A 55,295-nucleotide genomic window follows, 5' to 3' on the forward strand; every position below is an offset into this window, starting at 1 on the left:
CGCTTATGCAAAGCTTTTGCATGTTGACCTTCCAGCGCAGGAACCGGGCATACGAGTAAATTGAGTCGAGTAACAACAATAATCGTTTTGGACGACAGGCATGAAGCAGAGCAAAAATAGACACGGCATTTCACGCCGCCGGGTGATTGCCGGATTTGCTGCGACGACACTTATTCCCACACCGGCCGTTTGGGCTCAATCCGGATCAACTGCCGGTACGCATCGCAATGTATCGTCGTTTCGCGTAGCGCAATGGCAGGACCATTTTGAGACCCTCAAAAACGGCGCTATCCTATCAGACACCCAGTCTAAAGTGCTGCAATATTGGTCCGAGGATCAAAGCGTCTATCGTCTGTACCCAAGCAGCGTCCCACTCACGGAAGACCTCACGCGGCTTGGGTACACGACGATCATAAGAAAGGTCGAAGGGCCGTCGTGGCGACCGACACCGGCTATGAAAGAGCGCAATCCAGCGTGGCCTGATTATGTAGGGCCCGGTCCGGAGAACCCGCTCGGCACGCATGCACTTTACCTGAGCTGGCAGTACTATCGAATTCATGGCACCAACGATACGCGAAAAATCGGCCGGAAATCTTCGAACGGCTGTATCGGTCTTTACAATGAGCAGATCGCTGAACTGTTTGAACTCGCCACCATTGGTACGCAGGTAAAACTGATTTGACCTTGGTCAGTTAGTCTTTCGGACGCCTGCTAATACAGAACAACTGAAAATCATGTGAAACACTGAGATGGATAAGCTTACACTCTTGATAGCCGGGGTAGCGATCGCAGGTGCCGCTGCAATCGTCTACAACCTTAACCAGCAACCAACAGGTCACTCGATGACGCCACCTGATACGTCAGCACTGGAGCAAGGAGACCCAATCGAAAACGTCAATCTGCCGGACCAGCTAAGCGAATTTGCGGCCGTCGGCAAAGTGGCATTCGACGTCAAATGTTCGGCGTGCCATGGCGCGAATGCAACAGGTCTGCAAGGCCTTGCACCACCTTTGGTGCATAAAATCTATGAACCAAGCCACCATTCGGACGAGTCATTTTATGTGGCAGTCCAGAATGGAGTTCGGGCACACCATTGGAAGTTCGGCAATATGCCGCCGGTCGATGGCTTGACCCGTGCGGATGTGAAAGGCATCGTGGCGTATATCAGAGAGCTGCAGCAGGAAAACGGGATTTTCTGAAGGTGACGAGCCGAATGGGCAGTGCAATTCGTTACATCATACTGTCAATGGTGCTGACCATTGGCGGGCTGCTTGTGACGGCCGATTCTGCTCATGCACATGGCAGTGGTTCACAGCACGTGATTGACCAAACGGACTCCGCGGATGTTGAGCATGTCAAGCAGGGTCATCCCGGACATTGTCATGGCGGAACGATTTGCAACGCTGTTGGTCTATTTTCGATGGGTCCACCACCGCCTGGCCCCCAAGATACTGAACAAAGATACTCGATCCCTCGAGCCCAATACCGGGTTCTCGGTATCGCGGCGTTTGACCCACCACCGCCGCGCGTCCTGATCTGACCAGTCGAATTGCGCTCAACCTGGGCGCGTCGAAGCAGACGACAAGGACAAAACAATGAACATTCTAAAAATGACCACAGGCGTTGCCCTGGTTTCTCTGTTCGCAGCCGCCGCCCTGGCGCATGGTGGCGCAACCGGCATCGTCAAAGAACGCATGGATGGTATGTCCGCGATGAAGGACAGCATGAAGATCCTTACGCCGATGATGCAGGGGAAAACGCCCTACAATGCGCAAACGGTACGAAGCGAGGCCAAGAAAATCGGGCGGTACGCTGGCGAGGGCATGACAAAGCTGTTTCCAGAGGGATCTGATGGCAAACCCTCGGAGGCCAAATCGGAGATCTGGCAGGATTGGGGTTCATTTGCAGAGTTAGCCAGCCAGTTGGAAACCTACTCTGAAGGCCTTGTGCTTGCGGCGGACAACGGGTTGATGATGTCCGGGTCGGGCCATGGTTCGGGCATGATGGGCGGCGCATCCATGATGGGTGGCGGTTCTATGATGGGTGCCGGAATGATGGGCGGCAGTCCAAACCAGGCACAACTTTCTGAAATGCCGGCAGATGGTGTGTTCATGATGCTGAGCCAGACATGCTCGGCATGTCACACGCAATTTCGGTCGGAATAGGAATGCGTCATGAGACCGATATTCCGATTGGGCCTTGCTGCCGCCGTAACGGCGTCAGCGGGACTTGTTGCCGTGATGGCTTGGCCAATTGGCCAGCCCTTACAAGCTCTCGACATTCAGGGTGACGTTAACCGCGGGGCTTATCTGGCAAGGGCAAGTGGCTGTATCGCTTGCCACACAGATTTTGCCAAAGGGGGCGCGCCCTTGGCCGGTGGGGTGGAGTTGGATACCCCGTTCGGCACGCTCTTTTCGCCGAACCTGACCACAGATCCCGATCACGGGATCGGTGACTGGACAATCGAGGAGTTTGCTCGCGCTGTGCGTCAAGGCGTGTCACCCGGCGGACAACCCTACTATCCGGCCTTTCCTTATCCGTTCTATGCCAATTTCACGGATCAGGATATCGCCGATCTCTGGGCCGCCTGGCAAACGGTTGCACCGGTAGCGGAACCGTCAAAAGAGCAGGAAATGGCGTTCCCCTTCAATCAGAGATGGGGCCTGAAGCTGTGGCGCGCGGCTTTTCTGGAACCACCCCGCACTGATCCCGTGCCGGGCAATGACGAAGTGTGGAACCGGGGCCGGCTACTGGTCGAAGGTGCCACGCATTGTGCGGCCTGCCACACCGGGAGGAACCTGGCTGGCGCAAGAAATTCGGACACGGAACACTTCAAAGGAAGTGACTCCCCGCCGGGCGGTGACAAGGCACCGGCCATCGACTTTGAGACCCTGCAAAAGCGTGGTTGGACGGTAGATGATTTGGCCTACGCGTTGCGCACCGGCGTCATGCCTGATGGCGATGTCTTCGGCGGCGCCATGGGAGAGGTCGTAAACTATGGCACCAGCTTTCTGACAGACGAAGACCGGAAGGCAATGGCGACCTATCTGCTGGATGTGCACGACGGGGGGTAATCGAGTGAGAGATCAAATTTTCTTTGGAGGGAAGTCCTCATGAAGCTCAATCGCAGGCAATTCGTTGCAGGCACGTCGGCACTAATCGCAGTGCCGGTTATCGGGAGGGCGGCTACCGCCCCCCGAATAATCGAGGCGCGTTCAGGATTGGCACGTGTTGCCCCCGACAGCTATCCTGAAACCGAGATATGGGGATATGATGGCGGTGTTCCGGGCCCCGAAATTCGTGCCCGGCAGGGCGAAACGGTTCGCCGGACGCTCCTGAACTCACTGCCTCAGCCTACGGCAATCCATTGGCATGGACTGCGCGTTCCAAACAACATGGATGGGGTGCCGGGTCTTACACAGGAGGCTGTACCAACAAGCGGCGAGTTTCAGTATGACTTGCCCCTGAAGGATGCAGGAACCTTCTGGTACCACTCTCATAACCAGTCAACGGAACAAGTGGCCAGGGGCCTTTACGGCGCGTTCATCGTCGACGAAACGGACCCGCCGGACACGGATCGTGACATTACGATCCTGCTCGATGACTGGAGGTTGGGTCAGGACGCCCAAATCGTCGATGATTTTGGCGCGATGCATGACTGGACGCATGCAGGCCGAATGGGAAATTACGTTCACGCGCACATATCGCCCATGACAGAAGTTCTGACAAACCAACGTTTGCGACTTCGAATGGTCAACGTGGCAACTGATCGGATCATGTATGTCTCAATAGGTGGCGCAAACGGGAAACTGGTCGCTTATGATGGCATGCCTGTAAGGCAGCCAGAGGATTTTGAAATCCTTGTTTTCGGGCCTGCACAGCGAGCAGACTTGATCGTCGATGTCACAGCGGAATCGAGCGAAGCCATTCAAATAACTCTTCACGAACGCGATGAATCATTTGTCATCGCTGAGATCCCGGTTTCGGGAAGCGGTACATCTGCTAATCGCGGTGAGATCGGAGCTCTGCCACCCAACCCTGTTTCTTTTCTTGAAGATGTTTCTGACGCCTTAAAGGTTCCATTGTTGATGGAAGGCGGGGCGATGGGCGGACTGCGTCAAGGTACTTACAACGGCCAAGTCATGAGCGCCAATGAGTTGGTTCAGGAAGGACAGATCTGGACATTCAACGGTGTCGCAGGGTTGCCCGAAGACCCGCTCGCTTCCGTTTCGCGTGGCGAAATAATCCGGATTCAGATGCAGAACGACACTGTCTTTGCGCACGCCATGCACTTGCACGGGACGCACTTTCAGGAAGTTCTGCCGAACGGGAGCCTGGGACCGCTGCGAGACACAATACTGGTTGACCGGATGGAAACGCGGGAGATTGCGTTCGTTGCGGATAACCCGGGGGGCTGGCTGTTTCATTGCCACATGCTGTCGCATCAGGCCGCTGGTATGAAGACCTGGCTGAGCGTGGCGTGATGAACAAGAGCGCGGCGAAATGGGTGTCACTGGCTGCTGTGGTGATCATTGTCGCGGTCGCTGGCTGGGGCCTTAGTGGGCGTGCACAGAACAGTGCATCGGCGGATTCGGCACGTGGTTCAGTTTTGTACGCCGAAAATTGTGCGTTATGCCACGGAGCAAAATTGGAGGGTCAGCCTGATTGGCAAACACCTGATCCAGATGGCGTCTTGCGGGCGCCCCCACATGACCGAACCGGACACACCTGGCATCACGGCGACAAGCTGTTGTTCGACTATACCAAACTTGGCGGGGATCAAACCTTGAAACAGATGGGTGTCGCTGACGTCAAAAGCGGCATGCCGGGTTTCGGAGAAACCCTGTCGGATCAGGATATCTGGGACATCCTCGCCTTCATCAAGGAGAGTTGGCCGGATCGGGAACGCAAGCTGCAAGAGCAGCGCACCAAGGCAGAACAAACGGAAGGAAGCTGATGTGAACCTAATACTTGCAGGCTCAATCGCCATCGCCATGTCGATTGGCGTTCCTACGGCTCGCGCCGACGAGCTGTCTGAAGCCGATGTAAAACGACTGGCTCTCGAAGCCATTTGGAAAACCCTGAGATCATCATGCATGCGATTCAATTTCTTCAACAGCGCGAGGATCATGCAAGAGCAGAAGCAATTGGAAGCGTCTTGGAAAATCAGCGTGAATTGCTGGAACAGGATCCGAATGCGCCTGTCATCGGAAACCCGGAAGGCGACGTAACCGTGGTCGAGTTTTTTTGACTATAACTGCCCATATTGCAAACGCGCTGCCCCAGTCGTGAAAAACGTAATCGCAGGCGATTCCGATGCCCGAGTGGTTTATTGAGAATGGCGCATACTCGGAGAAGGTTCCGACTTGGCGGCAGGCACCGCCTTGTCTCACGAAACCAGGGAAAATACGAAGAATTTCATTGGGTGCTTATGGCTCTGAACGGTTGCGCCACTGAGGCCACTGTTATGAAAGTTGTTCGGGAACTTGGCCTGGACGAGGATCAATTGCGCGCAGATATGGAGGCGCCGGAAGTCGACGCAAAGTTATTGGGAAAGAAAGTTAGCATCAACACTTGACCTTCCACCTGCTGGAACCCTTATGTTGCCCATCAGCATAATACTTGTGGTGATAACATGACTAAGAATTCACTTGTGCGGTTTCAGGTACAGGGTATGAACTGCGCTTCCTGCGTAGGACGGGTCGAGCGCGCGCTGAAAGCTGTTCCAGGGGTAGATGCCGCTTCGGTTAATCTTGCCAGCGAAAGCGTTCAGGTCGATTTCGGCGATCCAGCTGATAAGGCGGCGATTGCAGATGCGCTAAGCAGCGCCGGATACCCGGTACGGACCGAAGAGGTCACTCTGGACGTGCAGAACATGACCTGCGCATCATGTGTAGGGCGCGTTGAACGCGCCTTGCAAGCTGATGATGGCGTATTGTCCGCGTCGGTCAATTTGGCCACCGAGAGTGCTACTGTGCGTTATGCCGAGGGTGTCACCACACCCGAAGCCATCGCGGCGCTTGCGGCATTTGCTGGCTATCCGGCGAGCCTGCGATCCGCGACGCAGACCGAACCACAAGACCGCAAAGCCGAAGAGATTCGCCAATTGGCTGGGCGAACAAGTTTTGCCGCTTTGCTCGCTTTGCCGGTATTCATTCTTGAAATGGGCTCGCATGTTACTCCGGGCATGCACCACCTGATAGCGAGCACAATCGGTATCCAGAACAGCTATTACCTGCAATTCCTTCTGACCACGATCGTTCTTTTTGGCCCAGGATTGCAGTTCTATACCAAGGGATTCCCTTCCTTGGTCAAAGGCGCGCCGGACATGAACTCTCTGGTGGCCCTGGGTACTTCGGCGGCATATGGGTTCTCACTGATCTCGACCTTTGCGCCGGGTATTCTTCCGGCCGGAACCGCAAACGTCTACTATGAGGCCGCAGCGGTGATCGTGGTTCTCATATTGCTGGGGCGGTTCCTCGAGGCGCGCGCCAAGGGCCGAACTGGTGAAGCGATCCGAAAACTGGTCGGTCTGCAGGCAAAAACAGCGCGTGTTGAGCGCGACGGATCGGTTATTGAGCTTCCGATCGAGCAGATCGTTGTTGGGGATATTGTGCACGTTCGACCGGGCGAGAAGATCGCGGTGGATGGTGCCGTAATGACCGGCGCGTCATATGTCGATGAAAGCATGATCACCGGCGAGCCGGTTCCTGTTGAAAAGAGCGAAGGCGCAACTGTGGTCGGAGGGACCGTAAACGGCACTGGTGAATTGACGTACCGTGCCGAAAATATCGGCGCAGACACTATGTTGGCCCAGATCATTCAGATGGTCGAACAAGCACAGGGTGCCAAGCTTCCGATTCAAGGTCTGGTCGACCGCATCACGCTGTGGTTCGTGCCTGCAGTGATCGCAGTGGCCGTTGTGACTGTGCTGGTTTGGATGTTGTTCGGACCCGATCCCGCGCTCAGCCTGGCGATGGTGGCCGGGGTTGCGGTACTGATCATTGCTTGCCCTTGCGCCATGGGGTTGGCCACACCAACCTCAATCATGGTTGGCACCGGCCGCGCGGCCGAGATGGGCGTCCTGTTCCGAAAGGGCGACGCCTTGCAAATGCTGCAGGAAGCCACCGTTGTTGCGGTGGACAAGACGGGGACTTTGACCGAAGGGCGCCCGGAACTGACCGACCTGATTGTGGCCGAAGGAATGATCGAGGATGAGGTTCTGCGCCTTGTTGCTTCAGTTGAGGTCAAATCCGAACATCCAATCGCCACGGCCATCGTGCGCGCGGCTGAAACTCACGGTCTGGAGCTTCCGAAGCCAGAAGACTTCACTTCGATCACTGGTTACGGGGTAAGCGCTTCAGTCGAAGGTCATACAATCCTGATCGGGGCCGACCGCCTGATGAGTCGCGAAGGGGTTGAAATGGGCGCGTTGACTGATCGGGGCGCTGAACTCGCAATCAACGGAAAGACTCCACTTTATGCCTCCGTAGACGGATTTATTGCAGCCGTCATCGCTGTGGCGGATCCAATCAAAACCACCACGCCTGACGCCATTGAAGCTTTACACAAACTCGGTCTGAAAGTAGCGATGATCACCGGTGACAATATCGCTACTGCCAAATCCATCGCGGCGCAGTTGGGTATCGATCATGTTGTGGCCGAAGTTCTACCTGAAGGTAAAGTGTCCGCGTTGCAGGATCTGCGTTCAAATGGTGGGAAACTGGCCTTTGTAGGCGATGGCATCAATGATGCGCCCGCTCTTGCGGCTGCGGACGTTGGAATTGCAATTGGTACAGGCACTGACATCGCCATTGAGGCGGCCGACGTCGTTCTGATCTCAGGCGACCTTACAGGTGTGGTCAACGCTTTCGGTATTAGTCGGCGAACTATGCGTAACATCCGCCAAAACCTGTTTTGGGCGTTCAGCTACAACACGCTGCTTATACCGGTTGCGGCGGGGGCGCTATACCCGTTTGGCGGTCCACTACTGTCGCCGGTTTTAGCTGCAGGTGCCATGGCTCTGTCCAGTGTATTTGTTCTGACCAACGCGCTGCGGTTGCGCTGGGTAAAGCCGATCAAAGTTGGGCGAGATCAGATCTCGCAGAGCACCGAGCAGGCGCTGCGATCAGCGCCTGCCGAATAGAATGGGAGAACCACTGTGAATATCGGAGATGTAGCAGAACGTTCGGGTCTGCCAGCCAAGACCATCCGCTATTACGAGGATATCGGATTCATCAAACCCAGACGCAGCCCGAACGGATATCGCCATTTTGACGAGAAGGAACTGCACAAACTGGCTTTCATCGGGCGGGCTCGTTCTTTGGGCTTCACCATTGAGGATTGCCGCTCGCTACTGGCGATGTACGAAGACAAAGAACGCGCAAGCGCAGATGTAAAGGATATTGCCAAACAGAACTTGAAAGAGATTGATGCCAAGATTGCCGACCTAAAGGCGATGCATGCGACACTGTCTCATCTGATCAATGAATGCGCCGGAGACAATCGGCCCGACTGTCCAATTCTAAAAAACTTGGGCCAAGCGTAGTTGCCCCCGGTCGCTTGATTTGCCTCCAATTTGGGCAACTTTTTTCTTCAGCCGCGGCTATTCGCGTTTTTTAACGTGCGCCGTACTACCAAATTTAGTTTTGTCGGATTCGGGTTTGCACGTTCGCTATGATCGCACTTCGTGCGGTCTATGGTAAGTGAGTTGATCACTGTTTTGAGGTAACGCTTCTGACGTCTGTCCGTTTGGCGATGACAATCGTCGGCACTTTTGCTTTTACAAACAATGACGTTAAGATCGCAGACACTTACGACCAATATGACGTTTCGATCGCATCAAAAGCATCAGAGTTCAAACACGACCATAGCCGCTTACATTCTACGACCGATCAACATCAAGCAAATGACCACGTGCATCATGGCGGGGAATGCCATTCCGATATCTGTTGCGTCGGTGAATATCTAACCCAAGTAGGTCTTGTGGTTTTGGTTGAAGCTGTTGGTCAAAAAAACTGTAACATGGATACGGACATACATCGCTCTCGGGCGCCTCTGACGCCTGATCGCCCTCAACAAATCGCCTAACGTCCACAGGCCCGCAATTGCGGGTTTTCATGTTGTTTCGGTCCTAGCATGCACTGCGACCGTCAGGAGACTGTTACATGTGGAAGGTATGCGGCACTATCAGTACATGCCTTGACGTGTGGTCTGGGTGGAGGTGTCATTCTTGAAAGACTGTAATTGAATCCAAGCGATCAGGGCTAGTCGAATGAACCAGAAGTCCTCCATGGATAGCACCGATGGAACCGAATTGCGGCAGCTTGGACCTGGAAAATCGGCAATGGGTATGGGCTTGATGCCGGCTTATTCTGGGCAGGAATCTACCGGCGACCCTTAAGAAGTCGTCTTGAGCTCTGCCGCAAAATGGCGACCCCAAAACCGAACACCTGTTTATTGAAAGCCCGAAGGCGGGGTCGAAATAGAAACCATCTGCTACTACGAACGCGAAGGTATAGTATCAAAACCCGCACGAGCTCAGAACAATCGTCGCCTCTATTCAGCAAGCGGGGTGGGAAGACTGCGATTTTTGAAGAAGTGCCATGACCTGGACCTCCCTCTCTCGGACGCAAAGACTGACAATGATGGAAGACATCTGAGTCTGGCCTCTGGGCTGAAACTCAGGGTCCGAGATTTGGACAAATCACGTCAGACCAAGGTCTGTGGCACGGTAACAGATAGTAGTTCATAGTCGATTTCACGATGAGAGCGAAAGTAACTGACCTGACGATTGGCAATTGGTCTTTGTCGCGAGTATTTCTTGCGGCCAGCATTTTCGTGATGGGCACTGCTACCGCGATCGTCGGGGTATGGGTATCAAATCGAATTCAGAACGCCGTCGTGCAGAACTCCGCCAATTCCGCGGCGCTGTATATGGAAAGCGTAGTATCCCCGCTCAGCCAAGAATTGGCGCATGGCGACCGCCTTTCAGAGCAAGCAAGCCTTGCGCTGGACGAGATTTTCATGACCCAACCAATGAGCGACCGCATTGTTTCGTACAAGTTCTGGAAGCAAGGCGGCGTGATTGCACATGCCTCGGACACGGGCATCATTGGGAACCGTTTCAATCCAACGGATGATTTAAGGCGAGCGTGGAACGGAGGAATCTCTGGCTCTTTCGAAGAGCTTGATCATGCCGAAAGCGCTGCCGAAGCGGCACTTGGGATACCATTACTTGAAGTTTACAGCCCCATCCGCGAACTCTGGTCCGGCGAAATCATCGCAGTTGCGGAGTTCTACGAAAGAGCTGATCAGCTGGAGTTAGACTTAGCCAAGGCCAGGCGAACAAGTTGGTTGGTCGTCGGCTCCGCATTTCTGGCAAGTACTATTGTTTTGTATTCCATCGTCGCAATTGGCGACAAAACAATTCGACGACAGGGGAATCTCCTTAAACAGCGCCTGACAGAAAGTGAAAGGATGGCTGAGCAGAATGCCCTGCTGAGGGCGCGTGTGGTCGAGGCGTCAGAAAGATATGCCACGCAAACAGATCGGTTCCTCAAGAATCTTGGTGCAGAGCTACATGATGGTCCTGCGCAATACCTGTCGCTCGCCGCGCTACGATTGGAGGCTGCGTTTTCAGAACGCTCTGAAAAGCCAAGGGAGGCAGAAGAAATCCAGCAGTCTTTGCAGAAGTCTCTGACTGAAATTCGTGCTATTTCGCGAGGACTGTCCGCGCCAGACATCGACAAGCTGGCACTTGTCGATGTCGTGAAGAGAGCCGTAGAAGATCACGTAGAACAAAGCCCGCTGCGGCCGGACGTTTCGTTCCAGGGTAGCAAGGCCCCGGAGTTGTCATTGTCTGACAAGCTGTGTGTGTTTCGGTTCCTCCAGGAAACGCTTTCCAACGCCGCGAGATATGCCCCAGCTTCCAACTGCACTGTTACCTCTGAGGTGCAGAGCGACCGCATAGTTGTAAAGGTCAAAGACGACGGACCTGGATTTGATAAGTCAGAAGAAACCGCTTTGGGCAACGATGGAGGCCAAGGGTTATTGGGTTTGCGGGATCGGGTCGAGAGTGTTGGCGGCAGGTTAGAAGTCGCGACGAGGCTGGGCGAAGGCACCACCATTGCTATGACACTGTTTCCAAGAAAGATGAGTGTATCATGACAACAACTGTCGTTATTGCAGATGATCATCCAATTTTCAGAGATGGTTTGCAGCGAACGTTGGAGGAATCTGATGGGTTCGAAGTTTTGGCTGCTGGTTCCAATGCTGAAGAGGCAATATCGCTTGTCGGAACGCATCAGCCGGACGTAGCCATTCTTGATCTCTCGATGCCCGGTGGTGGGATAAGCGCGACACGCCAAATTGCGGCGATGGCAAATCCGCCCTTCATTGCGATTTTAACGGTCTCAGAGAACAGCAGCGATGTCGCGGACGCATTGGAGGCGGGTGCGATTGGTTATATCGTGAAAGGAGTGACAGCGAGCGAGTTGACGGCTTCCCTAGGCAGCATAGCCGCAGGTGAAGGGTTCGTTTCTCCGGGCTTGGCCTCTCGGGTACTGCTTCAAATCAACGCTGACACCGGCACCTCAAAGAACGGCAGCATTCTCGATGACCTTACGCATCGCGAAGAAGAGATACTTCGACGTGTGGCTAAAGGGTTAAGCAATAGAGAAATCGCCGAGGAATTGGATCTTCAGGAAAAGACTGTGAAGCATTACATGACGGCAATTCTGTCCAAGCTTCATGCACGAAATCGGGTAGAGGCCGCACTCATTGCTCATGAGGTTTGGAACAAGGGAGACTAACTGCGGTCTCTTTGACAAAGTTGGCGGCCTCTCACCAAGAGAAACCGCCAACGGATCATCGACTATAGTTGCTGCTTAGTTTGCAACCGCTTGTAATCTCCGGCGATCTGAGGCCGTAGCGTTCCTCTCAACAACAGTCCGATTGTACTGGTCTTTCAACTCGTAGCGCCCAAACTCGATCTCCTCTTTCCAACCGTTGGCATAGTTTACTTCAATATTGTTGCCCTGGCGTTCGATTTTCGTGGGTCGACTTCCAGCAGTACCTCCTTGCCCGGAAGAGCGTACGTTGTCGATTGAGATACCATTCGCCAAAGACCGAAGCCTTGAGACATCGGCACCGGTCGCGGGGCGCTCCTCGACAGTTCGGTTCTGAGCATTTTTTCTCTCATACCGCCCGTTTTCGATCTCTTCCTTGGTGCCGTCAGCGTAACGCACTTCAATGCCGTTGGCGTTTGTTTCAACCTTTGTTACCCCGGTCGAACCCGACGGCTTGCCCCCAGCTTGAGAACTATCTTTCTTTCCGCTGCCCTTTTTGGAACGTTTCGAGGCATCATCGTCATCGTCATCGTCATCGTCGCGACCACTTTTGCCTGATCCTGAATTGTCGTCACGATCATCATCCCGGTCGTCGTCACGATCATCGTCTCTGTCGTCGTCGCGATCATCGTCTCTGTCGTCGTCGCGATCATCTCCATCTTTCCCCTTGCCGCTCTTTGCAAAGGCATATGACGGTTCAAAATGTAGGCGACCGTCTTCATCAAATGCTGGCACATAAGGCGTCGCCGCAATCAACGAAGCCAACGCCGCAGTACCAAGAAGTTGACCCAGCTTTCTTTGAATTTTCATTTTCGCCTCCAATTCTGAGCGTCACGCTTCGTGACGTTGGAGACAGGTTACTTCTGGTTCGGCTTGCCCACATCGGGCTTAGGTCTGACGAATTTCAAGCCGAACGTCTTAGCCAGATCAGTCAAATCAATAGTGTTTTTGCAGGGCTAAAAAACAAGTTTAGTGGGAGTTAACCCCGTCACCCTTCAATTCGTCATCGGGTTCGAGGTGAATGACAAAGACTGAACCCGGATACAAACGACCCAATTCTTCCTCGATGTCATTGCATATATCATGCGCTGCACTGACTGGCATTGTGCCGTCCATAACAAGGTGAAACTCCGCAAATATAACATTTGCGGACCTGCGCCCTTTTAGGTCGTGGTATTCTAAGGCTGCGCCGAGGTTTGCTTCGATTGCTTTAGAAACGGTCTGCAAATCATGCTCCGACAGTGTCACATCCATCAGACCATCGACGGAAGCCCGTATGACTTTCCAGCCCTCCCACAAGATGTTCAACGCGACAAGAATTGCCAGAATTGGGTCGAGGATCAACCAGCCGGTGACAAGCGCCAGTATCAGACCTGCGATGACACCAACTGAAGTCATGACATCTGTAAAAATGTGCCGGGAGCTTGCCTCCAATGCAGGTGAACCCTCGCGCCTGCCGATTTTGAGCAATAGATAGGCCCACGCACCGTTCACGCCCGTTGCAACGATATTGATGGCAATTCCAAGCAGCGGCGCGTCCTCTAGGTGCGGGTTCGGAAGTGCCAACACGGCTTCTCTGATGATCAAGAACGCTGCCAGCACAATAAGTGCGCCTTCTACGACGGCGGAAAGATACTCGGCTTTTTTGTGACCAAAGGGGTGGTTTTCATCAGGGGGTTTATTGGCAACCCGAACCGCAAAATATGCCAGCAACGCCGCAGCGACATTCACGGTAGATTCCATTGCGTCCGATAACAACGCCACCGAGCCTGTCAGCCACCAAGCCAGCAGTTTCAGGGCCAGTACCGCAATGGATATCGGAATGGACCAAAGAGCGATTTTTTGTGTCATTTGGCCACAACCCTCACTCAATCATGAACAGAAACTCGGGCGATCGGTGAGCTCCGATTTTCTAAACGTAAAACAGGTGTTTGGTGAAAAGGAAACAGGCCTTGAAGCTTCCTGCTTGCGACCCGCTACTGCATTTCGCATTCGCTGTATGGTGCCGAACGGCTGTTACTGCGAGGCAAGCCCTGTCGACGACGCGGGAACAGCTTTGAGATAGGCAGCAATAGCCAAGCGCTCCTCATCCGTAAGGCGTGATGTGTTCTCGATAACCTCCACCATCTCACCACCTGCGCTGTCATAATCTGGCGTGAAGCCAGACTTCAGATACTCGGCAATATCAGCCTCGGACCAATCAAGTTGGGCAGAGGTCAGCCCAGGGATGCGTCCTTTTCCGCTGGGATTTGGCGCACCCGTCAACCAGAGATCGCGTTGCAGCCCCCCCAAGCCGTTGCGCGGCGTATGGCATTCAGCGCAGTGACCCAGCGCCTCCACCAGATACCGGCCTTGTCTTTGTTGGTCGGTCAGATCACCTTCGACCACCCAGCCTGGTGACATGAACAAGAGCTTCCATCCCCCCAGCCCGCGCCGAACGTTGAAGGGAAAACCTACTTCATGCGCAAGGCTTTCGGTTGCGACCGCCGGCAGCGTGCCGAGGAATGCATGAAGCGAAACAACGTCTGTGGCCGACATGTTGGCGTAAGACGTATAGGGAAACGCAGGAAAATAGTGCTGCCCTTCGGGTCCGGTTCCATGAATCAGGGCATTGGCCAGATCCAGTGCAGACCAGGACCTGATACCAACCTCCGGGTCACTGGATATGTTGGGGGCAATGAACGCGCCAAAATCCGTCTCGAACCGGCGGCCTCCGGCGAGTAAAAGCTTGTCTTCACCAACCGACCCCGGCGCTGAATGGCAGGAAGCACATCCTGCCGCGTGGAACACAGACTCACCTCTGGCAAGATCAGGGGTCAAACCGACCAGTTGGGTCTGATCCATTCTTTGTGGTCGGGTCAGCACCAAACCGGCCAGCCCGACCAACACGACGACAATTGCGACGAACAATAGAAAGCGCCGCACCGTCAGTGCCCAATCAATTCTTTGGCGCTCTGTACGCTTTGTGACATGCCGAACAGCTTCCGCCCAGATCGCCCATTGCAGCTTTCAGGGCATCAACATCTTGCCCTGCGGCAGTCTGCATCGAAACAGCGGCATCTGCCATGGCCTGTCCTTTAGCACCCACGTCAGGGAAGCTTTCCCAGATCACAGGCAATGCTCGAGTGGACGGATCGGACACATTGTCGGATCCCGGGGGCCACATCGCTGATTGGTCGATCTGCGTCAAAACAACAAGGTTATTCGCGGCCCGTGCTGCGGCGTCAGCATCGTAATCGATCTCTCCCTTAGCCATGCCGCCGAGCGTACCAAGATTGAAGGCATAGAGCTGCATGATTGAGGTCCGAGCTTTCACAGCCGGGTTTTCGCTTTCATGGGCGATGGCTGCGCCAATAGCGGCAACTGACAAAAGACCTGCCGCGAAAATTGAGAACTTCTTCATCATGATGTGTCTCCCTGTTCAACAAGCCGAATGTTAGCTTGAACGAAATTTATTGTAATTGTTTGTTATTCGTCGTCACTTGTTAATTTATGAACAACGAGAATTGGGATAACATTCGCTATGCGCTTGCCGTCAGTAAACACGGTTCATTGAATGCAGCCGCCGCGGCGTTGGGTGTCACGCATGCCACGGTCCTTCGTAGAGTTGCTGCATTCGAAGAGCAAAGTGGCTGCATGGTTTTTCAGAAGGGCCCATCAGGGTATTCTGTTCTCCCTGAAGCCAGTGCGATCTTATCGGCTATGGAAAGTGTTGAGGACGCGGTACTTTCGGTGGAGCGGGCCATTGTGGGCGCAAATCGTTCTCCTGTGGGCCATGTTCGCATTACATCCACCGACAGCCTTTGCCAGATTGTTCTACCTCCAATACTAATTGAGATCTCACGGCTTTACCCCAGCCTGAAACTGACTTTGCTAAGCGGAAATAGTCACCATGATTTATCCCGGTTGAGCGCAGACATCGCCGTGCGCCCATCGATAAAGCTCGGGGAGGGGCTGATTGGGCAGCGTGCAGGAACACTGTCGTTCGGAGTCTTTGACGACGGCTCTCCCGATCGCAAATGGATGAGGCTTGATGGGGCGTTAAGCAGTTCGCTTCCTGCCAAATGGCTGGAGGAGAATGTCAGTGCTGACGAAATGATAAACGGGGCAGACAGTTTTTTGGTGCTACAGCAGATGGCCGCCGCAGGAGTCGGTAAAACGTTTTTGCCTACGTTTTTTGGCGACACGGATTCCAGGCTTCGCAGGTCGCATGACGTCACCCCAAAAATTGAGGTTCCACTCTGGGTTGCGACGCTGGACGAAATAGCGAACACTCCCAGATTTGCAGTCGTTCAACGAGCGTTGGTTGAACGCTTAGGCATTGTTCTGACTGGATGACGTTGTTTTTTGAAATCAGTCCCGAGCATTCGGATTACACTCCTAGCAGATAGACGACGTAGAACCTATAATGGTTGCATCAGAACTAACGGGCTGCCCGCAGGAAGAACGCTTTGGCCCGTCGAACGGTCACTCCGATGGCCGAAGTTGCTGGTGCTTAGTCTTACCCGGAACCGACCTTGGCGCACACCGCTGCGAATGACTGCTTCCCGCCCGAGTAAGGCTGAAGGAGACAACGGTATCCGCTTAAGCTCAACAAAAGCCGCGAAAACTAAAAGGATTCCTGCAGACGCGGGGTCCCTTTTTGTTTGCCTGAACGAATTTGGGAAGGGACCAAAAGTGACATAGTAGGCGCCAAAGGGAGCATAGTTGACATAGCCGGAGGACCCCAAATGAGTCATAGTGTGACACCTTTGGTCTAAACTAACGCCAACCCGAAAGCCCCGCTAGACCCTGAAACGCGTTAATTTTCACTGTTTTTCACTGGAATAGTGGCGGAGAGACAGGGATTCGAACCCTGGGTAGGCTTGCACCCACAACGGTTTTCGAGACCGCCCCGTTCGACCACTCCGGCACCTCTCCGCGGGGGTCTGTGAGGGGGGGATTTAGTGAGGAACGTACAGCGGTGCAAGCACAAAGTTCCACAAATCATCAAAGCCCGGATTTTCCATTGCCTGCAGGCACAAAACTCCTAGGCTATTAGGCATGACATATTTTGCACGGCGTTTCGCCATTCCGTTTCTTGTGCCGCTTGCGGCTTTGGTCCTGATCCCGCTTCAGGTTGTGGCAGCCAACCGTGACCGTGTTGAGGCGTTTTTGACAACAACCGGGTTTGACGTGGCGCTCGAAAGCATTGCGCTGGCGTCGGGATCCGCACCACAAATGCTGGGCATTGATCCCGACGGGTTCGGGTCGGATTGGACACGATTGACGGAAGAGGTGTTTGACACAGAGGATATGCACGAAACCGCCGTGACGATCCTGGAACAAACTCTCAGCGACGAAGCTTTGGGACATGCTGTCGAGTTTTATGCCTCGGATCTGGGTCAGCGGTTGGTAGAGGCCGAGAATGCGTCGCATATGATAGATGACGACGAGGCCAAGCAAATGGAAGGGCAGGAGATTGTTGCGGGCCTGATCCAAGACGGGTCGCAACGCGTGGAAAGCCTGAAGCGGATGAACCGCGCGATCGATTCCACCGGAACGGCGTTGCGGGCGCTACAGGAGATTCAATTGCGGTTCCTGCTGGCCGCAAGCGCGTCGGGCGTGATCGACCTTCAACTCGGCGCAGACGAGTTGCGCCAGATGATGAAGCGCAACGAAACCGCTATGCGCCAGTCTTTGCAATTGTCGGCACTGGCGGGGGCCGCATACACCTATCAGGATTTCTCGGATTCGGATGTCGATGCCTATGTCGAAGCCCTGGAACAGCCGTTGATGCAGGAAGTGTACGAGCTGTTGAATGCCATTCAATACGAGATCATGGCGATGAAGTTCGAAATTCTGGCTGCCAGAATGGCTGATCTGCATCCGGCGCAGGATATATGATGCGTCTGAGCTGCCTTTTAGCTTTTCTGGTCTTTTGGGCGCCGCCACTGGTGGCCGACGAAAAGGTCGACCGTTTGGCCGACGCCATGCATCTGTCGCAGGTCATGGACATTCTGGTCGATGAAGCGATGGTCCAGCGTCGTGAGTTGGATGAAACGCTGTTGGACAACACCGGCGGCGCCTTCTTTGAAGCGCAGGTTGAAGACATCTACGATCCGGTCTGGATGCAAGAACGCGTGACAGAGGCCTTCGAACGCGGGCTAACGGACAGTCAATTGGATCAGGCCATCGTGTTTTTCGAAAGCGACTTGGGCCAAACGATTATCTCCCTTGAAAATTCCGCAAGACGGGCAATTTCGGACGAGGCCATCGAGGAAATGGCGCGCGAGGCCTATGAAAGTACCGCGCGGGACTCGGTGCGATATGAACTGGTCGACGAGTATATCCAGATCAACAACCTTGTAGAACAGAATGTAGAAGGGTCGTTGAGCGCGGATTTCAACTTTTTCCGAGGTCTTGCCTATGGCGAGCTATCGGATGAAGGTGAGTTGCTGGCGGAGTTGCTTTCTGAGACAGACAGCAAGACAGAAGAAGCCACGACCTGGCTGTACTCGTTTCTTTTGCTTGCGTACCGACCAATGGACGAAGCGCAGATGCGTGAAAATATCGCGTTCTCTCGTACCGATACGGGTCAGGCCGTGAATGAGGCCTTGTTTGACGGGTTCGACCAGATGTTTGACAGCATATCTTTCCGTCTGGGCGAGGCCGCCGCACAGGTCCTCAGAGGATCGGATCTTTGACACCGGTTGGGTGTTGACTTTCACAGGTAATCTATGGATAAGCGCGCATCCCGGCCGGTATTCCGCGCCGGGTATCGTTATTATTTGACCCATTGGGCATACCCCAAAGGTCAGTCACACAGCCCGAAAAGGGCGCGCTGTTCGAGGTGGCCTTCAAGTTCATTGGGGCCAAAACATCCAGACGGGGACCACAGAACGCGGGAATGAAAAGGAAAGACGCATGTTTGCGGTCCTCAAGACTGGCGGCAAGCAGTACAAGGTTCAGGCGGGCGATATCCTCCGCGTTGAAAAATTGGCTGCCGACGCAGGTGAAACAGTTCAATTCAACGACGTACTGATGCTGGGCGGTGACGCACCGGTTGTTGGCGCGCCGTTTATCGAAGGCGCCGGCGTTCAAGCCGAAGTTGTCGAACAGATCAAAGGTGACAAGGTCATCAAGTTCGTCAAACGCCGTCGTAAGCACAGCTCGAAGCGCACCGTTGGCCACCGTCAGAAGCTGACACTGGTCAAAATCACCGATATCCTGTCGTCGGGCGCTGACAAGTCGGGCATCAAAGCTGCAACCGGTTCGGTTTCCGCAGCAGCTGTTGAAGCAGCAGCACCCAAGAAAGCAGCTCCGAAAAAGGCGCCTGCCAAGAAAGCCGAAGCACCCGCTGCTGAAGCTGGCACGGACGATCTGAAGAAACTGTCCGGCGTTGGCCCTGCACTTGAGAAGAAGCTTCTTGCAGCAGGCATCACCACCTTTGCCCAGATCGCGGCATGGACGGATGAAGACGTAGCTGCTATGGACGAGAAACTGTCGTTCAAAGGCCGGATCGAGCGTGAAGGCTGGATCGAACAGGCCAAAGAACTGGCTAAAGGCTAAGGAGAGAGAGAATGGCACACAAAAAAGCTGGCGGTTCCTCCCGTAACGGTCGCGACTCAGCGGGTCGCCGCCTTGGCGTTAAACTCTATGGTGGTCAGGCTGCCATCGCAGGCAACATCATCGTGCGTCAGCGCGGCACCAAGTTTTGGCCGGGCGAAGGCGTAGGCATCGGCAAGGATCACACGATCTTTGCGACCACTGATGGCGCTGTCAAGTTTCACAAAGGCCTCAAAAACCGCACCTTTATTTCGGTCCTGCCAGTGGCGGAGGCCGCAGAGTAAGCCGAAACCCAGAGGTTTAAGAAAAATTCATGGGGGACCGGCACAAAGTGCCGGTCCCCTTTCTCGTTTTAACGCAATTTTGATCGAATGGTCTGATGACAGTCGCAACCACCAGTTTCCTGATCTTTGCCGCCAGTCAGGTCGGCACACCGGGACCGGCCAATATGGTCCTGCTGGGAACAGGTGCGCGTTATGGTTTTCGGGCGGCGCTGCCGTTTGTGGCCGGTGTTGTTCTGGGCAAGCAACTGATCATCTGGCCCGTTGGGTTTGGGTTGATGCAGGTCGCGGATCAGGCTCCGATGGCGTTTGCTGCCCTGAAATATGCTTCGGCGGCATATATTTGCTGGCTTGCGTGGAAAATCGCCAATCTGCGACTTTCGCGTGACGTGTCCGTTCAGGATGTGCCCGGTTTCTGGGCCGGGCTGATCGTGCATCCACTTAACCCCAAGGCCTGGGCGATGATTATTGCCGGATTCACCGGTTTTGTTGCCGCAGGTACGCCCAGTCTTAACGCGACATTTACAATCGCTCTGTGTCTATTGCTCTGCCAGATTGTCCTGCACCCTATCTGGACTTTTGCAGGCGATAGAATTGCCCATGTGGTTGAAGGACGGCCCGCGGAAAAATATCTGATGTGGACTTTAGCCAGTTTGACTGTTGCGTCCGTATTATTCGTGTTGTTCGGAGGAGGAACGCACTCATGAAACTTGAGACAATAATAAATCAGCCGGTCATCGAAACCGAGCGGTTCGATCTGCGCCCTTTGCGTCGTTCGGATATGGGTCTCGTCGAACATTATGCAGGCGATGAACGCGTTGCGCGTATGACCACCAGTATTCCCCACCCGCTGCCACCGGGTTCGATCGAAGCCTTCGTGACGCGTTCGATGGCAGACGAGCGGGACGAAGATGTCTGGGCCATGGATGCCACAAAGGATGGCGGCCCAGAACTTATCGGTCTGATTTCCCTGACTCGACTGGATCGCAACCAGACTGAGGTTGGGTATTGGGTTGCACCTGTCTACTGGAATACCGGCGTCGCCTCACTGGCCGTCGAGGCCTTGGTCAATACCAACCCGCTGAAGAACGCGAACATGTTCGCCAGCGTATTTCAGGACAATCCGGCCTCGGCCCGGGTGCTGATTCACTGCGGGTTTGAGTACTTGGGCGACGCCGAGAGCTATTCGGTGGCACGCGACGCAAATGTGCCCACCTGGACATACAGCAAGAAACTCTGACTTGTGGCCGGTGGGGCCTTTGCAGTAGGGGACTGACATGAAATTTCTCGATCTTGCAAAGGTCTACATCCGGTCCGGGGCCGGCGGTGGCGGGTGCGTCAGCTTTCGGCGCGAAAAATATATTGAATATGGTGGGCCCGATGGTGGCGACGGCGGCAAAGGTGGCTCGGTCTGGGCCGAGGTTGTCGATGGGTTGAACACCCTGATCGACTTCCGCTATCAGCAGCATTTCTTTGCTAAAAGTGGCCAACCCGGTCGCGGTCAGCAAAGGACCGGCAAGGATGGTGACGACATCATTCTGCGCGTCCCCGTCGGCACCGAGATTCTGGACGAAGATGAAGAGACCGTGATCGCGGACCTGACGCAAGTGGGCGAACGCGTCTTGCTGGCCAAGGGCGGCAATGGTGGCTTCGGCAACCTGCACTTTAAATCCGCCACCAATCAGGCCCCGCGCCGCGCCAATCCGGGGCAGGGCGGCATTGACCGGACCATCTGGCTGCGCCTGAAGCTGATCGCGGATGTCGGGCTTTTGGGCATGCCGAATGCCGGAAAATCTACCTTTCTGGCGGCCACATCAAACGCGCGCCCCAAGATTGCGGACTATCCGTTTACAACGCTGCATCCCAATCTTGGCGTCGTCGGCGTGGACAACGTGGAATTTGTCGTCGCTGACATTCCCGGCCTGATCGAAGGCGCCCATGAAGGGCGCGGCATTGGCGATCGTTTTCTAGGCCATGTGGAACGCTGCGCGGTCTTGTTGCATCTGGTCGATGGCACCTCTGAGACGGTCGCCGAGGATTACCGTACAATCATTCATGAGCTTGAAGCTTATGGCGGGGCCTTGGCCGAAAAGCCGCGGATCACAGTGCTCAACAAGATCGACGCGTTGGATGAGGAAGAGCTTGAAGCGGCCAAGACCGAACTGCAAGAGGCTGTTGGTGGTCCGATCATGACAATGTCCGGCGTCGCCCGTCAGGGTGTGACCGAAGTGCTGCGCGCCCTAAGAACCCGAATTGACGAAGACAGGTTGCGCCAGAAGCCTGTCGAGGAGACGACGACGTGGCGGCCCTAACCGCTGCAAACCGATTGGTCGTTAAAATCGGATCTGCCCTGTTGGTGGATCGCGAAACGGGTTTGCTGCGATCAGACTGGTTGCAGTCGCTGGCACAGGATGTTGCCTGGCTCAAAGGGCAGGGCACAGATGTCATTCTTGTATCCTCGGGGTCGATTGCATTGGGGCGCGGTGTTCTGAACCTGCCTGCGGCCACATTGGCGCTCGAACAATCTCAGGCGGCGGCGGCAGTTGGGCAAATCCGACTGGCGCGCGCCTATGAAGAAGCGCTGACGCCGCACCGAATTACGACCGCTCAGGTCCTGGTTACGCTGGAGGACAGTGCCAATCGGCGCCGGTATCTGAATTCACGCGCGACGCTGGAGACCTTGCTGGGTTTGGGTGTGGTTCCGATCGTGAATGAGAATGACACAGTGGCCACGGACGAAATCCGCTATGGCGACAATGACCGTTTGGCGGCCCAGATTGCCGTGACCGTTGGCGCCGATCAGTTGATCCTGCTATCGGATGTGGATGGGTTCTACAGCGGCAATCCCAGCGAAGACGTCTCGGCCACGCGCTATGACGTGATTGATGAGATCACGCCCGAGATCGAGGCGATGGCGGGTGACGCCGGATCCGGTCTGTCGAAGGGCGGTATGAAAACCAAATTGCTTGCAGCAAAGATGGCAATTGCCGCAGGTTGTACGATGGCAATTACAGAAGGTTCGAAATTGAACCCTTTGAAATCTTTGAACAACGGCGCAAACTGCACCTGGTTTACGGCGACGCTCGATCCACATGCCGCCCGGAAACGTTGGATTTCTGCAATGAAACCTCGTGGCGAAATTACCGTTGATGCAGGCGCGGCGAAGGCGTTGGCAAATGGAAAAAGCTTGCTGCCAGCTGGCATCGTTGCGGTAAACGGAGAGTTCGGGCGCGGTGATCCAGTTGCGGTTCTCGATCCGCAGTCTCGCCGACTGGCACAGGGCCTCAGCCGATATACGGCGCAGGAGGCCGACGCAATCAAAGGGCGCAGATCGTCGGAAATCGAGGCGACGTTGGGCTATCCGGGTCGGGCGGCATTGATCCACCGCGACGACTTGGCGCTTTAGCGGCGCACTGTTACTGAAAGCTACCGACCAGAAAGGCACGTGATATGAAGGATTTCGACAGCATCCCCGACCTGATGACCGACCTTGGAAAGCGTGCCAAAGCAGCATCAGCGGAATTGGCCTTTGCAAGCGCGGAACGCAAACATGCGGCCCTGATCGCAGCGGCCGAGGCGGTTTGGAACAATCGCTCTCAGATCATCGCGGCCAACCAGAAGGATATGGAATTCGGTCGTAACAAGGGTCTCAGCCCCGCGATGATGGACCGTCTGATGCTGGATGAGACACGCATTCAGGGCATGGTCGATGGCTTGCGTACCGTCGCAGATCAGGCCGACCCGGTGGGTGAGGTGCTGACGGAATGGGATATGCCATCCGGTCTGAACATCCAGCGCGTGCGTACTCCGCTGGGTGTGATCGGTGTCATCTATGAAAGCCGCCCCAATGTAACGGCAGACGCAGGTGCTTTGTGCCTGAAATCCGGCAATGCCGTGATCCTGCGGGGCGGGTCCGAGGGATTTCATTCGTCCACCGCCATCCACGCCTGTCTGGTCGAGGGTTTGAAGGCTGCGAACCTGCCCGAAGATGCCATTCAACTGGTCCCGACGCGCGACCGCGCTGCGGTTCAGGAATTGCTGACAATGACCGATTATGTCGATGTCATCGTCCCACGTGGCGGCAAGGGTTTGGTCGGACTGGTCCAGCGCGAAGCTCGCGTTCCGGTGTTTGCCCATCTCGAAGGCATCGTGCATATCTATGTCGACAAAGACGCTGATCCGCAGAAAACCTTGGATGTCGTGCTGAACGCCAAGACCCGCCGCACAGGTATTTGTGGCGCGGCTGAATGCCTACTGATCCATCAGGATGTCGCTGAGACGCTGGGGCAAGACATCATCGCCGCCCTATTGGCGGCGGGTGTTGAGGTTCATGCCGAAGGCCCTTTGGCTGTGGAGGGCACTGTTTCGGCCTCGGCCGATGACTGGGGCAAAGAATTTCTGGACAGCATCATCGCCGCCAAACCGGTCGCTGACATTGATGGCGCTATTGCGCATATCCGCCAATTCGGTTCGAACCATACAGACTGTATTATGACAGAAGATGCCAGTGCCGCCGCCCGTTTCTTTGAGCGGCTGGACAGTGCGATCCTGATGCACAACGCCTCGACCCAGTTTGCCGATGGTGGTGAGTTCGGCATGGGTGCCGAGATCGGGATCGCCACCGGTAAAATGCACGCGCGCGGCCCGGTGGGGGCAGCACAGTTGACCAGCTTTAAGTACCTTGTCCGCGGGAACGGAGCGACCCGCGCCTAAAATCTAAGGGTAACGCGGGTCGATGCAGTCTCGACTGCTATTTTTCGACCCATGGCTGTGGCGCTTTCGGGTAACAACGCAAATTGCACCTGAGCAGGTGTGATCTTGTTTGGAAAACGCCCTGTTACAACATGTTTCCATAGGGCACCGTCGACATTCAGCTTGTCAGCGGTGCCTGTCACCTCCCACTTGTCGCCATGCCCACTGATCCGGACATCGCCCCCCATCGGCATGGCACTTTCGCAGCACATAAGCGCCAAAAAGGCCAGTTTCACCTGATTGCGCGGCACCGCATCTGTCAGATTCCAGTGCACTCGAACCCGACCGGCGCGTTCAACATCTTTCAGAAGATCCGCTACCTCGGTCCGACCCAATGGCTGATCACCGGCAGATCCAAAGGCAACCCGGAAAAAGCGGATCCGTGCCCCGGCACTGCCGACACTGCCCGAGATCAGCTCCATTTCCGGGCCTTGCACTGCGCCAACCATATCCAAAAGCTCAAGCCCATTGGTAATTGCCCCAATCGGGCTGATCAGATCATGACAGATCCGAGAGCCGATCAATTCGGCCAGGTTGACGTCTGAGCCGCCCATGCGTACCTCCTGCTGTATCTGCCACCGGACCGGAGCCCAAGCATGACGGATTTGAATGCCATTCTCGCACCGGGCATGTTCGTGCGCCACCCGGATTTCCCGGATTGGGGCGTCGGACAGGTTCAATCCAACATCGCAGGCAAGATCACCGTGAACTTTCGCGAGCAGGGGAAAGTGGTAATCGATGGAACACGCATCGCCCTGATGCCGGTCTTTGATCCGTGAAACTGGTTTAGGAATAGTTAACAGGAAAGCCTGTCACCGTCTGGTTGCCTTTGCCTGAAAAACTGCGATATCTGCGCTTCAGAAACATAGGATCAATCTTTCTGACATGCCCGACGCAGGCCCTTCGTTTACTATACGACTTGCTGCCACAGCAGACGAGCTGCGCGCGGCGCAACGATTGCGCTATGACGTGTTCGTGCGCGAACTGGGCGGCGGTGGTGAGATGGTCGATCACGACGCCGGGTTGGAGCAGGACGAGTTTGACCCCTATTTCGACCATATGCTGGCCTATGATGACGCGACGAGCGAAGTCGTGGGCGTTTACAGGCTGTTACCGGGTGATCGTGCCGCAGAACTGGGGCAGTTCTACTCCGAGGCCGAGTACGATTTAACCGTTCTGAAACAAAGCGGCCGCAAGTTGTTGGAGCTCGGTCGGTCCTGTCTGCATCCGGATTACCGGGGCGGCACAGCAATGTATCATCTGTGGAATGGTCTTGCTGGTTATGTCGCAGAGCGTCAGATCGAGATCCTCTTTGGTGTGGCCAGTTTTCATGGCACAGAAGCAGGCGCGCTGGCGCAGCCACTGTCTATGCTGCACCACAATCACCTGGCTCCAGTTGATCTGCGAGTCAGGGCGCAGCCAGGAGTGTTTCAATCCATGAACCTGGTAAAACCTGAGGCTTTGGACCGTCGCGCGGCGATGGTTCAGGTGCCTGCGCTGATCAAGGCCTATCTGCGGCTCGGCGGTTTTGTGGGCGAGGGGGCGTTCATTGATCATGCGTTTAACACCACCGATGTATGTTTGATCCTGGATACCGCGCGCATGAACGAACGGCAGAAACGAATTTATGGCGGAGCGTGAGCCGTTGACTGCGCCCCTTTGGAACAGTGAAGACGCACCAGACCCGCTTGAGTTGGGTTTCGTCGGCTGCTGCCTTGTACTGTTGCGTGGGTTACCGTTGGCGATTTTCGTCTTCGGTGGGCTGATCATTCTCTTAATCCTCCGCGTGTTTGAACGCCCGTTTTTCGGAGTGCGCCGTCCTGTTACGCCTTACATAACTCAGTTTGTGTGCCGAAACGCGTTTCGCATTCTGGGCATGGGATTCCGAACGTCGGGCAGTTTGATGCGCGAACACGGAGCGGTGGTGGCAAACCATTCGTCATGGCTGGATATTTTTGCCCTTAACGCGCGCAAGCGGATTTACTTCGTGTCCAAAGCCGAAGTCGCAAAATGGCCGGGTATCGGCTGGCTGGCCCGGGCGACCGGAACCGTCTTCATCGAACGAAACCCAAAAAAAGCGCGTGAACAAACGCGGATTTTCGAAACAAGACTGAACGCTGGTCACAAATTGCTGTTCTTCCCCGAAGGCACCTCGACCGATGGATTGCGGGTTTTGCCCTTTAAAACAACGCTTTTTGCGGCATTCTTCGCAGATGAATTGCGCGATTTCATGTATGTGCAACCCGTGTCCGTCGTCTTTCACGCACCCAAAGGTCAGCCCGACAGGTTTTACGGCTGGTGGGGCGACATGGAATTTGGACCACATCTGTTGAAGACTTTGGGCGCACGCCGACAGGGATCGGTCGAGTTGATTTACCACTCTCCAGCTCGGGTGTGTGATTTCGAAAACCGCAAAGCTCTGGCAGCACATTGCGAAGAGGCGGTGCGACACGCGCATGCGCTGGCCCGGCTTGAAAAATAAGGGCATTTGGCCCTTGCACAGCCTTAAATCCTGCCGTATACGCGCGCCATTCAAACCCGCAGGCGGGGTTTGGGCTTTTTGAGGGAGACATCCTTATCTGGCCCGCCGGTTGGAGCATCCGCTTCTTTCACCCCCGCCGAGGCGTAAACCGGAAAAGGAAAATAGCATGGCTCTTCCCGAGTTCACCATGCGTCAGCTGCTGGAAGCTGGCGTTCACTTTGGTCACCAGACGCAGCGTTGGAACCCCCGCATGGGCCCGTTCATCTACGGCTCGCGCAATGGCATCCATATCATGGACCTGACCCAGACTGTTCCGATGCTGGATCAGGCTCTGCAGGCCGTTCGTGACACCGTTGCAAAAGGCGGTCGCGTACTGTTCGTTGGCACCAAGCGTCAGGCAGCGCAGCCGATCGCTGAAGCGGCTGAAAAGTCGGCTCAGTACTATATGAACCATCGCTGGCTGGGCGGAACGTTGACCAACTGGAAAACCGTTTCCCAGTCGATCAACCGTCTGAACCAGATCGACGAAGCGATGGAAACCGGCGCCGAAGGCCTCACCAAGAAAGAGCGTCTGGGCATGGAGCGTGACCAGGGCAAACTGCAAGCGTCGCTGGGCGGTATCCGCGAAATGGGCGGCGTCCCTGACCTGCTGTTCGTCATCGACGTCAAAAAAGAAGCATTGGCTATCGCCGAAGCCAACAAGCTGGGCATCCCGGTTGTGGCTGTTGTCGACACCAACTGCTCGCCTGATGGTGTTGATTACATCATCCCTGGCAACGATGACGCTGCGCGCGCCATCTCGCTGTATTGCGATCTGGCCGCACGTGCCGCTCTGGACGGCATGACCGCTCAGATGGGTGCTGCTGGTGTTGACCTGGGTGCATTCGAAGAAGCACCGGTTGAAGAGGTTGTTGCGGAAGAGCCTGCGGCTGAAGAGACCGCAGAAGCCGCTCCGGAAACCAAAGCCGAAGCGTAAGCTGCCCGTCACGTAAATGACATATGGGGCAGGGTAGACCTGCCCCAAATCCGTTTGAATTGAGGAGAGCCAAGAGATGGCAATCACAGCAGCAATGGTGAAAGAACTGCGCGACACAACCGGCGCAGGCATGATGGACGCAAAGAAAGCGCTGACCGAAACCGGCGGCAACATGGACGAAGCCATTGACTGGCTGCGCACCAAAGGCCTTGCCAAAGCAGCCAAGAAGTCGGGCCGTACCGCAGCCGAAGGTCTGGTTGCTGTTCATGTCAATGGCAACAACGGTGTTGCAGTGGAAGTGAACTCGGAAACCGACTTTGTCGGCAAGAACGCCGAGTTCCAGGAAATGGTTGGCAAAATCGCATATGCCGCCGAAGGCGTCGATAATGTCGAAGCTCTGCTGGCGGCTGATCTGGGCGGCAAGACCGTTGCAGACACGTTGACCGACAAGATCGCCACAATCGGTGAAAACATGTCGGTGCGCCGCATGTCAAAGCTGTCGGGCGACACCGTTGTATCCTACGTCCACAACGCGGCCACCAACGGTATGGGTAAAATCGGTGTTCTGGTTGCTCTGTCCGGTGGGGACGAAGCGATCGGCAAGCAGATTGCGATGCATATCGCAGCGGTAAACCCTGCGGCCCTGTCCGAAGCCGACATGGACCCGGCAGTTGTCGAGAAGGAAAAGCAGGTTCAGATGGACATCGCCCGCGAATCCGGCAAGCCGGAGCAGGTGATCGAAAAGATGATTGTTGGCCGTATGAAGAAATTCGTGGCGGAAGCAACTCTGCTGAACCAGGCGTTTGTTGTGAACCCTGACCTGACCGTTGAAGCGGCTGCCAAAGAAGCAGGCGCAACGATCACCGGCTTTGTCCGCCTGGAAGTTGGCGAAGGCATCGTGGTCGAGAAGGAAGACTTCGCAGCCGAAGTTGCAAAAGCCGCTCAGGGCTAATCAAAAAGGTAGGGCCCGTTCACGGCCCTATCACCAAGCTGAAACGGGTTACGCATCGCGTAGCCCGTTTTTTTAAGCCAATTCAATCCGCCATTAAACAAGATGTTGAATGGAGGGCCCCGCATGATGGGGATGTTCGAGGCCCCCCAAAATTCCGACACCGGTACGCGGATAAATAAACGCCCCCTTGTCAGAGTGATTGGAGAGCTCTGTTATTGCAAAGATCCAACCGAATGTTCCCTGGCTAAAGCCACCACTCACGGAACAAGGATACTGTGCAACTTTCCTGCCAGATTCGGATAGTCATGTTTTCCTTACCCTAGGTAAAGTGACGCAGTTTACGTCAAATCAGCGGCTCAGGCTTCGACGACAAACATCTGATTGTGTAATGATGCCTTAAGAACAGCCTGCGCCGTAGTTTCTACGGACAAGGCTTCTCGGGCAAGTCGCAGGTGTTTTTCCACCGTTGCAGAGGTCAGCCCCATCAACAACGCAATGTCTTGTGTCGTTTTGCCATCGCCGACCCATTGCAACGCCTCGCGCTGGCGTTTGGTCAGGCCACGGTTTGGCGGACTGTGAGGCAGGGTCAGGATCTTCAGATGGGCGACATTGTTTATCAGAAGAATGTCGTTTCCATGCTTCTCCCACACTTCATCAACATCATCCTGAGTTCTGCTATCTTCAGCAGACAACGAGATCGCGCCTTTTGAGCGGATGGAGACGGAGTTGAAGCTGACGGTATAGCCCGCGATAACACCCTTGGATTTATTGAAATCAATGACGCGCTGTTCCTGGGGCGTCAGAACCCCACTAGAGTCCATATCCTGAATCATATGCCAGCTTGCTGCGCCTTCATGGTCCAGCGCCCATTTCAGCATTGGCGCATGGAAATATAGTCCGTCGCCCAGAAATCCGTCTACATACGACCGGCTGTGGTTCGTCAGGATTGTGAAGTCTTCTGGATCCCCCAGCGACGTTGCGGTCCGAAACTGCGTGTAGCCATAGATCAACCGGTCGAACCCATATTCGGCCATTTGGCGGCAATGCGCGTCCCAGAGCTCTTCCAGAGTCTTGGCGTAGGTTACAAAGTGCAGGTATTCTTTGAGTTTCATGCGCCGGTCCCCGATGTCAGGTGGGCAGCCAGCGCGTCCAATGCGAAGATGTAGCCCTGGGGCCCAAAGCCGCAGATTTGGCCCAATGCAACGGGCGCAATGTAAGAGCTATGGCGGAACGCCTCACGCGCATGGATATTCGACAAATGCACTTCCACAACCGGCAATTCGACAGAGGCAATCGCGTCCATCAGGGCAATCGAGGTATGTGTGAAGGCGCCTGCGTTCACAATCAAGCCGTCCTGAACACCCCGAGCGGCGTGGATCGCGTCAATCAACACGCCTTCGTGGTTGGATTGCAGATGTGACACTTTCAGGCCGACAGACGCACCATGTTTGACGCAGCGATCCTCGATCATCCGTAAAGTGGTCGCACCATACACCTCTGGCTGGCGCGTACCCAGCAGGTTGAGGTTTGGCCCATTCAATACCAAAACGTCATGCATTACTAAATTGTCCCCATTAAACGTTCATAGTCATGAATTGGTATGGTTGTCCACCTGACTTTACCTCAGCGGGTCAAGGGTATTCGGGATACATGTTTCCGGCGTAAAGGATGGGTCTAATCCATGGTCACCACAAGTTTTCCCAAGGCAGATCGCTGAGACAAATTTTCCAGCGCTTCGGGCGCATCTCGCAGTGGAAACCGGGCGCTGATACGTGGCTTGATTTGACCCGCCGCATAGTACCCAAAAAGCTCTTTGACGTTCTCAGCATGCGCCTTTGGGTCCCGAAAGACGGACGCCCCCCAAAAGACGCCAACGATCTGACAGCCTTTCAGCAGCGCAAGGTTAAGCGGGATGTTCGGAATTCCGGCTGGGAAGCCAACCACAAGGTATCGACCTTTCCACGCCATACTGCGTAAAGCGGGTTCGGCGCAGGGCCCGCCAACCGCGTCATACACCACATCCACGCCACCGGACCCGGCCAGGGCCTTTATGTCATGCGCAAAAGACTTCTGTGCGTCCTTGTCCATTTCCCGCGGGTAGAGGATTGTGTCATCCGCCCCGATCTGGCGGCAAAACTCTGCCTTCTCAGGTGACGATACGGCTGCGATCACTCGGGCACCCATGGCCTTGCCCAGTTCAATAGCGGCAGACCCTACGCCACCTGCTGCGCCCAAAACCAGCAGAGTTTCGTTGGGTTGAATCGCAGCGCGATCCTTCAGGGCGTGATAGGACGTTCCGTAAGTGAAGATGAAACAGGCCGCGTCTTGATATGGCATCGCATCTGGAAATTTGAGTGCCGTCGCCGCCTTGACCACCGCCTGTGTCGCGAATCCACCATGCCCGGTCAACGCCAGGATACGATCTCCGACTGCGAACCCTGTGACCCCGTCACCCACAGCCAATACGTCGCCTGCGATTTCTCCGCCCGGGGCAAACGGGCGGGGCGGTTTCATTTGATACAAGTCCTGGATAATCAGAGTATCCGGAAAATTGACACCGGCGGCCTTTACACCGACTAGCAAATCACCCTTACCTTGTTTGAGATCGGGCAGGGTGGTCAGTTCCAATGTCTCGGGCCCGCCGGGGGCGACGCTGAGTAATGCTTGCATGTCGACTGCCTTGTCCCTGTTAATCTGTAAGGAAGAACTTTTGGTGCACCGACCTGGGTTGTCAACGGCGCAGACGCCCGGCTCCCGCAACGGCAAGTTCGGACACAGCAAATCGATGCACCGCACATAACTGAGGAGCAGACCATGACACCCGAAACACTTTTCTCGCTGCACGGTAAAACCGCATTGGTCACCGGAGGGGCAACAGGAATTGGCCGCATGGCAGCCGAAGCGTTGGTTCGGGCCGGAGCACATGTTCTGATCGCATCGCGCAAAGGCGACGCATGCGCTGCCGTGGCGGCCGAGCTAAACGCCTTGGATGCCCCGGGAAGCGCCGAGGGTTTTGCCGGTGATCTTGGCAGCAAGGAAGGGATCGATGATCTGGTGGATGACATTACTACACGCACGGATAAGCTTGATATTCTTATGAATAACTCGGGCACCTCCTGGGGTGCGCCTATGGGCCAGTTTCCGTACGAGGCTTGGGAAAAGGTCATGTCCGTCAATGTTGCCGGGATCTTCGAGCTTACCCAGAGACTTCTGCCGCTGCTGATGAAATCAGGATCGCCCGAAGATCCGGCACGGGTTGTCAATGTTGGTTCCGTCATGGGCGAAGTTCCAATGGGGGACGGTGCGTACAGCTATTCAGCATCAAAGGCGGCCGTTCTGCATCTGACCAAGGTCATGGCGAAGGAGCTTTCGCCCTATAACGTGACCGTTAACGCGTTGGCTCCGGGGCCGTTTGTATCCCGCATGACGGCTTTTGCTACGGCTGATGAGGGAACACGAGATAAGGTCGGTAAGTCTGTACCCTTGGGGCGCGTCGGGCGGGACGAAGACATCGCAGGATGTATGCTTTTTCTGTGCGGTCGAGGTGGCAGCTATGTCACCGGTGCTGTGATTCCAGTTTCTGGTGGTATCAATGTGGTAACTGCCGGCAATATCTTTGCCGAGGCCATGTAATCGCGAGTACAGAAAATGAGCAAAGACGATACGTTAGATCTACCCGCTGTAGATGCTTATCTGTCAGCGCATCTAAGTGGCTATCAAGGCCCATTGGAGGCGTCAAAATTCTCGGTGGGTCAATCCAATCCGACTTATGAACTGCGCACTCCGAACCGGTCTTACGTTTTGCGCCGAAAACCACCCGGAACCCTGTTGAAATCAGCCCATGCCGTTGATCGCGAATTCCGTGTGCAGCGCGCGATAGCGGGCAGCAAGGTCCCCGTGCCGGAAATGTACCTTCTTTGCGAAGATGACAGTGTCATCGGCTCGACCTTCTATGTAATGGAGCATCTTCAGGGCCGGATCTTTCTTGAACCCACGATGAAGGATGAAAGCAACACAGCCCGGACCGCCATTCTGGACGAGATGAACCGTGTTTTGGCTGAGCTTCATATGGTGGATATAGGCGCTGCCGGTCTGACTGACTACGGACCTACCGGGAACTATTTTGAGCGGCAAATCTCTCGGTGGACCAAGCAGTATCGCGCGTCAGAGACCGCAGTGATTGTTGACATGGATAGGCTGATTTCGGCTTTGGACGCCTCGATTCCAGCGGATGACGGGCAAAGAACACTGGTCCACGGAGATTACCGGATCGATAACCTGATGTTCGCCCCAGGCAGAGCCAAATGCATCGGAGTGCTCGACTGGGAATTGTCAACAATTGGGCACCCTTACGCCGATCTGGCTGCTGTCATCATGCAATGGCAGATGCCACCGGGCAAAGAAGGGCGCGGCTTGGCCGGCATCGATCGCGAAAGCCTGGGCCTGCCAAGTGATCAGGCCTTTGTCGCGCAGTATTGCGAACGGCGCGGAATCGACCGGATTGAGAATTTTGGATTCTACCTGGCGTTCAATTTTTTCCGCATGGCGGGCATTCTGCAGGGTGTTTACAAGCGCGCTTTGGACGGTAACGCGTCTGACCCCAAACGCGCCCAAGCATTTGGCGCCTATGTCCCCGTCTTCGCGCAGCATGGGTTGGCGGCACTGAACACAAGATTATGAAAGTTCAATAACATACTGTTATTAAATAATTAAAAGGTCTACTTTGTATTGGACAACTCAAGTTCAAGGTTCGCAAGGCTGTTCTTACCAAAAAACATCTCATCACCGATGAACATGCTGGGCACCCCGAATACGCCGCGTTTGACGGCCGCCTTGGTTCGATCTTTCAGTTTTTGTTTTGTGTCCGCGCTTCCTATCGCCTCATGTGTTTTTCGGACCGGCAGCCCATTCTCGTGCAGAATTTCGGTTAGCACACCCATCTCGTCAACCTTTTGACCATGCACCCAAATCGCATCAAATATGGCGTCTATATATTTGACTTCCCATGATTTTCCCGAAGCAAAGTAAGCGCCACGCATTGCAAACCGTGTGTTCAACGGAAAATGCGGGCTCATGTGAAAGTTCAATCCGCGGCGACGGGCAAACCGGTGCAGATCATGTGTCAGATAGGCCGATTTCTGGCGGTTTTCCGAGAACGCATGAAAAGGACTTTGGTTGTTGGTGGCTTTGAACACGCCGGACAACAGCACCGGGACATAGTTGATCGCAACCTTGTGCCGCTTGGCCAGACCCGGCAACAATTTATGGGCCAGGAAAGCGTTGGGACTGCAAAAATCGAAGACGAAATCGATGGTTTGGGCCATGTTGGTCCTCCGGAAAGACGGCAAATCGTCGGGTTGCAAGAGCGTATGGCGAATCTGAGACGTCGGTAGTCTAACACTTGAAACAGCCGCTGTACCCAGTGCAATCGGCCCAGACGTCAGTTGCCGGGGCTTGCAATTTTCACTGTTGTTTCAGCGCCCAAGCAACCATGATCGTAGCAGATCATATGAGGTTCGATCTTCAATGCCCGACGTAAATACGACATTTGAACAGACACGGCTAAACCACATCTGCACGTGGATGGACAGCTATGTTGATCAGCGGAAATACGCGGGCAGTTCGGTGGTGGTGTTTCACCAAGGTCGCGAAGTGTTTTTCCATGCGACCGGATTGCGAGACGTCGAAGACAACCTGTCGTTTGAAAGGGATACGCTGGTTCGCATCTACTCAATGACCAAACCCGTCACGTCTGTTGCGATCATGATGCTGGCAGAACAGGGCTTGTTCCATCTGGATGCGCCTCTATCAGATTTCGTTCCCGGCTTCGACAACATGCAGGCGCTTGTTCCGGATGCGCAGCGGTTGGACCAAACCCAGGACGCCACAACACCGACTGTGCACCAGCTACTGATACACACCGCTGGTTTCAGCTACCCGTTCAATCCCGGGCTGTTACCCGCCGCGATGGACGACCAAGACCTGTTATTTAAGCCAAATCAGGGTCTGTTAAAGGACCGAGTGGCTGATTTGGCTGATCTGCCTCTGGCCTTTCAACCTGGAACCCGCTGGGAATACTCGGTCAGTTTAGATGTGCTCGGGCGCGTGATCGAGGTCGTCTCGGGAAAGTCTCTGGATGTGTTCTTTGAGCAAGAGGTTTTTGCACCGCTAAACATGCGGAACAGCGGGTTCTCGGTCGCAACAGGGGCAGGGGATCGATTTGCGTCGCTTTACACTCCGCTGGCTGGTGACGCGATGGCGTTGAATTCAGCCGATGCAGGCACGGATACCTTGCGTCTTGTCGATCGCGCCGGACATTCACCTTTTGAAAACACGACTACTTTTTCCGGTGGTGGAGGATTGATCAGCACAATCGACGATTACGCAAGGTTTGCCGAAATGCTACGGACCGGAGGCACTGGAAACGGTCACCGATTGCTGGGACCGAAGACCGTAGAATTTATGATGCTCAATCACTTACCGGGCGACATTGCATCTATGGGACCGCAAAGCTTTGCCGAACAACCGATGGAAGGTATGGGCTTTGGCCTAGGCGGTTCCGTCGTCTTGAACCCGGGCAGGGTCCGCGTGCCCGGATCCGTCGGAGATTTCAGCTGGGGCGGCATGGCATCGACCTATTTCTGGATTGATCGGGAAAATGACCTGACTGCCGTTTTCTTTACTCAATTGTCACCGTCCAGTTCATACCCGTCACGTGCAGAGCTTAAGGCGCTTGTCCTTGCGGCGATGATTGATTGATGCCGCGGCGGCTGATACGCCAAGTGAGACCAAAGATTGATGAGTAGACCATGACCGAAGCCGAACGCATTCTTCTTGATCTTCTAAACGTTGAACGTCTTGAGGTTGATCTGTTTCGCGGTACCGGTTCAGGTGGCGAAACCCCGACACGTATTTTCGGCGGACAGGTGATTGCTCAGGCACTCGCAGCGGCCTATCGCACTGTCGATGACAGGCTGTGTCATTCGCTGCATGCCTATTTCATTCGCCCGGGGGATCCAACCATTCCCGTTATTTATCAGGTTGATAGAGCGCGAGATGGAGGTTCTTTTACAACGCGGCGGGTGGTTGCAATTCAGCATGGAAAACAAATTCTGAACATGTCCGCGTCGTTTCACATCAAAGACGAAGGTTGGGATCATCAGCACCCTATGCCGGATCTGGATACCCCGGAAAGCTATCCGGCGCGGACGGAGTTGCGACAGAAATACCTGGATCGCGTGCCCGAACGAATGCGATCCGAGCTGATCCGCGAACGCCCAATCGAAGTCCGGGAAGTCGATCATCTGGATCCGTTCAACCCGGCGGTATCGGATGATCGCAATCAGATTTGGTTCCGAATGGGAGCCGCCGCATCGGCGGACGCAAAAACACAGCATTTGCTGCTGGCATATGCCTCGGACATGAACCTGATGAGTTCAGGAATGCGCCCACATGGGCTGAGCTGGTTTACTGGCGAGGTCAATGGCGCCAGTCTGGACCACACCATCTGGTTTCACGCACCGGTGCATTTTGATAACTGGCACCTTTATGCAATGGATTCGCCTTGGTCGGGGCAGGGGCGGAACTTTAATCGCGGGTCGATATACACCGAAGATGGCGTTTTGGTCGCTTCTGTTGCGCAAGAAGGCCTTATGCGCAGAGCGCAGAAGAAACCTTAGGTATTCTCGACAAACACCTGATTTAACTTCATCATTCCTCCAAGCCATCGGTCGTAATCATCGGATTTCAGCCGTATATAGTCCAACACCTGAGGATGTGGGAGAACCAGAAACTGTTCTTCGCGGATCGCATCAACACAGGCTTGCGCCACGTCTTCAGGCTCTAGCATGCCGTCGATTGCGGCCACCGAATTTTCATGTCCTCGGGTCATTTCTGATCGTACTGCTTGTGGGCACAAAACTGAAACCCGCAGGCCCTGGTGCCCATAGGTCAGCGACAACCATTCGGCAAATCCGACCGCTGCATGCTTTGTGACGCCGTATGGAGCCGCGCCAGGTTGATTCAACAAGCCAGCCGCAGACGCGGTTGTCATAATGTATCCGCCACCGCGCGCGGTCATCCGAGGAACCAGATGACGCGCTGTCCAAACGTGGGACATTACGTTGATCTTCCAGATTCGATCCCAGTCTTCATCCGGGACATCCAGACCGCCAAGCGTCAGAATTCCGGCATTTGCACAGAACAGGTCAATCGGACCGACTGTGTTTTCGACGTGTTCGATCAGAGATTTGATCTCATCCTCGCTGGAGACGTCGCAGCGCAGGGCATGTCCACCGATGGCTTCCGCGACCAAACGCGCTCCGGCATCGTCGATATCCGCACAAACGACACTTGCGCCTTCATGTGCAAATCGTTCTGCCAGACCTTTGCCAATACCTTGTGCGGCGCCTGTGACGACAACAGTTTTCCCGGTCAGATCCATGTGACGCTCCAAATCTCGGATTCAACACTGCATGGTAAGGCGTTGGTTCTAAAATTAAAGTGCAGTGTAATGACATTTATTTACCATAATACCAATTACACGCATTATACTAAAGCTCAGTAAAAGGCCTGCAATCCTGTCTGTGCCCGCCCCAGGATCAACGCATGTACATCATGCGTGCCCTCATAGGTGTTCACTGTCTCAAGGTTGACCATGTGGCGGATAACCTGAAACTCAAGCGAAATCCCGTTTCCACCGTGCATGTCACGTGCCATCCGCGCGATGTCCAACGCTTTTCCGCAGTTGTTGCGCTTCACAATAGAAACCATCTCCGGCGCGGCTTCGGCCTGATCCATCAGGCGACCGACGCGCAAGCTGCCTTGCAGCCCCAAAGCGATCTCGGTCTGCATATCTGCGAGCTTGCGTTGGAACAGTTGCGTTTGCGCCAATGGCTTGTCAAATTGCTTGCGATCCAGCCCATATTGAAGCGCCGCATGCCAGCAACATTCTGCAGCGCCCATAACGCCCCAGCTGATACCAAACCGGGCACGATTTAGACACCCAAACGGTCCCTTGAGGCCCTGCACATGGGGCAGCAATGCGCCCTCGCCCACTTCAACACCGTCCAGAACGATTTCGCCGGTGATCGACGCGCGAAGGCTTAGCTTATTTTGGATTTTGGGTGCACTCAGACCCTTCACGCCTTTGTCCAGAACAAAGCCGCGAATTTTGCCGTCATGGGCATCTGATTTCGCCCAGACCACAAAGACGTCAGCGATCGGAGAGTTCGAAATCCACATCTTGCTGCCGGTCAATCGGTAGCCGCCGTCAATCTTCTCGGCCCGGGTTTTCATGCCCGCCGGGTCAGACCCTGCGTCCGGCTCGGTCAGGCCAAAACACCCGATCCACTCGCCACTGGCCAGCTTGGGCAGATACTTTTGGCGCTGTTCCTCGCTGCCATAGGCATAGATCGGGTACATCACCAGAGAGCTTTGCACCGACATCATCGAACGATAGCCCGAATCCACACGTTCGACTTCACGTGCGACCAGGCCATAGGCGACATAGCCCGCGCCGATGCCGCCGTATTCTTCAGGAATGGTCGTTCCCAACAGGCCCATTTCGCCCATTTCCCGAAAGATCCCGGGTTCGGTTTCTTCGTTCTGAAACGCCTCGGTCACGCGGGGTTGCAGTTTTTCCTGCGCGTACGCCCGCGCACTGTCGGCGATCATGCGTTCGTCTTCGGTCAATTGATCGGCCAAACGGAACGGATCATCCCACGCAAACTGCCCCAGATCGGGCACATCCTTGGCGCGCAAGGTTGGTTTGGTGCTGGGGGCGTTCATGGGGCTTCTCCGGGGTTGGCAATTTTGCCAAAGCCTACCGCGCGCCCGCTGAAAGTTACAGCAAGAGTTTCGCACCTTCCCATGAGTAAAAGTCATGGGCCAGGGTCCGTAGCAAAGGCCCCTGCCCGATCACTTCAGCCCAAGGCGTATCCTGCACCGCGCACCGTGCGCACAGGATCTTCACCGCCATGTTGCGTTAACGCCTTGCGCAGCCGTCCGATATGAACGTCGACGGTGCGCGTATCGACATAGATGTCGCGCCCCCAGACCCGGTCCAGCAGTTGCTCGCGACTCCAGACACGACCGGGTTTTTCCATGAATGTGCTGAGCAAACGAAACTCAGTCGGACCAAGCTTCAACGGCATACTGCCACGGCTGACCTTGTGGGTTTCAGAATCCAGCACAATGTCATCAAATTCCAGCCGTATCCCTACAGTCGCGGGGCGAACCCGGCGCAGCTGGGTCCGTACACGGGCCATCAACTCCACGATCGAGTACGGTTTGACCACGTAGTCATCTGCGCCGGTTTCCAGCCCGCGCACTTTGTCGACCTCTTCAGAACGGGCCGACAACATGATGATCGGGATGGAGCGTGTATCCGGCCGGGTCTTGAGGCGTCGGCATACCTCGATGCCGCTGAGATTGGGCATCATCCAATCCAGTACGATGATGTCTGGGCTTTCTTCGTCGACCAGCAGCATCGCTTCGTCGCCGCTGGCGGCTTTTGAGACGCGAAACCCTTCGGCCTCAAGGTTGTATGCCAAAACTTCGCGCTGAGCGAGCTCATCCTCGACCACCAGTACACTCGGTTGATCAGCAGACATTGCCTTCGTCCTCTAGACAGTTTGCGATGTGTTATCAGCTTTGGGCCGGGCTTCGGCCGGACGTTCGCCGGTCACCAGGTAGACGACTTGTTCTGCAATAGCAGTCACGTGATCACCCATACGCTCGATGTTTTTGGCGATGAAATGCAAGTGCATACAGGCCGAAATGTTGCGCGGATCTTCTGCCATAAAGGTCAGGAACTCGCGGAACAGGCCATTGTACATCTGGTCCACTTCCTGGTCACGCTCGATGACATCTGACGCCAGTTCAGAATCGCGCTGGATGTAGGCATCCAGTGCATCACGCAGCATCATCTCTACCTCGCGAGCCATTCGGCGCAACGCTGCCGCGCTGCCGTTGATTTCCGTTGCAGTGACCAGAACCGTGGTTCGTTTTGCAATGTTTTTTGAGTAATCGCCAATACGTTCGAGGTTGCCTGAGACTTTCATCACCGACAGGACAAGCCGCAAATCACTGGCTGTCGGCGATCGCAATGCGATCAATCGCGCGGTCTCTTCGTTGACGAGCTCTTCCAGCTCATCAATGGCCTTATCCTTCTGGCGAACTTCTTGCGCCAATTCTTCGTCTCGGGTTTCGAGCGAGCGTGCAGCACCCGTAATCGATTCCTCGACGAGGCCACCCATCTTCATGATATGGGCCTGAATGGTTTCAAGATCGCGGTCAAAAGCGGATGCGATATGTTGGTCGGACATTTGATTATCGGTCATTTCTGATTACCTATGCTCAGCCGATCCGGCCGGTGATGTAGCTTTCCGTGCGGGGGTCAACAGGGTTGGTAAAAATCTGACCGGTTTCGCCAAACTCAACCAGACTGCCCAGATGGAAGAAAGCCGTCTTCTGGCTGACGCGGGCGGCCTGTTGCATCGAGTGCGTCACGATCACAACCGAATACTGTTCGCGCAATTCGTCGATCAGCTCTTCGACTTGGGCTGTTGCGATTGGGTCTAATGCCGAACAGGGCTCGTCCATCAACAAAACTTCTGGCTCTGTTGCCACCGCGCGGGCAATGCACAGGCGCTGTTGCTGACCGCCAGACAGGCCAGTGCCCGGCGCATCCAGGCGATCCTTGACTTCGTCCCAGATCGCACCGCGACGCAAAGATTTCTCGACGATGTCGTCCAAGTCCGCCTTGTTTTTGGCAAGGCCATGAATACGCGGACCATATGCAACGTTGTCGTAGATCGATTTGGGAAACGGGTTTGGTTTCTGAAAAACCATTCCGACCTTGGCGCGCAGCTGCACCGGATCGACACGCTTGTCGTAGATGTCTTCACCATCCAGTTTGAACGACCCTTTGACGCGGGCAATGTCGATTGTGTCGTTCATCCGGTTCAAACAGCGCAGAAACGTGGATTTGCCGCAGCCGGACGGACCGATAAAGGCCGTCACGGTCTTGTCTTCGATATCGACGTTCACGTCTTTGATCGCGTGGGTCTCACCATAGTGGACCTGGCAGTCACGGCACTCCAGCTTGATCTTGTTGGTGTCCACTTGTCTCTCCACTCGCGTCATATCGTTCATTGTAACATCCCCCATTTACCAGCGACGTTCAAAGCGCCGGCGCAGGATAATTGCGATAATGTTCATGGTCAGCAGGAACATCAGAAGGATGATGATCCCACCCCAGGCTTTTTCGTAAAAGGCAACATCAGCGCGCGAGGCCCAGGTATAAATCTGGGCTGGCATGGCCGAGTTCGCTTCGGTGAAACCCGCAACAAACCCATCCGGATATCCTCGCGCCACAAAGCCTACCATACCGATCAACAACAGCGGCGCGGTTTCACCAAGTGCCTGTGCCAGACCGATAATGGTACCTGTCAGAATACCAGGGGCCGCCAGCGGTAAAACATGATGGAAGACTGCCTGCATTTTCGAGGCCCCTACCCCCAATGCCGCATCCCGGATCGACGGCGGAACCGCCTTAAGCGACGCGCGTGTTGAGATGATGATTGTCGGCAATGTCATCAGTGTCAGAACCAATCCGCCAACTAGCGGCGCCGATTGCGGCAGGTGCATGAACTGGATGAAAACCGCCAGACCAAGGATACCGAACACAATGGACGGGACCGCAGCAAGGTTCGAGATATTGACTTCAATGAGATCGGTAAACCGGTTCTGCGGCGCGAATTCTTCCAGATAGATCGAGGCCGCGACACCAATTGGCAGGGAAAGGGCCAGAACCACCAGCATCATGAAAAAGGACCCGACAACGGACGCCCCGATACCTGCACCACCCGGATTGTCGACGCCTGAATCCGCGCCAGTGATAAAGGGCCAGTTGAATGCCTGTTTGATGATCCCCGCTTTTTCCATCGCATCCACAAGGTCAAGGTCACTTTTTTGCAAGAACCTGCTGTCTTGCATCGCCTCTCGTGTCACGCGGCCTTTGTAGTATCCATCAACCCTGCTGGATGCAGCCAGATCAAACCGCACCGGCTGCCCCAGTTTGTCGGGGTTCTCGCTGTAGAACGTACGGATCGTGCCACCCACCTTGCCCAACAGGCGTTCGATGGCGTCTTCGTTGATGTCGACGTTCAAGCCGCGTTCATCCAGTTCGGTTTTGAGCGCGGTGACGAACAGGTTAGAATACGCCTTTGTCTTGAACAGCTCGCTTTCCGCCTCTTCGCGGTCCTGTTGGGTCAGTGTGAACTCCACGCTCACAACCGTGCGCTTGAACGCCGGAATGCCTTCCGACAGGATCGATGTGAAAAGGACAACCAGAAAGAACAAGCCGGTTGCAATCGCAATGATCCCGTAAGCCTGAAACCGTTTTTCGGCTTGCGCACGCTTGCGCGTCCGCGCATCGGGTGCCGTAAGCGAGACAGAGTGACGGCCCTTTTCCGGGGTTGGCATGCTTGCGTCGGTCATTCGTACTGCTCCCGGTATTTGCGCACGATGTAGAGGGCGAAGACGTTCAGGCCCAGCGTGATGATGAAGAGTGTCATTCCAAGCGCAAACGCCACAAGCGCTTCTGGTGAGGCGAAATCGGCGTCACCAGTCAGCTGGCTGACGATCTTTGCGGTCACGGTTGTCATGGCTTCGAACGGGTTAAGGCTGAGGCGCGCGGCCGCGCCTGCCCCCAGCACCACAATCATGGTTTCGCCAATGGCCCGTGACGCGGCCAACAGGATCGCGCCAACAATGCCCGGCAATGCGGCGGGGAGAACCACCTGTCGAATGGTTTCCGACTGCGTAGCGCCTAAGCCGTATGACCCATCACGCATCGCCTGCGGCACCGCATTTATGATGTCGTCCGACAGCGATGAGACGAAAGGAATGAGCATGATTCCCATAACCAGCCCCGCCGTCATCACGGCAGTTCCAGCTTTCATCCAACCCAACCCGCCATCGCCGAAAATACCCAGCAAAAGCGGGCCGACCGTCAGCAAGGCGAACAGGCCATAGACGATAGTGGGAATACCAGCGAGCACCTCAAGCAGCGGTTTGGCAAAGGCGCGCACACGGGGCGAGGCGTATTCGCTCAGGTAGATCGCGGCAAACAGGCCGATCGGAACAGCCACCAAAAGCGCGACGATCGAAATGTAAAGCGTGCCCCAAAGCAGCGGGAGAACACCCAAAGCAGATGACCCGCCACGCCCCGAGAAACTCGGTGACCAGGTCAGGCCAAAAAAGAAGTCGGTCGCGGGGTATAGCTTGAAGAATTCCCACGTATTGAAGACCAGCGACAGAACGATTCCGACTGTTGTCAGGATGGCGATCGACGCAGCAGCCAGCAGCAGAACGCGAATACCTTGTTCGACAACATTGCGTGCACGGTACTCGGAATGGGTTTGACGCCAGCTGAATGCCGCCCCTAGCAGCGCAGCGGCAATCACGACAATCGACATGATCAAGTAGCCGGTGGAATTCAAGATCCGGTAACTTTGTGCCGCCATGAGAACTGGCTGTGTGATGTTTGACGTGACAACTTGCCCGGCATCTTTGAGGCGCTGCGTCATATCCGCAACATCGGCACGGGCGTTTCGGGCCAGTTCTTCGGTGATGTCGCCTTGTGCAACGGCGTTGTCCAATCCAAACGCCGTACGCCGAACTTCGGCCATCACGAGGCTGCGTGATGAGCCTTCTTTGATGACACTGTCAGGGATTGTTTTAGAAACCTGAGAGGAAACGTAAAGCGGTTGCGCCAGAAGCCAAATGATCAGCAGACCAAAGGCCGGCACAACCGCCTTCAAAGCAACATTTGCGCCGTAGAACACCGGCAGGGAGTGCAGATCGCGGCTGTCGCCTCCGGCGCTTTGCAATGCACGAGACCGCCCGAGCACGTACCCGATTGCTGCGATCGCCATGACGATCAGAAAAAGCCAGAGTATTGGCATGCCACCCTCACTGGTCCGGTTGGGGAATTCGAGAAAAGCGTGGGGCGCCGTTCAGATCGCCCCACACTATGTCAGACCAATGTCCGGCTTAGCTGCCGGAACCCATGGTTGCTTCGTTTGCAATCGCGTCTTGCGTCGATGCCAGTTCAGGGTCTGCCACCAGGCCATAATTGGCCAGCGGGCCGGAACCGCCAGCGATTTCGTCAGCGACGAAGAACTGAGCGTATTCTTTCAAGCCCGGGATCACGCCGATATGTGCTTTCTTGACGTAAAAGAACAGCGGGCGCGAAACCGGATATTCACCCGACGCGATGGTTTCGGTCGACGGTGCGACGTCGCCCATGGTCGCGACTTTCAGCTTGTCGGTGTTGTTCTCGTAGAACGCCAGACCAAACACGCCAATGCCGTTCGGGTTGGTGTCGATACGCGCCAGAGTTTCAGTGTAGTCGCCGTCGATATCAACCGACTTGCCATCGGTCCGAACGTCAAGGCATGCGTCCTCGGCATCGTCTTCGCTCATGCCGCCAGCAATCATGGCTTCCATGGCGCCTGTGGTTTCACAACCGGCCAGCAGAACCTTGTCTTCGAACACTTCGCGGGTACCGTGCTTGGTGCCAGGGATGAACATTGCGATTTCAACGTCAGGCAGGTCGCCATTGAACTCGGCCCAGTTGTTGAAGCTGTTATCAACCAACGCGCCATCTTTCATCACTTTGGAACCGATGGCGTTGTAGATATCGGCCGGCTGGAACGCGGTGAATGCAGGGCCCGACTGCTGGCTGGCGAACACGATGCCATCATAGCCGATGCGCACTTCCATGATGTCGGTAACACCGTTGTCGGCACAGGCTTTGATTTCTTTTTCGCGGATGGCGCGTGATGCGTTTGCAACGTCGATGGTGTTTTCACCAACACCTTCACAGAAACGCTTCAGGCCGGCAGAAGAACCACCCGATTCAACAACAGGCGTTGGGAAGTCGGTGTTTTCTCCAAACAACTCGGCGACGATCGATGCGTACGGCAGCACGGTCGACGACCCTGCAACCTGAACATTGTCACGAGCAGCAGCAGTTGTTGCCGATACAGCAGCGATGGCAAGAGCCGAAGCCGACAGTTTTGCAAAGGACATTTCAGTCTCCTTGAGAAAGTACATTTGCGATCACCCCCATGATGATCCTGAGCGCACCCCTATGGATCGTGCGTAAGCCTTTTGTGACAAGTGTGTAACGGTTTCATGACAAGCGGCGAGTTTCACCGGTATGATGACAAAAATCATTTTGGGTTGAGGGAAGGCTGACGGCATTGGTTCAGATATTTGAAGCAGCCTAGCGCGGCAAAATCACTGTAAAAACAGACCCTTTTCCCAGATCACTTTCCACGCGCAAACGTCCTCGATGGCGATTCACGATGTGTTTTACAATCGCGAGCCCCAAACCGGTTCCGCCCAGTTGCCGCGACCGATGACTGTCGGCGCGATAGAATCGCTCGGTCAGGCGGGGCAAGTGGACGGCATCGATTCCCGGGCCTTTGTCGATGATCTGCACGCGCACTGCGGGTCCTCGCATCGCCGTGTCCCTTTCGGAGGCCGAGACCAGAACCTCAACACTTTCGCCGCTTCCGCCGTACTTGATGGCGTTTTCAATCAGGTTGGTGAAGACCTGCCGCAACTGATCGCTATCCCCGGGCACCGAGATCGGTCCAGCCGCAGCATTCAACGACAAGGATACACCGGCATCTTCCGCCAGGGGCCGCAGTGAATTCAATGTCGATTGCAACAACCCCGTCAGTTCCAACTCTTCCTTGGGACGCACACGCTCTTCGCTTTCGACCCGGTTCAGGGACAGCAAGTCACCGACCAGGCGGTTCATCCGGTTGGCTTCTTCGTCCATAATCTGGAGGAACCGTTCCCGCGCGGCATCATCATCGCGGGCTGGCCCCCGCAGAGTTTCGATAAACCCCATCAGCGCGGTAAGTGGTGTGCGCAATTCGTGGCTGACATTTGCCACAAAGTCGCGGCGCATCTGACTGGCCTGATCCAGATGTGTGACATCCTGAAAGATCGCCAGAACTGCCCCACCAGATACGGTACCAACGCCGTTCACGTAGCGGCATTGAACCTCAAATGTCGTGTCCTGCGCCCCGTCATTCGACAAATGCCGTGTTTTGGTGGGACCTTTGGTACGCAGGCATTGCTCCATCGCCTCGATCACCTGTGGTTGCCGGAGAATGGTGGCGAAGTGCCGACCCTGAATATTCTGGCTGAGCAGTGTCTTCCCATCCGTATTGGCCGCAATAATGCGTTCGGTCTGATCGACCATCAATGCCGGCATAGGAATGGCTGACACTAGTTCTTCAAGTAAGTCTGTGGACATGGTTTGGAACTCTGATTGTCAAAGTACCTAAGAGGTTTGTGTCAACGTTTCACGAAACAAGCGCATGTTTTCCTGATAGTGTAGCGCGCTAAACGTAATTTTCCGTGCAGCGGCGTCGTCCAGTTGTCGAACAACCTTACCGGGCGACCCCATAACAAGGGAATTGTCCGGGATCTCTTTGTTTTCAGTGATCAGCGCCCCTGCCCCAATCAGGCAGTTCTTTCCGATCTTTGCGCCGTTCAGAACGATGGCACCCATTCCGATCAGGGTGTTGTCACCAATCGTACAGCCATGCAGCATAACCTTGTGCCCGATGGTGCAGTTCTGACCGATGATCAAAGGATATCCGGCGTCGATATGCATGACGCAGTTTTCCTGAACGTTGCTGCCAGCACCTACACGGATCTCTTCATGATCGGCCCGGATCGTGCATCCAAACCAGACCGAAGCGCCCTGCTCCAGGACAACTTTCCCGACCAGATTGGCATCCGGTGCCACCCAGGTGTCTTCGTGAATCTGCGGCGTGTGCTCGCCCAACGCGTAGAGTGTCATGACAATCCCTCAAATTCGTTTTGCAGGGTTCTTACATGGTCTTGTAGGCTGGGCTGCTGGATCCGTCGCATCCGTTCTGCGCTGACGATTGTCTTCAGCTTGTCTTCGGTTGCATCCAGATCGTCATTCACCAGAACGTAGTCGTAATACCCCCAGTGGCTGATCTCGTCCCAGCTTTTGAGCATGCGTTTAGCGATTACGTCTTCGCTGTCCTGACCACGTGTTTCCAGCCGGCGTCGCAGCTCTGGGATCGATGGAGGCAGAATGAAGATCGACAGCGCGTGCTTTCCCAGATCCGAGTTCCTGATCTGAACCTCGCCCTGCCAATCCACATCGAACAACACATCCCGTCCTGCATTGATCGATTCCCGCACCGGTCCTGCAGGCGAGCCGTAGAAGTTGCCGAACACGTGGGCATGTTCCAGCATCTGACCTTCGGACACCTGCTGTCTGAAGGCATCCTCGCTGAGGAAGTAATACTCGCGCCCATGCTCTTCTCCGGGGCGCGGGTCGCGGGTCGTCGCGGACACCGAAAACTCCAGGTCGCTGTCCCATGCCATCAGCCGTCGCGCCAAAGTGGACTTTCCCGCCCCTGAAGGCGAGGAGAGAATAATTAGTAGACCCCGGCGGTGCGCCATTTCAGTCATTCCCATTTCTATTCAATGTTTTGCACCTGTTCACGCATCTGGTCGATCACGGCTTTCAGCTCAAGCCCTACGGACGTCAAATCAGCGCTTTGCGCTTTTGAACACAGTGTATTTGCCTCTCGGTTGAACTCTTGCATCAGGAAATCCAGCTTGCGCCCAACGGCCCCGTCTTGACCCAACAGGTCACGCGCAGCTGCCACATGGGCAATCAAACGATCAATTTCTTCAGTTATGTCCGCTTTGACCGCGATCAAAGCCAGTTCTTGCGCCACGCGATCAGGGTCTGCACCCTGTGTGTTATCCATTACGCGCGCCAGATTTTCACGCAACGCATCCGCCATCTTATCTTTGCGCTGTGCAGCCATCTCTGCGGCTTGTTCTGTCAAAGAGGCAACCTGATCCAACTGAGATGTCAGTACACCAGCAAGTGCTTCGCCCTCAGTTTGACGCATGTCTATGAATGCACTCAGAAGTTCGGGGAACTTGGACGTCAGATGCGCAACCAAGGGGCCTGGATCATCAGCGTCTGTACCGGCCTCCATCATCCCTTTCATCGCCAGCAGATCCGTTGCACCGGATAATGCCAGGGACACCCCACGCGCCTCGGCCATCTGTTGTGTTTTCACCAAAGCATCCATCGCATTGGCCATCGCCGCTTCGTTCAACGCTAGTTCGGCATCTGCCTCATCGCGGCTGAGACGCATGGATAGCGTCACGTTTCCGCGGCTCAGAGACTTAGACAGGGTACCGCGCAACGCGACCTCTAACCCGGTCAGCCATTCCGGGACCCGGATGCGTAAATCCAGCCCTTTGCCGTTCACGCTGCGCAGTTCCCACGTCCAGCTATGCGGGCCAAATGCCCCCTTGCCCGAGGCAAACCCGGTCATGGATCTGATCATGACTGCCCTTTCTGTCACTGCGCTGCTTCTGCCGCCTGCCGCACCTAATGCCATTGACCGGTCCAGAGCAAGACTTTGCTGACGCCGCAATTGATCCGCAGAAGTTAACCATTCATTAAAGAATTACTCCAAAATTGTCTTAACCCGAGTCAAACTGACCAGAGCAGAGGCTTTTGGGCCGCCGACATATGCGATGTCTCGCATTTTATGAAAATGGCGGCGGTTTGATGTTAGGGTGATGGAAATGAAAACCTTTTTCGGGATTGGTTCCGGGCCAGGATTTGGAAAGATCGTCGCAATGGATCGCTTTGACAGTGGGCGCAGCCTCTCGCCGATCCGCCAGGCCGAGGCTTACTGGACCGCATTACTGACAGGCGACGGCGTTCCGAAACGGTCGCAGGTTGATCCGCGCGGGTTAGAGAATGCTCTGGAATACACGTTCATTCTGGAACGCATCGCGCCGGGCCTTGCGCGGTTTCGCCTGGCTGGCAGCCATCTGAACAAACTCGCGGGAATGGAGGTTCGGGGAATGCCGCTAACATCCTTTTTTGAACCTGATGCGCGAGCGGATCTGAAAGACGTGCTTGAACAAGTCCTCTCCGCACCCGCGACGGCAGAGCTAAGTGTCGTGTCGGCTGGCACGCTGGGTCGCGCGCGGTTGCAGGCGCGCATGATACTTCTTCCCCTACAAAGTGACCTGGGAGACGTGAGCCGGGTTCTTGGCATCATGGTCAGCGACGGTACAATTGGCTTAACACCGCGCCGTTTTGCCATATCCGACAGGCGCGTCAAACTGGTGTCAGACATGCACGTGTCCGCGAAACCCGAACTGGAAAATGCTGCCGGCTTTGCGGAAGATCAGTCAGAACTCAAGCGACCCCGAAACCACCTCCGACTGGTCGTTTCCAGAGACGACTGACCAACGAAAAACGGCGGATCAATAACCCGCCGCTTCCCGATAACTCGTAGATGTCTTAGCTTGCTTGGCGCTTTGAACGATCGCGACGCAAATTGGTCAGTTCCTCAGCAACAAGGAAGGCCAGTTCCAACGCCTGAGACGCGTTCAGGCGTGGATCGCATGCGGTATGATAGCGGTCGGACAGATCCTCTTCGGTCACTGCACGCACGCCACCGGTGCATTCCGTGACATCCAGACCAGTCATCTCGAAATGCACGCCGCCGGGAATGGTGCCTTCGGCCTGATGAACACCAAAGAAGTCGCGCACTTCGCGCAATACAGAATCGAAAGGCCGGGTTTTGTAGCCTGTGGCCGACTTGATGGTGTTGCCATGCATCGGATCACAAACCCAGGTGACATTGGCGCCTTCCTCTTTCACGGCCTTGACCAGACGCGGCAGATGCTCACCTGCTTTGCCAGCGCCAAAACGCGCGATCAGGGTCAGGCGACCCTCTTCGTTTTCCGGGTTCAGCTTGGACATCAAAACCTTGAGGTCTTCGGCCGAGGTGGTCGGGCCGCACTTCAGGCCGATGGGGTTTTGGACCCCGCGGCAGAACTCGACATGTGCCCCATCGGGTTGACGGGTGCGATCACCGATCCAGATCATGTGCCCGGACCCGGCCAGCCAGTTGCCCGAGGTGGAATCCAAACGTGTCAACGCCTCTTCATACTCCAGCAACAGCCCTTCATGGCTTGTGTAGAATTCGACGGTCGAGAACTCATGCGTTGTATCTGCGGTAATCCCCGCCGCACCCATGAAGTCGATGGTGTCCTGAATTCGGTCGGCAATTTCAGAATACTTCTGAACGTCCTGTTCATCGGTAAAGCCCAGCGTCCACGAATGCACCATGCTCATATCCGCAAAACCACCGGTCGAAAACGCGCGCAACAGGTTCAGAGTCGCGGCGGCCTGCGTGTAGGCCTGCAGCATTTTCTGAGGATTCGGAATCCGGGATTCGGGCGTGAAGGCCAGTTCGTTGATGATATCGCCACGGTAGCTGGGCAGTTCTACGCCGTCGATAACCTCGGTCGGCGCGCTGCGAGGTTTGGCGAATTGGCCGGCCATGCGACCCACTTTCACCACGGGAACCTTGGCACCATAGGTCAAAACCATGGCCATCTGCAGCATGACCTTGAACGTGTCACGGATCGCATCCGCGCTGAATTGTTCAAAGCTTTCAGCGCAATCCCCACCCTGCAGCAAAAAGGCCTCACCGCGACCGGCGGCACCGAGATGTTGCTTGAGACGCCGTGCCTCACCGGCAAAGACCAGCGGGGGATACTGTGAAAGCTGAGCCTCGACTTTGGCCAGCGCGGCCGCGTCGGTATACTCTGGCATTTGAACCCGGGGCTTGTTGCGCCAGCTCGTTTTTTGCCACTCAGTCATAGCTTAGTTCTCCGCTGATATATTTCAGGTGGTCTCTATACAAAAAGCAGGGAAGAGTGGCCATATCCGATTTGCACCTCTTGACGTGGTAAAGAAGCTTTGAGCATGGTGTCTGGCAACTCAGATGCGACGTAGGTGCAGCCGTCGCCAATTCAAGGACAAATCGCCATGCAAGAGCAACGCCAAGTTGTCACTGTGGACGCCCGCACGGATAAACCGGTTAGCTTTGTTTTTGTCCTTTTGGACAAGTTCTCGTTGCTGTCTTTTGCATCTGCTCTGGATAGCCTGCGCATCGCCAACCGTATGGCTGATCGCACCATATACACATGGACTCTGGCAGGAGAAGGTGGAGAAACCGTATCCTGTTCATCTGGAACCACGTTTAAGCTGGATTCAGACCTGGGCGAGCTACAGCGCGACCAGGTTATAATGGTCTGCGGTGGCGTAGACGTTCAGGCCGCTACCACCAAGCGCGTATTGAACTGGTTGCGCCGTGAAGCGCGCAAGGGGCTAAAGATTGGTGGGCTGTGCACTGCGGCTTATACATTGGCGAAAGCCGGGTTGCTGGATGGCAAACGCGCGACGATCCATTGGGAAAACTCGGACAGTTTCGCCGAGGAATTTGACAGCGTTGAGCTGACCAAATCGGTGTTTCTGATCGATGGAAACCGCATGACCACAGCCGGTGGGACTTCATCGATCGACCTGATGCTCAAGCTGATCGCGGATGATTTTGGCGAAGATCTTGCAAACGCGGTCGCGGATCAGATGATTTATTCCTCGATCCGTACGGACCAGGACACGCAACGGCTGTCGACACCAACGCGCATCGGTGTGCGTCACCCCAAACTCAGCCAGGTTATCCTGATGATGGAAAAGAACATCGAAGAGCCGATCTCGCCTTCGATTCTGGCCAAGGATGTCGGCATGTCCACCCGACAGCTTGAGCGGCTGTTCCGTCGGTACCTCAGCCGATCGCCCAAGCGTTACTATATGGAGCTGCGGTTGCATAAGGCGCGCAACCTGCTGATGCAGACAGATATGAGCGTAATCAACGTGGCACTTGCCTGCGGCTTTGCCTCGCCCAGCCATTTCTCGAAATGCTACCGGGCGCATTACAACACCACGCCCTACCGCGAACGCGGAACGCAAAGCGGGCGTTTGTCGGTCTGAGGTCTCAGCCGGGCGTCATGCGATACACAGCGCCCTGCCCGACCGATATAAACCAGATTGATCCATCCAGAGCTTCGACAATGTCACGAACGCGTTCGGTTTCCGGCCCTTTGATCTGCTCAACCTCGCGCAGCGGCGATCCCCCCAGGTGAGCGATATAGTCGAACTTGAGCGAGCCGACAAAGATGTCACCCCTCCACTGGGGCCACAGCTTACCGGAATAGACCAGCAACCCCGATGGCGCGATAGACGGGTCCCAGTAGTGTTCAGGCTGTTCCAACCCGGCTTGCGATGTTCCCTCGCCGATCTTCTCCCCGGAATAATGGGTACCGTAAGAGATCACCGGCCACCCGTAGTTTGATCCTTTGCGGATAGTGTTAACCTCATCCCCGCCCCTCGCACCGTGTTCGGACACCCACAGTTGCCCATCTAAGTCCAACCCGGCGCCTTGCGGGTTTCTGTGACCAAAGGACCAGATTTCAGGACGGATATCAGGCTGCCCTATAAATGGATTGTCGGCAGGCGCTGAACCGTCACGCGTAATCCGAACGACAGAACCCATGTGGTTTGATCTGTCCTGCGCGGATGGCCTGTCACCGCGATCACCGAGAGTTACGAACAGTGTGCCATCTCTGGCCTCGACCACGCGCGAGCCAAAGTGCCGCCCACCCGCTCCGCCGGGCATAGCCTCGAATATGACGCGCAGATTTGTCAGGCGCTGCCCATTCTCAGACAACCGCGCCACGGCCACCGCCGTTCCGGCCCCATCTGCTTGCGGTTTAGAGAAGGACAGAAACACCTCTCGGCTTTGGCTGAAATCTTCTGCGACGGTGACATCTAGCAAACCACCCTGCCCCGATGCAGCAACCTTGGGCACGCCAGACACACGCAGCGCTTTGCCATTGCTGACGTAAAGCAGGTCGCCGTCGCGTTCCGTAACCAGGAAACTACCGTCCGGCAAAATGCCCACGGCCCACGGCGTGTCCAGACCTTTCAACATTTGCGTGACACGGACTGGGCCTGACGCAGTTTGCAATGTGTCCGCATGGGCCGTACCGCTCGCCCAAGTCAAAATAAGAATCGCAACAAGCCGGATCATCTTCGCCCTCCACCAAGTATTGAAACACCACCGAAACCCGGCAGCGCCAACAAAACAAATAGAATTAATGTATGCAAAAGCACTTTTTCGTTAGGACTTTTCTTTTTTGAGCAGCTTGCCTAGGGTCGTGCGCAGAAAGAAGATAAAATCAGGGAGTAACCATATGAAAAAGCTGCTTACTGCAACTGCAGCAACCGCATTGTTGGCGGGCGCCGCAATGGCCGAAGATGTCAAACTGGGTATTCTGATCGGGTTTACCGGCCCGATCGAATCGCTGGCCCCCGCGATGGGCTCAGGAGCCGAGATGGCAATCGCCGAAGTTACAGAATCGGGCAAACTGCTTGATGGGGCCACGGTCGTTGGTATGCGTGCAGACACGGGTTGTATCGACAACGGTCTGTCCACATCGAACGGCGAACGTATGATTGCCGACGGTGTTGCTGGCATCATCGGCGGAGACTGCTCGGGTGTGACAGGTGCGATTCTGCAGAATGTCGCCATTCCGAACGGTATGGTGATGATCTCACCCTCTGCTACCTCGCCCGGTCTGTCGACCATGGAAGACAATGGCCTGTTCTTCCGCACCGCGCCTTCGGACGCGCGTGAAGGTCAGGTGATGGCGGACATCCTGCAAGATCGCGGCATCAACTCTATCGCGCTGACCTACACCAACAACGACTATGGCAAAGGTCTGGCCGACGCGATCCAGTCTTCGTTCGAAGCTGCCGGTGGCGAAGTGACCATCGTGGCTGCGCATGAAGACGGCAAGGCGGATTACTCGGCCGAAGTTGGAGCGCTGGCCTCGGCCGGAGGCGACATTCTTGTCGTCGCGGGTTATCTGGATCAAGGTGGTCTGGGTATTATCCAATCCTCGCTGGACAGCGGCGCGTTCGACACGTTCGGTCTGCCCGGCGGGATGATCGGTGACTCGCTGCCTGCCAATGTGGGCGCTGACCTGAACGGCTCGTTCGGTCAGATCGCGGGTTCGGGTGGTGAAGGTGCTGAAAAGTACTTTGCCCTGTCCGAAGCTGCAGGCTTTGACGGATCATCTCCGTATTCGCCTGAATCTTACGACGCAGCGGCGCTGTTCATGCTAGCCATGCAGGCCGCAGGTTCGACAACCCCTGCAGATTATGCCGCGAAAGTCATGGATGTGGCCAACGCACCAGGTGAAAAAATCTATCCGGGTGAACTGGCCAAGGGTCTGGAGCTTTTGGCAGCAGGCGAAGAGATCGACTATGTCGGAGCATCCGGTGTTGAGCTGATCGGCCCCGGTGAAAGCGCGGGCTCCTACCGCGAGATCGAAGTGACCGACGGTGAAAACAAGACCGTCAGCTTCCGTTGATCTGAAGTAAACAGCTCGAAAACAAAGCAGCCCGGGCCTTGTGCCTGGGCTGTTTCAATGACAAAAGGCCGCACCTGTTTTTCGGGGATGAGGCAAGGGGAAAACATGATCGTCGTTGAAGACGTGCACAAGCATTTCGGCGGATTTCACGCGGTGGATGGGGCATCGCTGGAAATCGAACAAGGGTCGATCACTGGCCTGATCGGGCCAAACGGGGCCGGAAAAACCACTCTGTTCAACGTCATCGCCGGGGTTTTGCCGCCCACCAGTGGCAGGGTGTTCATGGATGGCGAAGATATCACTGGCCTGCCCCCACACGATCTGTTTCATAAAGGCCTGCTGCGAACCTTCCAGATCGCGCACGAATTCTCATCAATGTCCTGCCGCGAAAACCTGATGATGGTGCCCGGCGCGCAATCCGGTGAATCGCTGTGGAACACCTGGTTCGGACGCAAACGGATCGCGGATGAAGAGCGTGCACTGAAAGCCAAAGCAGACGAGGTTCTGGAATTTCTGACCATCGAACATCTGGCCGATCATAAGGCCGGTCAGGTCTCGGGCGGGCAGAAAAAGCTGCTGGAACTTGGCCGCACCATGATGGTCGACGCCAAAATCGTGTTTCTGGACGAGGTCGGCGCCGGTGTGAACCGCACCCTGTTGATGACCATCGCTGACACGATCCTGCGCCTGAACAAAGAACGCGGATACACCTTTGTCGTTATCGAACACGACATGGATTTCATCGGTAAGATCTGCGACCCGGTCATTTGCATGGCCGAGGGCAAGGTGCTGGCTCAGGGCACGCTCGACGAGATCAAAGCAAATGAGCATGTCATTGAGGCCTATCTTGGCACTGGCCTGAAGAACAAAGACAAGCTGGAGGCTGGCGCATGAGCGACAACCCATACCAGGACGATCACGGCAACAAGGACGCTTCGATCACGAATACCGCCGGAATTGGGACAATGACGCCCGCCCACACGAAAAGCGGCCCGGTTTCCAAGGTCGAAGGCGGCCCCTTCCTGATCGGTGACACCATGACAGGCGGGTA

61 protein-coding genes, 1 tRNA gene and 1 pseudogene (1 of these 63 cut by a window edge) are annotated in these 55,295 nt (G+C 55.4%); 39 read left to right on the forward strand and 24 right to left on the reverse strand.

The genetic code is table 11. From position 1 onward, the window contains the following. The first annotated feature begins 100 nt into the window (after positions 1–100). The 15 genes and pseudogenes from Q1B13_RS09220 (at position 101) to Q1B13_RS09285 (ending at position 11,813) form a co-directional block, all read left to right on the forward strand. Entirely contained in the window at positions 101–682 is a 582-nt protein-coding gene (locus Q1B13_RS09220; RefSeq protein WP_298935538.1) for a L,D-transpeptidase, read from the forward strand. Positions 683–749: 67 nt separating this feature from the next. Next, positions 750–1,199, forward strand: coding sequence for a cytochrome c (locus Q1B13_RS09225; protein ID WP_299075284.1), 450 nt, complete (start codon positions 750–752; stop codon positions 1,197–1,199). Between the two features lie 153 nt (positions 1,200–1,352). Further along, positions 1,353–1,535: a hypothetical protein gene (locus Q1B13_RS09230; protein ID WP_299075287.1), complete on the forward strand. Its 183-nt coding sequence runs from the start codon at positions 1,353–1,355 to the stop codon at positions 1,533–1,535. A gap of 60 nt (positions 1,536–1,595) precedes the next feature. Continuing rightward, positions 1,596–2,165, forward strand: coding sequence for a cytochrome c (locus Q1B13_RS09235; RefSeq protein ID WP_299075290.1), 570 nt, complete (start codon positions 1,596–1,598; stop codon positions 2,163–2,165). Positions 2,166–2,174: 9 nt separating this feature from the next. Continuing rightward, entirely contained in the window at positions 2,175–3,074 is a 900-nt protein-coding gene (locus Q1B13_RS09240; protein WP_299075293.1) for a c-type cytochrome, read from the forward strand. Between the two features lie 39 nt (positions 3,075–3,113). Next, positions 3,114–4,484: a multicopper oxidase family protein gene (locus tag Q1B13_RS09245; protein WP_299075296.1), complete on the forward strand. Its 1,371-nt coding sequence runs from the start codon at positions 3,114–3,116 to the stop codon at positions 4,482–4,484. Next, positions 4,484–4,957, forward strand: a complete 474-nt coding sequence (locus Q1B13_RS09250; RefSeq protein ID WP_299075299.1) for a cytochrome c — start codon at positions 4,484–4,486, stop codon at positions 4,955–4,957. The genes Q1B13_RS09245 and Q1B13_RS09250 overlap by 1 nt, the downstream gene beginning before the upstream one ends. Positions 4,958–5,092: 135 nt before the next feature. Further along, positions 5,093–5,251 carry a hypothetical protein gene (locus tag Q1B13_RS09255; protein ID WP_299075302.1) on the forward strand — a complete coding sequence of 53 codons (159 nt, stop codon included), beginning with the start codon at positions 5,093–5,095 and terminating at the stop codon, positions 5,249–5,251. 34 nt (positions 5,252–5,285) lie between these two features. Beyond that, positions 5,286–5,336: pseudogene (locus tag Q1B13_RS27010) on the forward strand (hypothetical protein); the annotation flags it as partial. A gap of 299 nt (positions 5,337–5,635) precedes the next feature. Beyond that, positions 5,636–8,146 carry a heavy metal translocating P-type ATPase gene (locus tag Q1B13_RS09260; protein ID WP_299075305.1) on the forward strand — a complete coding sequence of 837 codons (2,511 nt, stop codon included), beginning with the start codon at positions 5,636–5,638 and terminating at the stop codon, positions 8,144–8,146. 15 nt (positions 8,147–8,161) lie between these two features. Next, on the forward strand, positions 8,162–8,548 hold the full coding sequence (gene cueR, locus Q1B13_RS09265; protein WP_299075308.1) for a Cu(I)-responsive transcriptional regulator: 387 nt from the start codon (positions 8,162–8,164) through the stop codon (positions 8,546–8,548). A gap of 726 nt (positions 8,549–9,274) precedes the next feature. Further along, on the forward strand, positions 9,275–9,403 hold the full coding sequence (locus Q1B13_RS09270) for a hypothetical protein (RefSeq protein ID WP_299799777.1): 129 nt from the start codon (positions 9,275–9,277) through the stop codon (positions 9,401–9,403). An 81-nt stretch (positions 9,404–9,484) separates the two neighbouring features. Next, entirely contained in the window at positions 9,485–9,754 is a 270-nt protein-coding gene (locus Q1B13_RS09275) for a MerR family transcriptional regulator (protein ID WP_299076631.1), read from the forward strand. Between the two features lie 89 nt (positions 9,755–9,843). Further along, a complete protein-coding gene (locus Q1B13_RS09280; RefSeq protein WP_299799778.1) occupies positions 9,844–11,169 on the forward strand; it encodes a sensor histidine kinase in 1,326 nt (441 codons plus the stop codon). Then, complete coding sequence (locus tag Q1B13_RS09285; protein ID WP_298935517.1) at positions 11,166–11,813, forward strand: response regulator transcription factor; 648 nt, start codon at positions 11,166–11,168, stop codon at positions 11,811–11,813. Before Q1B13_RS09280 ends, Q1B13_RS09285 begins: the two co-directional genes overlap by 4 nt. Before the next feature lie 75 nt (positions 11,814–11,888). On the opposite strand, the gene Q1B13_RS09290 is transcribed toward Q1B13_RS09285, so the two are convergent. The 4 genes from Q1B13_RS09290 to Q1B13_RS09305 form a co-directional block, all read right to left on the reverse strand. After that, positions 11,889–12,659 (reverse strand): hypothetical protein, encoded by a 771-nt coding sequence (locus Q1B13_RS09290; protein ID WP_299075311.1) that lies wholly within the window; start codon positions 12,657–12,659, stop codon positions 11,889–11,891. 159 nt (positions 12,660–12,818) lie between these two features. Further along, positions 12,819–13,700, reverse strand: coding sequence for a cation diffusion facilitator family transporter (locus Q1B13_RS09295; protein WP_299075313.1), 882 nt, complete (start codon positions 13,698–13,700; stop codon positions 12,819–12,821). A gap of 165 nt (positions 13,701–13,865) precedes the next feature. After that, positions 13,866–14,774, reverse strand: coding sequence for a cytochrome c (locus Q1B13_RS09300; RefSeq protein WP_299075316.1), 909 nt, complete (start codon positions 14,772–14,774; stop codon positions 13,866–13,868). Positions 14,775–14,787: 13 nt separating this feature from the next. Beyond that, entirely contained in the window at positions 14,788–15,255 is a 468-nt protein-coding gene (locus Q1B13_RS09305) for a cytochrome c (RefSeq protein WP_298935509.1), read from the reverse strand. 86 nt (positions 15,256–15,341) lie between these two features. Here Q1B13_RS09305 and Q1B13_RS09310 point away from each other — a divergent pair, with 86 nt between their 5' ends. Then, positions 15,342–16,187 carry a LysR family transcriptional regulator gene (locus Q1B13_RS09310; RefSeq protein ID WP_299075319.1) on the forward strand — a complete coding sequence of 282 codons (846 nt, stop codon included), beginning with the start codon at positions 15,342–15,344 and terminating at the stop codon, positions 16,185–16,187. A gap of 492 nt (positions 16,188–16,679) precedes the next feature. On the opposite strand, the gene Q1B13_RS09315 is transcribed toward Q1B13_RS09310, so the two are convergent. Beyond that, positions 16,680–16,769, reverse strand: a tRNA-Ser gene (locus Q1B13_RS09315). A 123-nt stretch (positions 16,770–16,892) separates the two neighbouring features. Between Q1B13_RS09315 and Q1B13_RS09320 the strand changes: the two genes are divergently transcribed. The 9 genes from Q1B13_RS09320 to Q1B13_RS09360 all read left to right on the forward strand — a co-directional run bounded on the left by Q1B13_RS09320 (position 16,893) and on the right by Q1B13_RS09360 (position 24,391). Beyond that, positions 16,893–17,735 carry a DUF2059 domain-containing protein gene (locus Q1B13_RS09320; RefSeq protein ID WP_299075323.1) on the forward strand — a complete coding sequence of 281 codons (843 nt, stop codon included), beginning with the start codon at positions 16,893–16,895 and terminating at the stop codon, positions 17,733–17,735. Further along, positions 17,735–18,535, forward strand: a complete 801-nt coding sequence (locus tag Q1B13_RS09325) for a DUF2059 domain-containing protein (RefSeq protein ID WP_299075327.1) — start codon at positions 17,735–17,737, stop codon at positions 18,533–18,535. Before Q1B13_RS09320 ends, Q1B13_RS09325 begins: the two co-directional genes overlap by 1 nt. Before the next feature lie 220 nt (positions 18,536–18,755). Further along, complete coding sequence (locus Q1B13_RS09330) at positions 18,756–19,400, forward strand: 50S ribosomal protein L21 (RefSeq protein WP_299075330.1); 645 nt, start codon at positions 18,756–18,758, stop codon at positions 19,398–19,400. 11 nt (positions 19,401–19,411) lie between these two features. Then, the gene (gene rpmA / locus Q1B13_RS09335) at positions 19,412–19,681 is read left to right on the forward strand and encodes a 50S ribosomal protein L27 (RefSeq protein WP_037306861.1); all 270 of its coding nucleotides are present in this window, start codon (positions 19,412–19,414) and stop codon (positions 19,679–19,681) included. Positions 19,682–19,776: 95 nt separating this feature from the next. Further along, entirely contained in the window at positions 19,777–20,385 is a 609-nt protein-coding gene (locus tag Q1B13_RS09340) for a LysE family translocator (RefSeq protein ID WP_298935494.1), read from the forward strand. Beyond that, positions 20,382–20,918 carry a GNAT family N-acetyltransferase gene (locus Q1B13_RS09345; RefSeq protein WP_120635435.1) on the forward strand — a complete coding sequence of 179 codons (537 nt, stop codon included), beginning with the start codon at positions 20,382–20,384 and terminating at the stop codon, positions 20,916–20,918. The genes Q1B13_RS09340 and Q1B13_RS09345 overlap by 4 nt, the downstream gene beginning before the upstream one ends. 37 nt (positions 20,919–20,955) lie before the next feature. Further along, entirely contained in the window at positions 20,956–21,990 is a 1,035-nt protein-coding gene (gene obgE, locus Q1B13_RS09350) for a GTPase ObgE (protein WP_299075332.1), read from the forward strand. Beyond that, the gene (gene proB, locus Q1B13_RS09355; RefSeq protein WP_298935492.1) at positions 21,978–23,084 is read left to right on the forward strand and encodes a glutamate 5-kinase; all 1,107 of its coding nucleotides are present in this window, start codon (positions 21,978–21,980) and stop codon (positions 23,082–23,084) included. The genes obgE and proB overlap by 13 nt, the downstream gene beginning before the upstream one ends. 44 nt (positions 23,085–23,128) lie before the next feature. Beyond that, the gene (locus Q1B13_RS09360; RefSeq protein WP_299075335.1) at positions 23,129–24,391 is read left to right on the forward strand and encodes a glutamate-5-semialdehyde dehydrogenase; all 1,263 of its coding nucleotides are present in this window, start codon (positions 23,129–23,131) and stop codon (positions 24,389–24,391) included. On the opposite strand, the gene Q1B13_RS09365 is transcribed toward Q1B13_RS09360, so the two are convergent. Continuing rightward, a complete protein-coding gene (locus Q1B13_RS09365; RefSeq protein WP_299075338.1) occupies positions 24,388–24,984 on the reverse strand; it encodes a histidine phosphotransferase family protein in 597 nt (198 codons plus the stop codon). The genes Q1B13_RS09360 and Q1B13_RS09365 overlap by 4 nt on opposite strands. Before the next feature lie 42 nt (positions 24,985–25,026). On the opposite strand from Q1B13_RS09365, the gene Q1B13_RS09370 reads away from it, so the two are divergent. The 5 genes from Q1B13_RS09370 (at position 25,027) to tsf (ending at position 28,840) form a co-directional block, all read left to right on the forward strand. Next, the gene (locus Q1B13_RS09370; RefSeq protein ID WP_170430504.1) at positions 25,027–25,209 is read left to right on the forward strand and encodes a DUF3553 domain-containing protein; all 183 of its coding nucleotides are present in this window, start codon (positions 25,027–25,029) and stop codon (positions 25,207–25,209) included. A gap of 106 nt (positions 25,210–25,315) precedes the next feature. Continuing rightward, entirely contained in the window at positions 25,316–26,071 is a 756-nt protein-coding gene (locus Q1B13_RS09375) for a GNAT family N-acyltransferase (RefSeq protein WP_299075341.1), read from the forward strand. Then, the gene (locus Q1B13_RS09380; RefSeq protein ID WP_299075344.1) at positions 26,058–26,912 is read left to right on the forward strand and encodes a 1-acyl-sn-glycerol-3-phosphate acyltransferase; all 855 of its coding nucleotides are present in this window, start codon (positions 26,058–26,060) and stop codon (positions 26,910–26,912) included. Before Q1B13_RS09375 ends, Q1B13_RS09380 begins: the two co-directional genes overlap by 14 nt. 166 nt (positions 26,913–27,078) lie before the next feature. Further along, entirely contained in the window at positions 27,079–27,888 is an 810-nt protein-coding gene (rpsB, locus tag Q1B13_RS09385) for a 30S ribosomal protein S2 (RefSeq protein ID WP_298935487.1), read from the forward strand. Positions 27,889–27,964: 76 nt separating this feature from the next. Continuing rightward, positions 27,965–28,840 carry a translation elongation factor Ts gene (gene tsf, locus Q1B13_RS09390; protein WP_299075347.1) on the forward strand — a complete coding sequence of 292 codons (876 nt, stop codon included), beginning with the start codon at positions 27,965–27,967 and terminating at the stop codon, positions 28,838–28,840. A 356-nt stretch (positions 28,841–29,196) separates the two neighbouring features. Here the strand turns inward: tsf and Q1B13_RS09395 are convergent, their stop codons facing one another. The 3 genes from Q1B13_RS09395 to Q1B13_RS09405 all read right to left on the reverse strand — a co-directional run bounded on the left by Q1B13_RS09395 (position 29,197) and on the right by Q1B13_RS09405 (position 31,510). Next, complete coding sequence (locus Q1B13_RS09395) at positions 29,197–29,952, reverse strand: LuxR family transcriptional regulator (RefSeq protein ID WP_299075350.1); 756 nt, start codon at positions 29,950–29,952, stop codon at positions 29,197–29,199. After that, positions 29,949–30,398: a type II 3-dehydroquinate dehydratase gene (aroQ, locus tag Q1B13_RS09400; RefSeq protein ID WP_299075353.1), complete on the reverse strand. Its 450-nt coding sequence runs from the start codon at positions 30,396–30,398 to the stop codon at positions 29,949–29,951. The genes Q1B13_RS09395 and aroQ overlap by 4 nt, the downstream gene beginning before the upstream one ends. Positions 30,399–30,514: 116 nt before the next feature. Further along, entirely contained in the window at positions 30,515–31,510 is a 996-nt protein-coding gene (locus tag Q1B13_RS09405) for an NADPH:quinone oxidoreductase family protein (RefSeq protein WP_299075356.1), read from the reverse strand. 144 nt (positions 31,511–31,654) lie between these two features. On the opposite strand from Q1B13_RS09405, the gene Q1B13_RS09410 reads away from it, so the two are divergent. Beyond that, complete coding sequence (locus Q1B13_RS09410) at positions 31,655–32,473, forward strand: SDR family NAD(P)-dependent oxidoreductase (protein ID WP_299075359.1); 819 nt, start codon at positions 31,655–31,657, stop codon at positions 32,471–32,473. 15 nt (positions 32,474–32,488) lie between these two features. Then, on the forward strand, positions 32,489–33,520 hold the full coding sequence (locus Q1B13_RS09415) for a phosphotransferase family protein (protein WP_299075362.1): 1,032 nt from the start codon (positions 32,489–32,491) through the stop codon (positions 33,518–33,520). Positions 33,521–33,558: 38 nt separating this feature from the next. Here the strand turns inward: Q1B13_RS09415 and Q1B13_RS09420 are convergent, their stop codons facing one another. Beyond that, entirely contained in the window at positions 33,559–34,164 is a 606-nt protein-coding gene (locus Q1B13_RS09420) for a 2-hydroxychromene-2-carboxylate isomerase (protein ID WP_299075365.1), read from the reverse strand. Between the two features lie 202 nt (positions 34,165–34,366). On the opposite strand from Q1B13_RS09420, the gene Q1B13_RS09425 reads away from it, so the two are divergent. Continuing rightward, a complete protein-coding gene (locus Q1B13_RS09425) occupies positions 34,367–35,599 on the forward strand; it encodes a serine hydrolase (protein ID WP_299075368.1) in 1,233 nt (410 codons plus the stop codon). Positions 35,600–35,649: 50 nt separating this feature from the next. After that, positions 35,650–36,519 carry an acyl-CoA thioesterase II gene (locus Q1B13_RS09430; protein ID WP_299075371.1) on the forward strand — a complete coding sequence of 290 codons (870 nt, stop codon included), beginning with the start codon at positions 35,650–35,652 and terminating at the stop codon, positions 36,517–36,519. On the opposite strand, the gene Q1B13_RS09435 is transcribed toward Q1B13_RS09430, so the two are convergent. From Q1B13_RS09435 to Q1B13_RS09490, 12 genes are all read right to left on the reverse strand, one after another. Further along, positions 36,516–37,283: an SDR family oxidoreductase gene (locus tag Q1B13_RS09435; RefSeq protein WP_299075374.1), complete on the reverse strand. Its 768-nt coding sequence runs from the start codon at positions 37,281–37,283 to the stop codon at positions 36,516–36,518. The genes Q1B13_RS09430 and Q1B13_RS09435 overlap by 4 nt on opposite strands. 116 nt (positions 37,284–37,399) lie before the next feature. Next, positions 37,400–38,629, reverse strand: coding sequence for an acyl-CoA dehydrogenase (locus Q1B13_RS09440; protein WP_299075377.1), 1,230 nt, complete (start codon positions 38,627–38,629; stop codon positions 37,400–37,402). Between the two features lie 134 nt (positions 38,630–38,763). Continuing rightward, positions 38,764–39,453: a phosphate regulon transcriptional regulator PhoB gene (phoB, locus tag Q1B13_RS09445; protein ID WP_298935472.1), complete on the reverse strand. Its 690-nt coding sequence runs from the start codon at positions 39,451–39,453 to the stop codon at positions 38,764–38,766. A gap of 12 nt (positions 39,454–39,465) precedes the next feature. Beyond that, positions 39,466–40,167 (reverse strand): phosphate signaling complex protein PhoU, encoded by a 702-nt coding sequence (gene phoU, locus Q1B13_RS09450; protein WP_298935744.1) that lies wholly within the window; start codon positions 40,165–40,167, stop codon positions 39,466–39,468. Between the two features lie 31 nt (positions 40,168–40,198). Then, a complete protein-coding gene (gene pstB, locus Q1B13_RS09455; RefSeq protein WP_298935470.1) occupies positions 40,199–40,996 on the reverse strand; it encodes a phosphate ABC transporter ATP-binding protein PstB in 798 nt (265 codons plus the stop codon). Positions 40,997–41,011: 15 nt separating this feature from the next. Further along, positions 41,012–42,343, reverse strand: coding sequence for a phosphate ABC transporter permease PstA (gene pstA, locus Q1B13_RS09460; protein ID WP_299075380.1), 1,332 nt, complete (start codon positions 42,341–42,343; stop codon positions 41,012–41,014). Continuing rightward, positions 42,340–43,812, reverse strand: coding sequence for a phosphate ABC transporter permease subunit PstC (gene pstC / locus Q1B13_RS09465; protein WP_299075383.1), 1,473 nt, complete (start codon positions 43,810–43,812; stop codon positions 42,340–42,342). The genes pstA and pstC overlap by 4 nt, the downstream gene beginning before the upstream one ends. Before the next feature lie 88 nt (positions 43,813–43,900). Beyond that, positions 43,901–44,941 (reverse strand): substrate-binding domain-containing protein, encoded by a 1,041-nt coding sequence (locus Q1B13_RS09470; protein WP_298935467.1) that lies wholly within the window; start codon positions 44,939–44,941, stop codon positions 43,901–43,903. Between the two features lie 196 nt (positions 44,942–45,137). Next, entirely contained in the window at positions 45,138–46,184 is a 1,047-nt protein-coding gene (locus tag Q1B13_RS09475; protein ID WP_299075386.1) for an ATP-binding protein, read from the reverse strand. Between the two features lie 27 nt (positions 46,185–46,211). Beyond that, a complete protein-coding gene (locus tag Q1B13_RS09480) occupies positions 46,212–46,736 on the reverse strand; it encodes a gamma carbonic anhydrase family protein (RefSeq protein WP_299075389.1) in 525 nt (174 codons plus the stop codon). Then, entirely contained in the window at positions 46,733–47,374 is a 642-nt protein-coding gene (gene gmk / locus Q1B13_RS09485; protein ID WP_299076634.1) for a guanylate kinase, read from the reverse strand. Before gmk ends, Q1B13_RS09480 begins: the two co-directional genes overlap by 4 nt. A 17-nt stretch (positions 47,375–47,391) precedes the next feature. After that, the gene (locus Q1B13_RS09490) at positions 47,392–48,282 is read right to left on the reverse strand and encodes a YicC/YloC family endoribonuclease (RefSeq protein ID WP_299075393.1); all 891 of its coding nucleotides are present in this window, start codon (positions 48,280–48,282) and stop codon (positions 47,392–47,394) included. 244 nt (positions 48,283–48,526) lie between these two features. On the opposite strand from Q1B13_RS09490, the gene Q1B13_RS09495 reads away from it, so the two are divergent. Beyond that, a complete protein-coding gene (locus Q1B13_RS09495; protein WP_299075396.1) occupies positions 48,527–49,201 on the forward strand; it encodes a PAS domain-containing protein in 675 nt (224 codons plus the stop codon). Positions 49,202–49,256: 55 nt separating this feature from the next. Here the strand turns inward: Q1B13_RS09495 and Q1B13_RS09500 are convergent, their stop codons facing one another. Continuing rightward, positions 49,257–50,627, reverse strand: a complete 1,371-nt coding sequence (locus Q1B13_RS09500) for a class II 3-deoxy-7-phosphoheptulonate synthase (RefSeq protein ID WP_299075399.1) — start codon at positions 50,625–50,627, stop codon at positions 49,257–49,259. A gap of 168 nt (positions 50,628–50,795) precedes the next feature. On the opposite strand from Q1B13_RS09500, the gene Q1B13_RS09505 reads away from it, so the two are divergent. Beyond that, positions 50,796–51,800 (forward strand): GlxA family transcriptional regulator, encoded by a 1,005-nt coding sequence (locus Q1B13_RS09505; RefSeq protein WP_298935458.1) that lies wholly within the window; start codon positions 50,796–50,798, stop codon positions 51,798–51,800. A 4-nt stretch (positions 51,801–51,804) separates the two neighbouring features. On the opposite strand, the gene Q1B13_RS09510 is transcribed toward Q1B13_RS09505, so the two are convergent. Further along, positions 51,805–52,899, reverse strand: a complete 1,095-nt coding sequence (locus tag Q1B13_RS09510; protein ID WP_299075402.1) for a PQQ-dependent sugar dehydrogenase — start codon at positions 52,897–52,899, stop codon at positions 51,805–51,807. Between the two features lie 163 nt (positions 52,900–53,062). Here Q1B13_RS09510 and Q1B13_RS09515 point away from each other — a divergent pair, with 163 nt between their 5' ends. The 3 genes from Q1B13_RS09515 to Q1B13_RS09525 form a co-directional block, all read left to right on the forward strand. Continuing rightward, entirely contained in the window at positions 53,063–54,244 is a 1,182-nt protein-coding gene (locus Q1B13_RS09515; RefSeq protein ID WP_298935456.1) for an ABC transporter substrate-binding protein, read from the forward strand. 105 nt (positions 54,245–54,349) lie between these two features. After that, positions 54,350–55,138, forward strand: coding sequence for an ABC transporter ATP-binding protein (locus Q1B13_RS09520; RefSeq protein ID WP_299075405.1), 789 nt, complete (start codon positions 54,350–54,352; stop codon positions 55,136–55,138). Continuing rightward, a protein-coding gene (locus Q1B13_RS09525; protein ID WP_299075408.1) for an ABC transporter ATP-binding protein crosses the window boundary here: on the forward strand, positions 55,135–55,295 show its beginning. Its footprint extends 670 nt past the window's final position; the window shows 161 of its 831 coding nt (coding positions 1–161); it begins with the start codon at positions 55,135–55,137; its stop codon lies beyond the right edge, outside the window. Before Q1B13_RS09520 ends, Q1B13_RS09525 begins: the two co-directional genes overlap by 4 nt.

The organism is uncultured Ruegeria sp., from assembly GCF_947489545.1.
Taxonomy (GTDB): domain Bacteria; phylum Pseudomonadota; class Alphaproteobacteria; order Rhodobacterales; family Rhodobacteraceae; genus Ruegeria.

Excerpts from the sequence above, each read along its gene's own strand:
- Q1B13_RS09220 (WP_298935538.1), top strand. The coding sequence starts at position 101 with ATGAAGCAGAGCAAAAATAGACACGGCATTTCACGCCGCCGGGTGATT.
- Q1B13_RS09225 (WP_299075284.1), top strand. The coding sequence starts at position 750 with ATGGATAAGCTTACACTCTTGATAGCCGGGGTAGCGATCGCAGGTGCC.
- Q1B13_RS09230 (WP_299075287.1), top strand. The coding sequence starts at position 1,353 with ATGTCAAGCAGGGTCATCCCGGACATTGTCATGGCGGAACGATTTGCA.
- Q1B13_RS09235 (WP_299075290.1), top strand. The coding sequence starts at position 1,596 with ATGAACATTCTAAAAATGACCACAGGCGTTGCCCTGGTTTCTCTGTTC.
- Q1B13_RS09240 (WP_299075293.1), top strand. The coding sequence starts at position 2,175 with ATGAGACCGATATTCCGATTGGGCCTTGCTGCCGCCGTAACGGCGTCA.
- Q1B13_RS09245 (WP_299075296.1), top strand. The coding sequence starts at position 3,114 with ATGAAGCTCAATCGCAGGCAATTCGTTGCAGGCACGTCGGCACTAATC.
- Q1B13_RS09250 (WP_299075299.1), top strand. The coding sequence starts at position 4,484 with ATGAACAAGAGCGCGGCGAAATGGGTGTCACTGGCTGCTGTGGTGATC.
- Q1B13_RS09255 (WP_299075302.1), top strand. The coding sequence starts at position 5,093 with ATGCATGCGATTCAATTTCTTCAACAGCGCGAGGATCATGCAAGAGCA.
- Q1B13_RS09260 (WP_299075305.1), top strand. The coding sequence starts at position 5,636 with ATGACTAAGAATTCACTTGTGCGGTTTCAGGTACAGGGTATGAACTGC.
- Q1B13_RS09270 (WP_299799777.1), top strand. The coding sequence starts at position 9,275 with ATGAACCAGAAGTCCTCCATGGATAGCACCGATGGAACCGAATTGCGG.
- Q1B13_RS09280 (WP_299799778.1), top strand. The coding sequence starts at position 9,844 with ATGGGCACTGCTACCGCGATCGTCGGGGTATGGGTATCAAATCGAATT.
- Q1B13_RS09285 (WP_298935517.1), top strand. The coding sequence starts at position 11,166 with ATGACAACAACTGTCGTTATTGCAGATGATCATCCAATTTTCAGAGAT.
- Q1B13_RS09290 (WP_299075311.1), bottom strand. The coding sequence starts at position 12,659 with ATGAAAATTCAAAGAAAGCTGGGTCAACTTCTTGGTACTGCGGCGTTG.
- Q1B13_RS09295 (WP_299075313.1), bottom strand. The coding sequence starts at position 13,700 with ATGACACAAAAAATCGCTCTTTGGTCCATTCCGATATCCATTGCGGTA.
- Q1B13_RS09305 (WP_298935509.1), bottom strand. The coding sequence starts at position 15,255 with ATGATGAAGAAGTTCTCAATTTTCGCGGCAGGTCTTTTGTCAGTTGCC.
- Q1B13_RS09310 (WP_299075319.1), top strand. The coding sequence starts at position 15,342 with ATGAACAACGAGAATTGGGATAACATTCGCTATGCGCTTGCCGTCAGT.
- Q1B13_RS09320 (WP_299075323.1), top strand. The coding sequence starts at position 16,893 with ATGACATATTTTGCACGGCGTTTCGCCATTCCGTTTCTTGTGCCGCTT.
- Q1B13_RS09325 (WP_299075327.1), top strand. The coding sequence starts at position 17,735 with ATGCGTCTGAGCTGCCTTTTAGCTTTTCTGGTCTTTTGGGCGCCGCCA.
- Q1B13_RS09330 (WP_299075330.1), top strand. The coding sequence starts at position 18,756 with ATGTTTGCGGTCCTCAAGACTGGCGGCAAGCAGTACAAGGTTCAGGCG.
- rpmA (WP_037306861.1), top strand. The coding sequence starts at position 19,412 with ATGGCACACAAAAAAGCTGGCGGTTCCTCCCGTAACGGTCGCGACTCA.
- Q1B13_RS09340 (WP_298935494.1), top strand. The coding sequence starts at position 19,777 with ATGACAGTCGCAACCACCAGTTTCCTGATCTTTGCCGCCAGTCAGGTC.
- Q1B13_RS09345 (WP_120635435.1), top strand. The coding sequence starts at position 20,382 with ATGAAACTTGAGACAATAATAAATCAGCCGGTCATCGAAACCGAGCGG.
- obgE (WP_299075332.1), top strand. The coding sequence starts at position 20,956 with ATGAAATTTCTCGATCTTGCAAAGGTCTACATCCGGTCCGGGGCCGGC.
- Q1B13_RS09360 (WP_299075335.1), top strand. The coding sequence starts at position 23,129 with ATGAAGGATTTCGACAGCATCCCCGACCTGATGACCGACCTTGGAAAG.
- Q1B13_RS09365 (WP_299075338.1), bottom strand. The coding sequence starts at position 24,984 with ATGGGCGGCTCAGACGTCAACCTGGCCGAATTGATCGGCTCTCGGATC.
- Q1B13_RS09370 (WP_170430504.1), top strand. The coding sequence starts at position 25,027 with ATGACGGATTTGAATGCCATTCTCGCACCGGGCATGTTCGTGCGCCAC.
- Q1B13_RS09375 (WP_299075341.1), top strand. The coding sequence starts at position 25,316 with ATGCCCGACGCAGGCCCTTCGTTTACTATACGACTTGCTGCCACAGCA.
- Q1B13_RS09380 (WP_299075344.1), top strand. The coding sequence starts at position 26,058 with ATGGCGGAGCGTGAGCCGTTGACTGCGCCCCTTTGGAACAGTGAAGAC.
- rpsB (WP_298935487.1), top strand. The coding sequence starts at position 27,079 with ATGGCTCTTCCCGAGTTCACCATGCGTCAGCTGCTGGAAGCTGGCGTT.
- tsf (WP_299075347.1), top strand. The coding sequence starts at position 27,965 with ATGGCAATCACAGCAGCAATGGTGAAAGAACTGCGCGACACAACCGGC.
- Q1B13_RS09395 (WP_299075350.1), bottom strand. The coding sequence starts at position 29,952 with ATGAAACTCAAAGAATACCTGCACTTTGTAACCTACGCCAAGACTCTG.
- aroQ (WP_299075353.1), bottom strand. The coding sequence starts at position 30,398 with ATGCATGACGTTTTGGTATTGAATGGGCCAAACCTCAACCTGCTGGGT.
- Q1B13_RS09405 (WP_299075356.1), bottom strand. The coding sequence starts at position 31,510 with ATGCAAGCATTACTCAGCGTCGCCCCCGGCGGGCCCGAGACATTGGAA.
- Q1B13_RS09410 (WP_299075359.1), top strand. The coding sequence starts at position 31,655 with ATGACACCCGAAACACTTTTCTCGCTGCACGGTAAAACCGCATTGGTC.
- Q1B13_RS09415 (WP_299075362.1), top strand. The coding sequence starts at position 32,489 with ATGAGCAAAGACGATACGTTAGATCTACCCGCTGTAGATGCTTATCTG.
- Q1B13_RS09420 (WP_299075365.1), bottom strand. The coding sequence starts at position 34,164 with ATGGCCCAAACCATCGATTTCGTCTTCGATTTTTGCAGTCCCAACGCT.
- Q1B13_RS09425 (WP_299075368.1), top strand. The coding sequence starts at position 34,367 with ATGCCCGACGTAAATACGACATTTGAACAGACACGGCTAAACCACATC.
- Q1B13_RS09430 (WP_299075371.1), top strand. The coding sequence starts at position 35,650 with ATGACCGAAGCCGAACGCATTCTTCTTGATCTTCTAAACGTTGAACGT.
- Q1B13_RS09435 (WP_299075374.1), bottom strand. The coding sequence starts at position 37,283 with ATGGATCTGACCGGGAAAACTGTTGTCGTCACAGGCGCCGCACAAGGT.
- Q1B13_RS09440 (WP_299075377.1), bottom strand. The coding sequence starts at position 38,629 with ATGAACGCCCCCAGCACCAAACCAACCTTGCGCGCCAAGGATGTGCCC.
- phoB (WP_298935472.1), bottom strand. The coding sequence starts at position 39,453 with ATGTCTGCTGATCAACCGAGTGTACTGGTGGTCGAGGATGAGCTCGCT.
- phoU (WP_298935744.1), bottom strand. The coding sequence starts at position 40,167 with ATGTCCGACCAACATATCGCATCCGCTTTTGACCGCGATCTTGAAACC.
- pstB (WP_298935470.1), bottom strand. The coding sequence starts at position 40,996 with ATGAACGATATGACGCGAGTGGAGAGACAAGTGGACACCAACAAGATC.
- pstA (WP_299075380.1), bottom strand. The coding sequence starts at position 42,343 with ATGACCGACGCAAGCATGCCAACCCCGGAAAAGGGCCGTCACTCTGTC.
- pstC (WP_299075383.1), bottom strand. The coding sequence starts at position 43,812 with ATGCCAATACTCTGGCTTTTTCTGATCGTCATGGCGATCGCAGCAATC.
- Q1B13_RS09470 (WP_298935467.1), bottom strand. The coding sequence starts at position 44,941 with ATGTCCTTTGCAAAACTGTCGGCTTCGGCTCTTGCCATCGCTGCTGTA.
- Q1B13_RS09475 (WP_299075386.1), bottom strand. The coding sequence starts at position 46,184 with ATGTCCACAGACTTACTTGAAGAACTAGTGTCAGCCATTCCTATGCCG.
- Q1B13_RS09480 (WP_299075389.1), bottom strand. The coding sequence starts at position 46,736 with ATGACACTCTACGCGTTGGGCGAGCACACGCCGCAGATTCACGAAGAC.
- gmk (WP_299076634.1), bottom strand. The coding sequence starts at position 47,374 with ATGGCGCACCGCCGGGGTCTACTAATTATTCTCTCCTCGCCTTCAGGG.
- Q1B13_RS09490 (WP_299075393.1), bottom strand. The coding sequence starts at position 48,282 with ATGATCAGATCCATGACCGGGTTTGCCTCGGGCAAGGGGGCATTTGGC.
- Q1B13_RS09495 (WP_299075396.1), top strand. The coding sequence starts at position 48,527 with ATGAAAACCTTTTTCGGGATTGGTTCCGGGCCAGGATTTGGAAAGATC.
- Q1B13_RS09500 (WP_299075399.1), bottom strand. The coding sequence starts at position 50,627 with ATGACTGAGTGGCAAAAAACGAGCTGGCGCAACAAGCCCCGGGTTCAA.
- Q1B13_RS09505 (WP_298935458.1), top strand. The coding sequence starts at position 50,796 with ATGCAAGAGCAACGCCAAGTTGTCACTGTGGACGCCCGCACGGATAAA.
- Q1B13_RS09510 (WP_299075402.1), bottom strand. The coding sequence starts at position 52,899 with ATGATCCGGCTTGTTGCGATTCTTATTTTGACTTGGGCGAGCGGTACG.
- Q1B13_RS09515 (WP_298935456.1), top strand. The coding sequence starts at position 53,063 with ATGAAAAAGCTGCTTACTGCAACTGCAGCAACCGCATTGTTGGCGGGC.
- Q1B13_RS09520 (WP_299075405.1), top strand. The coding sequence starts at position 54,350 with ATGATCGTCGTTGAAGACGTGCACAAGCATTTCGGCGGATTTCACGCG.